Consider the following 55997-nt stretch of genomic DNA (forward strand, 5'->3'; position numbering starts at 1 on the left):
GCTCGATGGCGTCGCGGCACCGCTCCACCAGGCCGACGTACTCGGCCACGTCGTGACGGGCCACCGCATGCACGGGTTCGGCAGCGGATGCCGCGGCAGCGGGCCGGACGGGTGCGCGCAGCGCTTCGTCCACTTCGCTCCGCCACTCCGGGAGCATCGCCGCGTCTGCGAGCGCGAAGATCCGCCCGTTCGCGTGGTCGACGGCGACGGCTCGCGTGACGGCGATCCAGGCCGCGCCGGACCCGCCGGATGCGCTCGGCGCGCCTACTGCCGCCGCACCCTGCTCGTAGTCCAGCCAGCCGACCCACCCGCCGCGGAAGGGCATATCGGGTCCGGTGCCCGACGTGGTGGCGTTCCCGGATGCCAGCGGTACGGCACGCACGGCTTCCGGGTCGGGTTCGCGCTCCCCGGCACCGAGCACGCTCCATCCCTCGGTGGCGCCGACGCCGCCGTCGAGCCAGAACGACGCCTCGGCATCCGCGAACAGGCGCAGGAACAGCGCCTCGGCGTCGATGCGCCAAGGCTGCGGGGGTTCCAGCGGCAGAGCGTCGAGAGGTCGGGGCGCGGGCACGTTCACAGCGTAGATGCCCCTGCAGGTTCTACGCTCGTGGGGTGAACGACTTCGTGCTCTGGGCCATCGAGACGGTGCAGTCCGTCGACCCCGTCCTGCGCACGCTGCTCGCCGGCATCGCGATCCTGCTCGAGACCAGCATCCTGATCGGCCTGATCGTTCCCGGCGACACGGTCGTGCTGGTCGCCGCGATCGGCGTCAGCTCCTGGGCCGAGGGCGTCGCACTCGGACTCGCCGTGATCGTGGGCGCCCTCATCGGCGAATCGCTCGGGTTCTGGCTGGGCCGCTGGGCCGGACCGCACATCCGCTCATCGTGGCTGGGCAGGCGCATCGGCGCGGCGCACTGGGCGCGCTCGGAGCGCTATCTGCAGCGCCGCGGCGGCATCGCCATCTTCCTCTCCCGCTTCCTGCCCGTACTGCACTCCCTGGTGCCGCTCACCGTGGGGATGAGCGGCTACGCGTACCGCCGATTCATCGCCTGGACGCTGCCCGCGTGCGTGCTGTGGACCTTCGCCTACGTGGGTGTGGCGGCGGGCGCCGCGGGGAGCTTTCCGGAGCTCTCCCAGCGGCTGCACTACGCCGGTTACGTGTTCGTCGCCGTGATCGCGGCGCTGCTGATCGCGATCGTCGTGACCAAGAAGATCATCGCCAGGCGCGAGGAGCGGCACATGAAGGATGAGCCGCACCGGGAAGCGTGAAAGACTGGGCACGATGTCCTCTGCCTCGGCGGCCAAGATCCACTGGTTCGCCCGCCTCGAACACCGCTTCCACGTCTGGCGCGAACGCCGCGCACGGCGACGTGGGCGTTCGGCGACCGTCGTCCCCTTCCCCGGATACGGCGGCTCCGGCTGGGTGCGGGTCGTCGGCAGGGTGCTGATCGTCCCGCCCACGCCGAAGCGCTCGCGCGGCGAGGGCAACGGCGTGCGCGGCTGGCGCGCGTTCGTGAGCATCCCGGTCAGCTTCGCCTCGGTGCAGGTGCACCTGGGCGGCCGCACGCACGACGTGGTCGCCGACCGCGGTGGCGTGATCGACAGCGTGATCGACGCCGAGCTGGAACCCGGCTGGCAGACCTTCACCATGTCGGTCGAGGGACGCGAGCCCGTCGAGGCCACCGTGTTCGTCGTCGCCGACGACGCCACCTTCGGCGTCGTGTGCGACGTGGACGACACCGTCATGGTGACAGCGCTGCCGCGTCCGTTCGTGGCGGCGTGGAACTCGTTCGTGCTCGACGAGCACGCCCGCACGCCGGTGCCCGGCATGGCGGTGCTGCTGGAGCAGCTGCGCCGCTCGCACCCCGGCGCTCCCGTCGTCTACCTGTCCACCGGCGCGTGGAACGTCGCGCCCACGCTGCGCCGCTTCCTCAGCCGCAACCTCTTCCCCGCCGGCGCCATGCTGCTCACCGACTGGGGTCCCACGCATGACCGCTGGTTCCGCAGCGGTCGCGCCCACAAGACCGGGAACCTGCGCCGCCTCGCCCAGGAGTTCCCGCAGGTGCGCTGGCTGCTGATCGGCGACGACGGCCAGCATGACGAGGCCATCTACTCGGAGTTCCTCGCCGAGCATCCGGAGTCGGTGGCCGGCGTCGCGATCCGCCGCCTGCTGCCCGCCGAGGCGGTGCTCGCAGGCGGGCGCGGCACAGCCCCGCACGCCGTCGACGGAGCCCCGTGGGTCAGCGCCGAGGACGGCGCCGGCCTGCGCGATCTGCTCGGCGAGGCCGGCATCATCGACACCCGCCCATGACCGCGCACGCAGCGCTGCGCCGGGCGGACTGGACCGCCCGCGCGCAGGCGCACGCCGACCGGGCCGACGCGCTGACGGCCGCGCACCGCGAGCGCGCCGCGCGCGGCGAGAAGCATCCGGTGTGGGACTTCCTGTTCACGTACTACGCGTACAAGCCCGCGCTGCTGCGCCGCTGGCATCCCGGAGCCGGCGTCGCATTGCAGCAGGCACCCGAACGCGCCGGCTGGCGGTGGTACTCCCCCGCCGGCGACGACGGGGTCGTGCCTGATGCGGCGCTGTTCCGCGCGGAGAAGCCGCAGCTGGCGCAGCTGGTCGAGCGGATGCTGCGCCGCACCTCCTCCCGGCCCGGGCAGTTCGGCTGCTTCGGCCTGCACGAGTGGGCGATGGTCTACCGCGAGCGCGAGCACCGGCATCCCGCGCCGCTGCGGCTGGGTCAGCGCGGAACGGATGCCGTGGTCGAGGCGCACGAGCTGCGCTGCACGCACTTCGACGCGTTCCGGTTCTTCACGCCGGAGGCCGTCCCTCGCAACCGTGAGCCGCTGACTCGCGAATCCCAGCCCGACCGCGAGCAGCCGGGCTGCCTGCACGCCGGGATGGACCTGTACCGCTGGGCGGTCAAGCTGGGCCCGCTGCTGCCGGGCGAGCTGCTGCTGGATGCGTTCGAGCTGGCGCGGGACATCCGCCTGCTCGACATGGAGGCCGCACCCTACGACCTCTCCGAGTGGGACGTGCGCCCCGTGCGCATCGAGACGGCCGAAGGCAAGGCCGAGTACGTGCGACGCCAGCGCGGCTTCGCCGAGCGCGGCGCCGTCATCCGGGAGCGGATGCTGACGGCCTGGCTGGGACGCTGAGCCCGCCTCGGGGGCCACGGCCCCTGGCTCTCACTGAGCCTGTCGAAGTGCCGCCACCCGCATCCGCAGCGCCATCACGTGCTCTGCTGCGTCGCGCAGGCGGTCCGCGGTCAGCGCGCCGTCCTGCACGGCCTGCGCGATGCCCGCCGCCATCGCCGGCGCGGTCTTCGCCGTGGAACCGGCCACCATCAGCACCATGTCGTTGCCTGCGGCGAGCGCGGAGACCGCGTTGGCGACCGGGTCACGGTAGGCGGCGACGCCAGAGGAGCTGAGCATGCCCAGATCGTCGGTGATCATCACCCCGTCGAAGCCCAGTTCGTCGCGGGCGATGGCGTGCCAGCGAGGTGAGAGGGATGCCGGCGCGGAGTCCACCGCCGTGTAGGCCAGGTGCCCGAACATGAGCAGCTCCGCCCCGGCATCCACTCCCGCGATGAACGGCTTCGCGTCGCCGTCACGCCACTGCGCGAGAGTCATCGGCGTGGTGGGGATCGCGTGGTGGGAGTCCCCCGGAGCGGCTCCATGGCCGGGAAAGTGCTTCAGCGTGGAGAACACGATGCCCTGCTCGCCCGCGACCGCGGCGGCGACGCGCGCGGCCGAGCTCTCGGGGTCGGTTCCCAGCGCCCGCGACGAGATGAACGAGGACGGTCTCATCGGGACGTCGGCGATGACGCCGAAGTTGGTGTTGATGCCGGTGACTGCCACCATCTCGGCGCGCTCGGCGAAGACGTCGCGGGTCTGCGCCGGTGTGTCGGCCTGCAGGCCGCGTCCGGCCGGCAGGGTGTCCCAGGGCAGCCGGGACACCGCCCCGCCCTCCTGATCGATCGCGATCAGCGGTGGGAGAGCCGGATCGACCGTGAGCGCGTCGGTGACGGCTTCGACCTGCGCCGGGTCACCGCCCACGTTCGCGCCCATCAGGATGAAGCCGCCCAGGTCCGCACCGCCCGGTCCGGAGGTCATGAAGGCGCGCAGCGCCGCGGGATCCGTGCGCGGCACGTGTCCCATCACCACGCTCGCCGCCTGCTCTTCGACGCTCATCGCGTCCACGGCGTCGTCGACGTGGTCAGCCGTGGGCGTCGGCGTGGGGACGGGCGTCACGCGCGTCGGTGTCGCGCGCGTGGGCGTCGGCGTCGGTGCCGCCGACGGTGCGCACCCGGCCAGCATGCTCGCCGCGAGCATGGCGACCACTGATGCCCAGACTGCTCGACGCATGACTGCCAGGCTACGCGATGACGCCGGCTCGCTCCTCGATCAGGCTGCGCTGAACGCCCTTCGCTGCCGTGCGGCCCGCGCGGTTCGCGCCGATCGTGCTGGCCGACGGGCCGTAGCCGACCAGCTGGATGCGGCGATCGGCGACAGCCGTGGTGCCGCGACCGTCGCGATCCAGCCGGATGCCGCCCAGCCGGCTGCGCAGGTGCAGAGGAGCGAGGTGCGCGATGGCGGGCCGGAAGCCTGTGGCCCAGAGGATGGCATCCACCCGCTCGAAGCGACCGTCCGCCCAGCGGACGCCGTCCGGTTCGAGCGCGGCGAACATCGGCAGGCGCGCCGCGTAGGCGCCGAGTCGTTCGGCCTCGCGCTCCTGCGGGCGCAGCATCAGCCCGGTGACGCTCACGACGCTCTCCGGCGGCAGCCCCTGCGCCACCCGCTGCTCGACCAGCGCGACAGCCGCAGCCCCCGCCTCGGGCGTGAAGTCGTCGGTGCGCCACACCGGCGGGCGTCGCGTGGCCCACAGCGTGTCGGTGATGGGTGCCAGGGCGCCCAGGAACTGCACGGCCGATGCGCCACCGCCCACCACCAGCACCCGCTTGCCGAGAAAGTGCTCGGGACCGGGATAGTCCACGGTGTGCAGCTGTTCCCCCAGGAACGTCTCCATGCCCGGGTAGTGCGGCAGGAACGGCCGGGTCCAGGTGCCGGTGGCGTTCACGAGAGTGCGGGAGCGCCACTCCCCCTGGTCGGCGCGCACGGCCAGCACGCCGTCGTCGTCGTCGACGACCTCGCGCACGGTCACCGGCCGGATCACGGGAAGATCCTGGCTGCGTTCATAGTCGGCGAAGACGGCGGGCACCGCCTGATTCGCGCGCAGCGCGGTGTGCGGCACGGGCTGGTCACCGGGCAGCTCTGCGACCCGGTGCACGTCGCGCATGGTCAGCGCATCCCAGCGATGCTGCCAGGCGCCTCCGGGGTGCTCGTTCGCATCGAGCACGACGTGCTCGATGCCGAGTCGCTTCAGATGGTACGAGGCGGACAGCCCTGCCTGCCCTGCGCCGATCACGACGCTCTGAAGGATGCTCACATCACAGCCAACGCCGGGCGTGCCGACGTTGTTCCGCCCGGCCGGCTCCCCGAGCCCGTCGGGGTCCGCCGGGGGAGCGGCTTGCTAGAATCGACCCGAAGCGACCGGCGGGACGACCCGCGCGGCGAAGTCACAAGCGGGGACGGCCCTGCGGATTCGGCATCCGCTCTCATGCGAACCCTGCTGCGCCTCGTGCTCACCCCCACCGCCATCGTGCGTCTGGCCCTCGGCTGGGGCTCCTTCCTGCTGCTCGCGCTGACTCCCCTGCTCGCCGGTCCGCCGCCGGCCGCCCTGCTCTGGATGCTGCTGGGCGGCATCGTCGTCGTGATCACGATCAGCGCCTTCGGCGTCGTCACCGAGGCGGAGCATCTCGCGCGCCGGCTGGGCGACCCGTACGGCACGCTCGTGCTCACGATCTCGATCGCCGCGATCGAGGTGATCCTGATCTCTGCCGTGCTGCTCGGCCCGGGCGAGCACGAGACGATCGCCCGGGATTCGGTGATGGCCGTGTCGATGATCATCATGAACCTGGTCATCGGCATCGCGCTGCTGCTCGGCGGGATGCGACACGACAGGCTGAAGGCGAACAGCACCGGCGTCTCGCTGTACCTCGGGATGCTGATCGTGCTGCTCTCGGTCGCCTTCGCCCTGCCGGGTCTGATCGGCGAAGGCGGCGCCTACGCGCCCGGGCAGGCGATCCCCCTGGCGGTGCTCACGGTGGGCCTGTACACGTTCTTCCTGATGCGGCAGCTGGGCGCGCAGCGCGCCGACTTCCAGGAGGTCGTCGACGTGCGTGCACCGGCCTCCGGGCCCGACCTCATCCCCGAACCCATCACGGCGCTGCTCTCGCAGCACGGCGCCGAACTGGGCGCGCGCACGGCGCTGCTGATCGTGATGGCGCTGCCGATCGTGCTGCTCTCGCACGACATGGCGACGCTGCTCGACGACGGGCTGAGCCGGCTGGGTGCGCCGGTGGCGCTGTCGGGCATCCTGATCGCGCTGATCGTGTTCCTTCCCGAGACGATCACCACGATCCGTGCGGCACTGGGCGGTGAACTGCAGCGCGTCAGCAATCTGTGTCACGGCGCGCTGGTCTCCACCGCCGGACTCACGATCCCCGCGGTGCTGATGATCGGGCTGATCACCGGCCGGCCGGTGCTGCTGGCGGAGTCCCCCGTGAATCTGCTGCTGCTCGCGCTGACCGTGCTGCTGACGCTGACGACATTCATCAGCCGCCGGGTCACACCGCTGCACGGCGCCGCGCACCTGTTCCTGTTCGTGCTCTACGGGCTGAGTGTGCTCGTCTGACTCATCGCGCTCACGCGTCCCGGGGACGGAGCACGCCGTCGTGCAGCTCGAGCACGCGGTCGGCGCGGGCGAACATCGCCTGGTCGTGCGTGGCGACCACCGCGGCGGTGCCGCGCTCGTGCACGAGGCGGGCGATGAGGTCCATGATCTGCGCACCCGTCTCGCTGTCCAGCTGGGCGGTGGGCTCGTCGGCGAGCAGCAGGCCAGGTGCCATCACCAGCGCGCGGGCGATCCCCACTCGCTGCTGCTGGCCGCCGGAGAGCTCCCCGGGTCGCTGCCTGGCGTGGTCTTCGAGTCCCACTTCACGCAGCGCGACCGCCACCCGGCGGTCGCGCTCTGCGGGCTCGACCCGGCGGATGCGCAGCGGCACCTCCACGTTCTCGGCTGCCGAGAGCACCGGGATGAGCCCGGCCGTCTGAAAGATCGATGCGATCCGCGAGCCATGCAGCGCGGGGAGGTCGGTGGCGGGGTCGGCCAGGTCAGCGCCGTCCACGAGCACGCGGCCGTCGGTGGGTCGATCCAGTCCGCCGAGCATGGTCAGCAGCGTGGTCTTGCCCGCACCAGATCTCCCCGCGATCACGACCAGCTCACCGGCATCCGCGCTCAGGTCGGCTTCGCGCACCGCCACGACGTCTCCGGCGGGACCGGGGAAGACCCGTGAGAGGCTCCGCGCCTGCAGGACGGCGGTCATGACGCCTCGCTTCCGCGTGCGGCGGTCGGATCGGCGTCCGGATGCTCGTGCCCTGGCGCCACGCGCACATGGTCCGGTTCGAGGGTCAGGCGCACGCGCTCGCGCAGCGCGAGAGCCGACACGAAGTCGGCGGGCAGCTGCATCCGTCCCGCACGGTCGAGCACCGCGTACTCCCGGGCCGTGCGCACCGAGCGCCCGGCATCATCCGTGCCCGTGCGGCGCACCGTCTCGGTGGAGGTGCGACCGTCGCGGATGCGGACGGTGCGCTCGACGTGCTCGGTCACACCGGTGTCGTGCGTCACGATCAGCGTGGTCACCCCGCGCACCCGGTTGACCGTCTCCATGGCCGCCAGCACCTCGGCGCTGGTCTGCTCGTCGAGCTCGCCGGTGGGCTCGTCGGCCAGCAGCACGCGCGGCCGGTTCGCGAGCGCCACCGCGATGGCGACACGCTGACGCTGACCGCCGGAGAGCTCGGCCGGCCGCTTGTCCGCATCGCCGGCCGCTCCCAGCAGCTCCAGCAGCTCGTCGGCGACCGCGCGGCGCTCCGAGCGCGGGACGACGCCGGCGACGTCATGCACCATCGCGATGTTCTCGCGTGCCGACAGGTACGGCAGCAGGTTGCGAGCCGACTGCTGCCACACGAAGCCCACGCTGCGCCGCCGGTACTGCAGCCGCTCGGCTGCGCGCATCGTCACCAGATCGTGGCCCGCCACCCTGGCGGATCCGGCACTGGGCCGGTCGAGCCCTGCCAGGATGCCGAGAAGAGTGCTCTTGCCCGAGCCGGACGCGCCGACGAGCGCGACCATCTCGCCGGTGGCCAGGCGCAGCTCCAGACCCTGCAGCGCCTGCACCTCGACGCCCTGCGCGGTGAAGATGCGCACGAGGCCCTCGCACACGATCGCGCCGTCGTCCGCCATGTCAGTCATCCTCTCGCACTCCGCTCGCCATCATCACTCCCGCTCCCCGTCATCACTCCCGCTCCCCGTCCGTGCGGATCACGTCGGCCGCCGCGAGCCGCGAGGCCAGCGCGGCCGCGGCGGCGACCGCTGCAGCCGACACCACGGTGAACGCGACCACCGCGATCACCGGCCAGATCCCGCCCAGCACGACCGGAGGCTGAGCGCTCCCTCCGACGAAGCCGTGCAGGTCCAGCTGCGGGATCACCAGCCACACCATGGCGATGCCCACGCCCGCGCCGAGTGGCAGCGCCGTCAGCAGCGCGGGGCCCACCTCCCACAGCACCAGTCGACCCGCCGCACGCCGGCGATGACCGAGAGTGCTGAGGATCGCCAGCATCCGCGCCCGGGACGCGGCGCTGAGCATCAGCGTCGCGACCACGCCGAGCATGAGCAGCACGGCGACGATCGCGCTGGCTGCCAGCAGCGCGCGCAGCACGAAGGCGTAGCCGGGATCCTGCTCGTGCGCCGCGGCGACCTGAGCGGGCGTCGTGAAGGTGGCACCGCTGCCCAGCTGCGCCAGCGCCTGACGGCCGACGGCTTCGGCATCCGCTCCCGGCGAGAGCGCGATGTACAGCTGCGTCAGGCCGGTGTCCTGTGCGCGCAACGCCTCGACGTTCGCACGGTCGACGATGACCCACCGCTCGGCCGTGCCGAACGGCGCCTCCGACGGGGCGGTCGCGACGATCCGGGCGGCGCGAGCACCCACCTTGATCTCGGACTCTGCGATGTCGTCGCCGCCGAGCTCGCTCAGCAGCGCCTCGGACATCACCACGGGCACGGCATCGCCCGGGGGCTCCGACAGCTCCTCGGGCAGCGGCAGCGGAGTCACCGCGTCGCGCTGCGCGGCGACGAAGTCGTCGCGGTCGACGATGTAGACCCGGGACTGCGCCGATCGCGCGTCCGCGGACACCTTCGTGGTCGCGCCGCCGCCCAATCCGGCCGAGACGTCGACGCCATCGATGTCGGCGACCCTCTCCGCCCCGTCGTCGGTGATGTAGGGGGCGTCGATGCGCAGATCCGCTCCCACGCTGACCGCCGCGGCCCGCACGATTCCGCTCGAGACGGTGGAGGCGAACGCCACCGAGAAGACCACCACGCCGAGTCCCATCACCATCGCCAGCACCGGGGCGGCGCGCATGACCGAGTCGCGGCGGGCGCGTGCAGGGCCCAGCAGCGCCTCCAGCGAACTGCGACGCCGTGCGCGATGCTCGGCCAGTCCGAGCAGCGGCGGCAGCAGTCGCAGCGACAGCAAGGTGCCCGTGAAGCCGAGCAGCACCAGCAGCGCGAGCAGCAGCGGGTCCGCGCCGCCGCCCGCACCGCGGAGGAGCACGAGTGCGACCAGCAGCACAGTGACCACGGCGATCAGGAGCTCCGCCGTCAGCGTGCCGACTCGTGTGCGGTCACCGCCTCCGTCGCCCAGATCTCGCCGGCCCCGGCGCTCGGCATCCGTCAGCGCGCTCCACGGCAGCGTGACGGCGGGCACGGCGGCGAGCACGGCAGGCATGAACAGCACCGCACCCCCGCTCCACCCCGCCCATGCGGCCGCGACTGCGGCGCCGACGGCGGCACCGATCACACCCAGCGCCGCTCCCTCAGCGCCCAGAGACAGCGCCAGGCGTCGCACCGAGGCCCCCCGCGCGCGCAGCACGCCGATCGCGGCGACACGGCGAATGGCGATCAGCCGGCTCACCAGCACGAGCACGACGAGCGCGACCACCGCGGGCCCCACAGCGGCGACCGTGACGACGGGCGTCATGGCGTCGGCTCGGGCGAGGCCGGCATCGAGCGCCTGCGGAACGCCGGAGCGGAACTGCAGGGTGCGCATGAAGAACGCGTCGTCCTGGAGCGGCACCTGCACGGGATCGGCGGTCAGGCGGCGCAACTGCGCGGCCGTCTTGCGAGCCGTGCCGGCCTGCACTGCATCGCCGTCGAACGGGATCCACGAGATGATCGCCACGCCTTCGCCGTGTCTCGCGAACGCCCTGATCTCGTCGACGTGCATGAAGCCCGCTCCGACGAGAATGCGATTCCCGCCCCTGTCGTTCTCGATCGTGGGACGGCGCGAGCCGCTCACGAAGGTCCAGTCGCGGTCGCCGTCCCGGGCCGGTTCGACGGTGCCGGTGAGGATCAGCGTGAGCCCGTTCCAGAGCCGCTCCGCCCCGACCTCCCAGGCCAGCTCCTCGGCTACGGTCGAGGTGAGCGCGATCTCGATCCCGTCGTTGGGGTCGGTCGGCTCGGGCAGCCGCCCGTCGACCAGCACCGATCGCCCGATGAACCCGGGATCGGACACCAGTCCGAGCTTGTTCAGCGGGATCGCTCCGGTCGCGTCGACCGCCGTCGTCGGAGCGGGTGCGACCGTGACCGCCAGCCGCGGCTCGCCGAGCATCCCCTTCAGCGGCTGCGGCTGCTGCTCGCGCTTGTGCTCCAGCACGGCCAACGCCGGTGCCAGTGCGCCGGCGGGCGAGTCGGCGCCGGACCCGAGGGCAGGCAGCCCCGTGGTCGTCGCGAAAGGCCAGCTGCCGAGTTCGGGAACCGCAGTGACCGCCTGCCGGATAGTGGCGGTCCGCCCCTCGGTGAGCAGGGCGGGCGCTGCGACGCCGACGAGGGTGAGCGCGGCGATCACGATCACCAGGAACAGCGACAGCACAGGTGTGGTCGACGCGGCCCGGAGCGACAGCCGGATCCGCCCGCTCACGCGGCGCCTCCCAGCACGAGCGGAAGCGTCACGGCCGCGACTGCGACGCCCAGCGCGGCTCCTGCGGCGACCGCGTACACCGCCAGTCCTGCGATCTCACCGGTCTGCAGCAGCGCACGCCGGCGTGGCGACAGACCGAGCGAACGCAGCACGTCTCGCTCACCTCGGCGGGCGCGGATCAGAGCGGAGCAGGCCGCGAGGAACCCGACCGCGCCGAGCACCGCCGCGGCCAGCGCCCCCGCGGTCAGCGCCGTCGGCGCGACGGAGGTCACCGGAGCCGCGCTCACCTGTGCGGCCGTGAGGATCCGAACGGGGTTCGTGGCGTGCGTTCGCAACTGCCGCGCAGTGGCCGCCGGATGGTCGCTGTCCACCCAGAGCTCGTCGGGCGGCACGAGCGCACCGGCCGCCTGCAGCTGCGCCATCTCGACCGCCGCGCCGATCCCGTCGCCCACGCTGGGCAGGCTCTCGACGATGCGCACCACGCGGAACTGGACGGGTTCCGCGGCGAACCGGACCTTTCCGGTGAACACCGTGCCGACGCCGGCGGCCAGCCGATCGGCCAGGCTGCGGGTGATCTCGGCGGGAACGCCCGTCCCGGAGCCTGCCCTGCGCGGCGCCAGACCCGCCACCTCTCGGGGACCCGCCAGGATCGTGCCGTTGTCCGATCCGATCGTCAGGGTCGTGCGCAGGACCTCGGCGGCGCCGGTCACGCCGTCCCACGCTTCGACGTCCTCTGCGCGCACGTCGAGTCCGGTGTCGGAGATCAACCGCACGTCGCTGCCCAGCAGTGCGCTGCGGCTGTGCCGCTCTGCGGCGCGTGCCTCGGCGGGAGCGGTGATCGCGACGGCGGCCGACGCTGAGGCGAGTGCCAGACAGAGGATCGCGACGGCGACTCCCCCCATCCGGCGCGCGATCTGCCGCAGCGGCAGGATCGGGGCAATGCCGCGGGTGCGGCGCAGCAGGCGTTCGCCGATCGCCGCCAGCGGCGCGGCGAGGATGGGGACGAGAGAGCACGCTGCGACCAGCAGCAGCGCGGGCGCGACAGAGGCCAGAGGATCGGGCCGTCCCTCGTCGCTGCTGACGCCGCCGGCGGCGAACAGCTGCCAGCACGACAATGCGGCGAGCACGACCGCGATGCCCGCGGGCAGCAACAGCGTCGGAAGCGTGCGCAGGCCGGCGTCGCTGCGCTGGGCCTCGGCGCGGATGCTGTCGGCTCCGCCCGCGCGCCGGAGCGTGAACAGCGCCGAGGCCGCTGCGACGAACACCACCGCGGCCGCTGCGGTCAGCGGTGCTGTCGGCGTCATGCCCCCGGCGAGCACCAGGACGATCAGTGCGATGATCGCTCCGACTGCGGCCACGGCGGCAGACTCGCCCGAGGCGAGCAGCGCAAGGCGCCGGGCAGATGCTCCTCTGGCACGCAGCAGAGCGAGCTCCTGAGTGCGCGCGTCGGTCAGGGTGTGCTGCACGACGCCGAGCACGAGCGCGCCCAGGAGGGCGAGGATCAGCAGCGGCACGGCCAGCAGCCCCCGGACGGAGGAGATCGCGACGCTCACGCGGCGCAGGATGTCCCCCAGCCCGCCCGAGACCTCGGTGCTGTACTGGTGATACGGGTCGATCGTGTTCGGCACGGTGCGCAGCGAGTCGATCGCGTGCTGAAGGGCGGGGACCGCGGCGGGAGTCGCCGCGACGGGCGCGATCTCCCAGGTGGCGGTGATGGCATCGGCGAAACGCGTCAGAGCTGCGTCGACAGCGATCGCCGGCCCGATCGCGCGGTCGCTCTGGCCGGAGACGACCGACGGGTCGCCGAGCCAGGCCGGGTCGAGCGGATCCTCCGGCGTCCAGATGCCGACGAGCGTGAGTTCGGCGCCGTCGGTGAGGAGCACCGGGTCGCCGACGGCCGCTCCGAGGCGGTCGGCGGCGGCTGCGGGCAGGGCGATCTGCGTCGCGGATGCCGGCCAGTCCCCTGCCGTGAGCGTGGCGAGCCGCTGCAGACGGTCGTCGTGCAGCATCGTGAGCTCGACCTCGGGGCCGTCCGAGGTCGTGAGGTCGACTGCGGCGCTCGTGCGCCGTGAGACGACGACGTCGGTCCCCGCGAACGCGGTCGTGATGCTGTCGCGGATCGTCTCATCCTGCGCTGCACTGTCCGGAGCGACAGTGGCTGTGACCAGGATGGTGCGCGCCTGCGGCTCTGCGTCGGTGAACATCAGGGTGGCGCCGGATGCCAGCAGCCGGCCCGCGACGGCGTCGAGACCGCCGATGCCCGCCACCAGAAGAGCGACCAGGAGTGCGATCAGCGACAGTCGACCGACGTGCTGCCGGGCCCGCCTCACCGTGAACGCCATTGATCCTCTTCACACGCAACGGTGATCATCTTCGCGCGGCGAGCTGGGCGACGCAACGTCCGCCCCGGCGGGTCGCCGTGGCCAGGCCATGATCACCGCACCGCTGACCACGATCGCGCGGACGCATCCCGCGCTCACGGAGCGGTGCACCCGCGTGCCAGGTGGTGGGGGAAAGGAAAAACCCTTGGTTGCCCAAGGGTCTTGTGGTGGACCTGAGGGGACTCGAACCCCTGACCCCCTGCATGCCATGCAGGTGCGCTACCAGCTGCGCCACAGGCCCATCTTCGCTGCCGAGCCGAAGCCCCGGCAACCTGTTCAGCATACTACGGCGATCAGGACTATCGCGAATCACGCCCGTCGGCCGGGAGTGTCCCGACCGCTTCGGGCGGCATGAGGCCTCCGGCTGCGAGCCGTAGCGCCCGCGACCGCACGGGTCAACCCGCTCGTCCGCGCGATCGGGAGAGCGTACCGTCATCGACATCCGCCGAGGCATCGGCATCCGCTGCGAGAGGAGCCCATCATGTCCAATCCGACACCCGCCTACCTGCCCGAGGACCCGGACTTCGACGATCAGCCCGACCCGGCCACGCGCGAGGTCGACGGCGAGGAGGTGCTCGATCCCGACGCCGACCCCGACCTCATCGACAGCGCCGAGGCGGACCGCCTGGCAGCGGAGGACGACGCCGACGAAACGGACTGATTCCGCGTCTACTCCCCCGTGACGCGCTGGGTCAGTTCGATCGGCACGACGGGGCAGTCCTTCCACAGCCGCTCCAGGCCGTAGTACACGCGCTCCTCGGAGTGGAACACGTGCACGATCAGGTCGCCGAAATCCAGCAGCACCCAGCGCGCTTCGGCGCGCCCCTCACGGCGCACGCGCTTGTGCCCCGCCTCGTGCAGACGATCCTCGATCTCGTCGGCGATCGCGGCGACGTTGCGCTCGCTGTTCCCTGTCACCAGGAGGAACACGTCCACCAGCGGCAGCGGTTCGGAGACGTTCAGCGCGACGAGGTCCTCGCCGCCCTTCGCGTCGGCCGCGTCGGCGGCGATCTGAAGCATCGCGAGAGCGTTCTCAGGGGACTGCATCAACCAAGGACTCCTGTGGTGAAGGCGATGACGAGCGTGGTGGCGAGCACGATGGCCAGTCCACCGGCGACGACCGCCAGAGTGAGCATGAGCTTGTTGCCCTTGTCGGGCGCCGGAGGGCGGATGACCTCGCCCGCCGGCCGGGAGGTGCTGACCGCTGCGCTGGCGGCGATCGGCGTGGGCGAGGATGCCGGCGCCAGCTCGCCGTCGAGGAGCACCGCGTCCACATCCCTGCCGTCGGTGGTGCCGCGCGCATGCCCCTGCGATCCGAGACCCTCGGGCAGTGCGTACGTGCCGGTGATCAGCATCTCGCCGGTGGAGGTGATCGGACCGGAGAGCGATCCGGCTCCCGGCGACGGAGTGAAGATCAGCGCCGTCGGCGCGCCGTGCTGCGACCCCGACGTGGTGCCCTCGAGCAGCGCGTCGAACGGCGCTTTCGCGGCCGGGTCGTGCCGGTCGGCCTTCACACCGATGCCGAACGCCGCACCCACGGTGGGGCGCGCGTCGCTCTGATCCGAATCGGCGGCCGGCTTCGCCGTCGCGGCCGGCCGCGGTTCGGGTGCGGCTTCCGGTTCGGGTTCCGGCACGGGCACCGGCCCGGGCTCCGGCTCGGGGACCGGATGCGATTCCGCCACCGGCTCGGGCTTCGGAACCGGAACCGGCTCGACCACCGGCTCGGGCTCGACGGCCGGCTCGGGCCGCTCTGCATCCGCTTCCGGCCGCCCCGCGGATGTCGGCTCCACGACCAGCAGGTCGTCGTCCTCCTCGTCCAGGTGGCTCGGCACGACCGCTCCGCGGTTCATCAGCTCGGGAACGATCCGGCCGCGCCCGGCGGGCCGGTTGGCGGGCGGCTCGAACATCGAGATGTCGGAGTCGCCGGCGGGCGCGGGGTCGAAGCGCGGAGCCGAGGCGGGGCCGGGAGTGAACGCGGGCACGCCCGAGACCAGGCCGCTCTGCTCTCCAGGCGCGTCCTCGACAGCGCCCTCCTCAGCGTCAGGCGCCGCCTCCGCAGCAGTCGCCTCGACAGCGTCAGTCGCCGCCTCAGCAGCAGTCGCCTCCTCAGCGTCAGGCGCCTCCTCGGCGGGATCCTGCGAGGCGGCATCCTGCTCGGCCGGCGCAGCGGATGCCTCGGCGCGGGCGTGCTCGAGAGCCCGGATCTGACGACGGGTGAGCGGCGCGTGCGGGCTGGGCGGTTCGGTGGCCGGAGCGGGGTCGATCCGGATCGGCTCGGCGGCCTTTGGCGGCACCGGCGCGGGCTGCGCGGCCGCCGCCGCCTCTTCGTCGGTGATGACCGGCGTCGAGCCGGTCAGACGGATCTCCCGCAGCTGCTTGCGCGTGAGCGTCCGCCCGTTCTCCTCCGATGTGCTCATGCCTTGCTCCGATACAGATGATGCTTTGCGATGTACTGGACCACGCCGTCCGGCACCAGATACCAGACCGGCTCCCCGGCTGCGACGCGCTCCCGGCATGCCGTCGACGAGATCGTCAGCGCCGGCACCTCCAGCTGGCTCACGTTGTCCGTGGGCAGTCCGTCGGTGCTGAGCACGTGGCCGGGCCGGGAGACCGCGACGAAGTGGGCGAGATCCCACAGTTCATCATGGTCCCTCCAACTGAGAATCTGCGCCACGGCATCCGCGCCGGTGATGAAGAACAGCTCCGCGTCGGGCCGCTCGGCCTTCAGGTCGCGGAGCGTGTCGATCGTGTACGTCGGTCCGTCGCGATCGACATCCACGCGGCTGACCGTGAACCGCGGATTGGATGCGGTGGCGATCACCGTCATCAGGTAGCGATGCTCGCTGGGCGAGACGTGCTGCTTCTGCCAGGGCCTGCCGGTGGGCACGAACACGACCTCGTCGAGGTCGAAGGAGTGCGCCACCTCGCTCGCCGCGACCAGGTGCCCATGGTGGATGGGGTCGAACGTGCCGCCCATCACGCCGATGCGCGGTGCTCGAGCAGAGGATTGCTGCATGTGCGCCTAGTGGCCGCCGTGGCCGTCCTCGCCGTGCTTCTGGGCGAACGCCTCGGCCTTCGCCGAGTGGCGGTTGGCGACGTTGCGGTACGACAGGGTGATCAGAGCCAGTGCCGTGAAGATCAGCGCGGCGATGATGCCGAAGATGACGGTCTGGCCCATGACGTTGTGGGACTCGGTCTCGGCTGCGGCCATCGCGATCTGTGCGACGAGGTTCATTCTGGCTCCGTTTCTGAGCGGTCGGGAGAACGCCTCACAAGTCTAGCGCTCAGCCCCGCGTCTGGCCCGACCCTCGGGCCAGCCACTTCGTGCTCGTCAGCTCGGACACGCCCATCGGGCCCCGGGTGTGCAGCTTCTGCGTCGAGATGCCCACCTCCGCGCCGAAGCCGAACTCCGCGCCGTCGGTGAACCGGGTGGAGGCGTTCGCCATCACCACGGCCGAGTCCACCTCGGCCAGGAAGCGCTCGATGTTCCGCGAGTCGGTCGTGATGATCGACTCGGTGTGGCCGGTGCTGTACCTGCGGATGTGCGCGAGAGCGTCGTCGAGCGTGTCGACGACCTTCATGGCGATGTCCATGCTGAGGTACTCGGTCGCCCAGTCCTCCTCGGTGGCGGGGATCACGTTCGAGACGAGCCCGGCGACCATGTCGTCGCCGTGCACGGCCACGCCCTCGCTCTGCAGCGCGCTGGCCACCACGGGCACCAGCAGCGGCGCGGCCTGCCGGAGCACCAGCACGGTCTCCACCGCGTTGCACACGCTCGGCCGCTGCACCTTCGCGTTCACGACGATGTCGCGCGCCCACTCCAGCGGCGCCGACTCGTCCAGCACGATGTGCACCACGCCCGCGCCCGTCTCGATCACCGGCACGGTCGACTCGGTGACCACGGTCTCGATCAGCGCTGCGCTCCCCCGCGGCACCAGCACGTCCACGAAGCCCCGGCCGTGCATCAGCGCCTTCGCGCCGTCCCGGCCGAAGTCGTCGACGGTCTGGATCGCCTCGCGGTCGACACCCACGGCATCCAGTGCCTCGCGCATCAGCTCGACCAGCACGGTGTTCGACATGCGGGCGGCGCTGCCGCCGCGCAGCACCGCCGCGTTGCCCGCGCGCAGCGCGAGCGCCGCGATGTCGACGGTGACGTTGGGCCGGGCCTCGTAGATCGCGCCGACCACGCCGAAAGGAACACGCACCTGCTCGAGGGCCACGCCGTTCGGCATCCGGTGTCCGCCGAGCACCTGCCCGATCGGGTCGGGCAGCGCCGCCACGTCGCGGACCGCGGATGCCAGTGCCGCCACCCGCTTCTCATCCAGGCGCAGCCGGTCGATCAGGGCATCGCCGATGCCGTTCTCGTGACCGCGTTCGATATCCAGGCCGTTGGCGGTGACGATGCGCTCCACGTTCGCCTCGATCGCTCGGGCGATGCTCTCCAGCGCATCCTCCTTCTCACCGCTGGTCAGTCGCGCGATCGACCGCGAGGCCTCCTTCGCCCGCGCCAGGCGGTGCTGGGCGGTCTCTTCAGAGGCGTGATCGGCGGTGGGCATGCTCATGCGGTCAGTGTATCGGCGGGCGCGCACGGCCGGACGCGTATGACCGGGCTCAGTCGACGACCGGCTCGAACCACGTCCCGACCGGGGCTCCCTCCAGCGCCCTGCCCACCAGGTCGGCGCTGGTGACGAGCACCCCGATACCGCTTCCGGCGGCCATGCGCGCGGCCGACACCTTGGTGGCCGCGCCGCCCGTGCCCACGCTGTTCACCACGGATGCCCCGAACTCCAGACCCGCCAGATCGGCATCCGGCGCCACGACGTCGATCGGCGTCGCACCCGGGTCGGTCGGCGGCTTGGTGTACAGCGAGTCCACATCGCTGAGCAGCACCAGGGCGTCCGCATGCAGCAGCTGCGCGACGAGGGCCGCCAGGCGGTCGTTGTCGCCGAAGCGGATCTCCTGCGTCGCCACCGTGTCGTTCTCGTTCACGATCGGGAGCACCCCGAGCGCCAGCATCCGGTCCATCGCGCGCCGCGCGTTGCTGCGCGATGTCGCGTTCTCGAGGTCGCCCGTGGTCAGCAGCACCTGCCCGGCGACGATCCGGAACGGGCGCAGCGCCTCCTGGTAGCGGAACACCAGCAGGTTCTGGCCGACGGCGGCGGCGGCCTGCTGGGTCGCCAGATCGTTGGGACGCGCACCGAGATCGAGCACCGGGATGCCGGTGGCGATGGCGCCGGACGAGACCAGCACGACCTCGACGCCCCGGCGGTGCGCCGCCGACAGCGCCTGCACGATCATCGGGATGCGCCAGGATGCCTCGCCGCTGATCGACGAGGAGCCGACCTTCACGACGATGCGCTGGGCCGTCGCCAGGTCTGCACGCTGCTGCGCGCTCATTCCTCGCCCTCGCGGGATGCGCGGCGCTGCTCCTCGAGCTCGGCACGGGCAGCGGCCTTCGCATCCATCCGCTCGTGGTACCTCTCCCGGCGCTCGCCGGTGGTGCGCCTGCTGCTGCCGCCGATGCGCACGTCGGTGCCGCGCGGCGAGGTCATCAACTCGGCGGTGGAGGCGACCGAGGGCTCCCAGTCGAACACCACGCTGTTGTCGCCGGTGCCGATCATGACCGTCGAACCCGGCTCCGCACCCGCCTTGAGCAGGGCGTCCTCGACGCCGAGACGCTCCAGGCGGTCGCCGAGGTAGCCGACGGCCTCTTCGTTCTGGAAGTCGGTCTGCTGCACCCAGCGCACGGGCTTCTCGCCGATGACCCGGTAGACGTTGCCGTAAGTGCCGCCCTCCACCCGGATCGTGAAGTCCTCCCTGGCACCCTTCGGCCGGATGACGATGCGCTCGGCCGGCACTTCGACGGCGGTGGCCTGGCGGTGCTCCTCGACCAGCTCGGCCAGGGCGAAACTGAGCTGGCGCAGACCCTCGCGCGAGACGGTGGAGATCTCGAACACCCGGAAACCACGGGCCTCGATGTCCGGGCGCACCAGCTCGGCGAGCTCGCGCGCTTCGGGCACGTCGAGCTTGTTCAGGGCGACCAGCTGAGGACGCTCCAGCAGCGGGACCTGCCCCTCGGGAACCTCGTAGGAGCCGAGCTCGGCGAGGATGACGTCCAGGTCGGAGAGCGGGTCGCGTCCGGGTTCGAGGGTCGCGCAGTCCAGCACGTGCAGCAGCGCGCTGCACCGCTCCACGTGACGCAGGAACTCCAGGCCCAGCCCCTTGCCCTCGCTGGCGCCCTCGATCAGGCCGGGCACGTCGGCGACGGTGTAACGGCTGTCTCCCGCCTGCACCACACCCAGGTTCGGGTGCAGCGTGGTGAAGGGGTAGTCGGCGATCTTCGGCCGCGCGGCCGACATGGCCGCGATCAGACTGGACTTGCCGGCGGAGGGGTAGCCGACCAGCGCGACATCCGCGACGGTCTTCAGCTCCAGGAGCACGGCTCCCTCGTACCCCGGCGTGCCGAGCAGTGCGAAGCCGGGGGCCTTGCGCTTGGGCGAGGCCAGCGACGCGTTGCCCAGGCCGCCGCGACCGCCTTCGGCGACCACGTAGCGCTCGCCGGGCGTGACCATGTCGTGCAGCAGCTCGCCGTCGACCGACTTGACCACGGTGCCCAGCGGCACCGGCAGCTCCAACGTCTCGCCGGCGTAGCCGGAGCGGTGGTCGCCCATACCGAAGCCGCCGTTGCCGCTGCTGCGGTGGGGCGAGTGGTGGTACGACAGCAGCGTCGTCACCTGCGGGTCGGCGACCAGGACGATGTCGCCGCCGTCGCCGCCGTTGCCGCCGTCGGGACCGCCGAGCGGCTTGAACTTCTCGCGGCGCACCGAGACGCAGCCGTTGCCGCCCTTGCCCGCACGCAGATGCAGGGTGACGGTGTCGACGAACGTGACCATGTCGTGCTCCTCAGAAGTCGGGCCCCGATGCGGGCCGATATGCAGGAAAGGGGCGAGCCGAAGCCCGCCCCCTTCCGAATGCCGCCCGATCGGCGGCTGAGCTTGTCGGTGCCTACTGCGCGGCAGCGACGATGTTGACGACCTTGCGACCGCCCTTCGTGCCGAACTCGACGGCTCCCGCCTCGAGCGCGAACAGCGTGTCGTCGCCGCCACGACCGACGTTCACGCCGGGGTGGAAGTGCGTGCCGCGCTGGCGGACGAGGATCTCACCGGCGTTGACGGCCTGGCCGCCGAAGCGCTTCACGCCGAGTCGCTGTGCATTGGAGTCACGACCGTTGCGGGTCGAGCTCGCACCCTTCTTGTGTGCCATTTCTCAGCTCCTCTTCGTGCTTACTTGATGCCGGTGATCTTGACGCGGGTGAGCTCCTGGCGGTGCCCCTGGCGCTTCTTGTAGCCGGTCTTGTTCTTGTACTTCTGGATGACGATCTTGGGGCCGCGCAGGTCGCCGAGGACCTCAGCGGTGACCTTGACCTTGGCCAGCTTGTCCGCGTCGGTGGTCACCGTGGCGCCGTCGACGAGAAGCACGGCGGGAAGCTCGATCTTCTCGCCCTGGTCAGCCTGAACACGGTCGAGCTGAACGATCGTGCCGACCTCGACCTTCTCCTGCCGTCCACCGGCGCGCACTACTGCGTAAACCACTTCATACCTGTTTCGTTGGGGAGCGGACTGCTCCGGGAATCTCACGGGAAGACTGCTGCTTGCGTACGACGCCTTCGCGAAGGGTGCGGACGCAAGACTTCTCCTGCCGCTCGGGGAGTCGGCAGGGGTCTCGCACCAAAGGACTACTTTACCGGAAGGCAACCGATGCCGCAAAGTCGCGGACGCCGCGTGTCCCGGGCCTAGGATCACGGCATGACCGTTCTCGTCGACGACCCCATCTGGCCGGCGCACGGACGGCTGTGGGCGCACCTGGTCAGCGACACCGAGCTGCGGGAGCTGCATGAGTTCGCCGCAGCGCACGGCATCCCCCGCCGCGCGTTCGACCTCGATCACTACGACGTGCCGGCGGATGCCGTTCCCCGGCTCCTTGCCGCCGGCGCCGAGCACGTCGGCGGCAAGGAGCTCACCCGGCGGCTGATCGCGTCAGGACTGCGAGTCCGCGGGAGGGATCGACGCTGAGTCGGATGCCGTGGTCGCCGTCGGCGTGAGCATGGCCGTCGTCACTCGGCGCCGGTTGCGCCCCTGCCCGGGCGCCTTCGGCTCCGGCAGCGCGTCCAGGACCGAGTCGAGCAGCTGCTCGGCCTCGGATCGCGGGCCCTTGCGCTCCGCGCCGCGCTTGCGACGGCTCTTCTTCGGCCGTTCCGAAGCCGCCGGCGCGTCGGCCGTCTCATCGGCGACGGTCACCTCGTCGAGCACCGGCGCGATCGTGGAGGCGGCGATCGCGGCCAGCGCCGACTTCGCCCCCTCGGTGATGCTGTGGGTCCCGCCGGAGGATGCCGCACCCTGCTGCGCGGACTCGGACGGCGAGCCGGACTGCTGCGACGACGACGAACCGCGTGAGCGGCGGTTCTGGCTTCCGCCGGACGAGCCGCCGCGATGCTTCACGACCGGGTCGTGATGCACGATGACGCCACGACCGGCGCACACCTCGCAGGGCTCGCTGAAGGTCTCCAGCAGGCCCAGTCCGAGCTTCTTGCGGGTCATCTGCACGAGACCGAGCGAGGTGACCTCGGCGACCTGGTGCTTGGTGCGGTCGCGGCTGAGGCACTCCACCAGGCGCCGCAGCACCAGGTCGCGGTTGGACTCGAGCACCATGTCGATGAAGTCCACGACGATGATGCCGCCGATGTCGCGCAGACGCAGCTGGCGGACGATCTCCTCGGCAGCCTCCAGGTTGTTCTTGGTGACCGTCTCCTCGAGGTTCCCGCCCGAGCCCACGAACTTGCCGGTGTTGACGTCGACGACCGTCATGGCCTCGGTGCGGTCGATCACGAGCGATCCGCCGGAGGGCAGCCAGACCTTGCGGTCCAGCGCCTTCTCGATCTGCTCGGTCACCCGGTAGGCGTCGAAGGGGTCGACCTCGTCGGTGTAGGTCTCCACGCGCTCGAGCAGGTCCGGTGCCACGCTCTGCAGGTAGGAAGTGATGGTGCGGTGCGCGTCATCGCCCTGGATCGTCATCCGGGTGAAGTCCTCGTTGAAGACGTCGCGGACGATCTTGACCAGCAGGTCGGGCTCGGCGTGCAGCAGCGCGGGCGCCTGCTGCGACTCGACGAGCTTCTGAATGTGCTCCCACTGCGAGGTGAGGCGCTGCACATCGCGGGTGAGCTGCTCCTCGGTGGCGCCCTCGGCCGCGGTGCGGACGATCACGCCGGAGGACTCCGGCAGCACCTCCTTGAGAATGCGCTTCAGGCGCGCGCGCTCGTTGTCGGGCAGCTTGCGGGAGATGCCGTTCATCGACCCGTTGGGCACATACACCAGGTAGCGGCCCGGCAGCGAGACCTGGCTGGTCAGGCGGGCGCCCTTGTGGCCCACCGGGTCCTTGGTCACCTGCACGAGCACACGGTCGCCGGGCTTGAGCGCGAGTTCGATGCGTCGCGGCTGGTTGCCGGTCTCCACCGCGTTCCAGTCGACCTCACCGGAGTACAGCACGGCGTTGCGGCCGCGTCCGATGTCGACGAAGGCGGCCTCCATGCTGGGCAGCACGTTCTGCACGCGGCCCAGGTAGACGTTGCCGATCAGCGAGGCATCCTGGTTGCGGGCGACGTAGTGCTCGACGAGCACGTTGTCCTCGAGCACGCCGATCTGCGTACGGCCGTTCTTGGCGCGCACGACCATCATGCGATCGACGGCCTCACGGCGAGCCAGGAACTCCGCCTCGGTCACCACGGGGCGGCGGCGTCCGGCGTCGCGACCGTCGCGGCGGCGCTGCTTCTTGGCCTCCAGTCGCGTGGAGCCCTTGATGGCCTTCGGCTCGGTGATGTACTCGACGTTGCGGTGGCGCTGGCGGGAGTCGTCACGACCGTCATCCCCGTCGCCGCCGCGCCGACGACGTCCGCCGCGGCGCGAGGACGACGAGCCGTGGTCGTCGTCCTCGGCATCCCGCGAACCGGATGCCGGAAGCGGCACGATCTCCGGCGCGTAGAAGTGCAGCTGCGTGGAGGGCTTCGAGACGAAGACCTCGGGCAGCAGGCCCAGCGTCACGGCCGTGACGGCCGCCGGCTCGGCGTCGCCCTGCTCCTGGGGCGCTGAGCCCGTCGAAGCGTCGCCCTGCTCCTGGGTCGCTGAGCCCGTCGAAGCGTCGCCCGGGGCATCCACCGCCTCGACGGCGGGCTCGGGCGCTGCGGCCGGGGTCGGCTCGACTACCGGCTGCGCCGGCGTCTCGTCGAGGGTAGGGGTGTTCTTGTCATCATTCTCATCGGCCATCTCGGGCTGACTCCCTGCGCGGGCACCGGGTGCACCGCGGAAACTCGTGCGGCGAAACTGCAGCCGCGAACTCAATCGGCATGCGATCGGCGCGAGGGCCGGACCGCGTGGGGCGTGCTGCCCCGAAGTCTTGTCGATGCGATCGCGACTGGTCGCGACGGCATCCTCCCCCATTATCGCATCCCGAGCGTCGCACGGTGGCATCCGGCGTCGCGGCGCGCGGGACGGGCTCACCCGAAGCCCATAGCCGGCGCTGGGATAATCCCGTCATGACCGCACAGCGCACACGGCACACCGGCTACGGCATCTGGCTGATCATCGCCAGTCTGGCCGGCTGGTGGGCCGCCTTCCAGCTGACGCTGGACAAGTTCGCCACCCTGCAGAACCCGGATGCCACACTGAGCTGCAACATCAGCGTGTTCCTGTCGTGCGGGGCGAACCTGGAGTCGTGGCAGGGGTCGGCCTTCGGCTTCCCGAACCCGATCATCGGCATCACCGGCTGGATGGCCGTGCTGGTGATGGGCGTCGCGGTGCTGGCCGGCGTGCGGTTCCCCCGCTGGTTCTGGGGCCTGTTCGGCCTGGGGATCCTGTTCTCGTTCGTGTTCATCGCGTGGCTGATCGGTCAGAGCTTCTTCGACCTGCACACGCTGTGCCCCTGGTGCGGTGTGACCTACCTGGCGGTGGTGCCGACGTCGCTCGCGACACTGGTCGAGCTCGGGCGCAACGGCACCCTCTCCCGTCGCCGCTCCGTGCAGCACGCCTTCGGCCGCCTGATGGCGTGGGTTCCGCTGGCGTCGATCGTCGCGTTCGCCGTCATCGTCGTGCTGGCGCAGATCGCCGGCGTCGATCTGCTCGGCGAGGTCTCCCGGATGCTGTTCGGCTGACCGCGGCTTCCGGGCCGACGCCGCTCAGCGACGCCGGTCCGGGCCGTGTCAGAACCAGATGCCCAGTTCGCGAGCCGCCGACTCGGGCGAGTCCGAGCCGTGCACGAGGTTCTGCTGCACGGCCAGGCCCCAGTCGCGGCCGAAGTCGCCGCGGATCGTGCCGGGCGCGGCGGTGGTCGGGTCGGTGGTGCCGGCGAGCGAGCGGAAGCCCTCGATCACGCGGTTGCCCGCCAGGCGGATCGCCACCGACGGGCCCGACATCATGAACTCGAGCAGCGGCTCGTAGAACGGCTTGCCCTCGTGCTCGGCGTAGTGCGCGGCCAGCAGCTCGCGGTCGGGCTCGACCAGCCGGATGTCGACGAGCGCGTAGCCCTTCGCCTCGATGCGGGCGAGGATCGTGCCGGTCAGACCGCGGGCGACGCCGTCGGGCTTGACGAGGACGAGGGTTTCTTCAGTGGCCATGTCATTCGCTCTCTGTGTGAGTCTCGGACTGAGGATGAGTCCCCGGCTGGGGATGAGTCTGGGGCTGTGCCCGGTCGGCGACGGCGCTGCGGTCCATCCGGGCCCCCACGATCGTCGCATATCCCCACATCCCGCCGAAAACCAGGGCAACGAGCGCGATCGCCGGGACGAGCAGCGCGGATGCCAGCACCAGGGCCTGCAGCATCCAGCCGACCGCGATGGCTCCGGGCCGCGCGATCGCGCCCGACAGGACGATCATCGCGACGGCGAGCGCACCGCCGCCGACGATCCCCCACCAGTCCGGGACGCTCGCCGGAAGCACGCCCAGGCCGTACACGGTGAGCCCGGCGAGGAACACCACGATCGCCTCGAAACCCAGCACGATCGCGCCGAGCTTCTGCGCCAGGGTGCGCGGTGCGCGCGTGCTCGGCGTGCGAGTGCTCATGCGCGCCATCCGCTCTTCCAATCCTCCTCCTCGGAGAGCAGCAGCGCCTCTCCGGCGAGCACGATCGAACCGGCGATCACGACGGCGCGGCGCTCGGAGGCCGCCGCCCATTCCCGGGCGGCGTCGGCGGCGTCGGCGAGCGTGGGGTGCACGCTCGCGCGGCGACCGCGGCCTTCGACCAGGTCTGCGATGTCATCCGCCTCCGCGGCCCGCGACGAGTCCGGCGACGTGGCGAACACCTCGGTGACCGCGGGCAGCAGACGATCGATGATGCCCGCCGCGTCCTTGTCGGCGAACACACCGAGCACCAGTCCCCACTCGTCGAAGTCGAAGCTGTCATCCAGCGCGCGCGCCAGCGATTCGGCGCCGTGCGGATTGTGCGCGGCATCCACCACCACGGTCGGCGCGATGCCGACCAGCTGAAGCCGGCCCGGCGAGGTCGCGTTCTGCAGCCCCTCCGTGATGACCCCGCCCGCGATGCGCTGCGTCGCACCGCCGATCAGCGACTCCACCGCGACCACCGCCAGCGCGGCGTTGTGACCCTGATGGGCGCCGTACAGCGGCAGGTACTCGTCGTCGTAGTCTCCCGCGAGGCCGTGGATGCTGATCAGCTGACCACCCACCGCGAGAGCCTGGGCCTTCAGGCCGAAGTCCTCGCCCTCGAATGCGATGCGTGCGTCGTTCTCCGCGGCGACACGACGCAGGACGGCGGCCACCTCGGGCCTCTGCTCGGCCGAGACGACGGCGGCGCCGTGCTTGATGATCCCGGCCTTGACCTCGGCGATCTTCTCCACCGTGTCGCCCAGGCGATCGGCGTGGTCCATCGCAATCGGCGCGAACACCGCCACGTCGCCGTCTGCGGTGTTCGTGGAGTCCCACGAACCGCCCATGCCGACCTCCAGCACCAGCACGTCCACCGGGGCATCCGCCGCCGCCACGAAGGCGAGGACCGTCAGCAGCTCGAAGAAGGTCAGCGCGGCGTCGCCGGCCGCCTCCAGCTCGGCATCCACGATCGCGATGAACGGCTCGATCTCGTCCCACGCGTCTGCGACGGCGGCATCCGCGATCGGCTCGCCGTCGATCATGATGCGCTCGGTGAAGCGCTTCAGATGCGGGCTGGTGAACAGGCCGGTGCGCAGCCCGTGCGCCCGCAGCAGGCTCTCGATCATGCGCGCCGTGGACGTCTTGCCGTTCGTGCCGGTGAGGTGCACCACGCGGTAGGTGCGCTGGGGATCGTCCAGCAGGGTCAGGATGCGGGCGACGCGCTCCTTGCGCGGCTGCACCCAGCGCTCCCCCGCCCGCTCCAGCAGCTTCTCGTACACGATGTCCGCACGCTGCACGTCGCTCATGAGTCCTCCTCGGGGACGTTCGCATCGATCGTGACGACGATGGCCTGCTTCCCGGGTCCGAGCGCCTTCGCGCCGCTGCGGAAGACACCGTCGTCCGGGCTCGTGACAGCCGCGAGAAGATCCTCGATCTCCTCGGTGGGCTGCACGGCGAAGCCGATCGCGAGGGTCTCCCCCGCGATCAGGTCGGCGTGCGTCTGCAGCGCCTCAGCGTTCGCGGGTGAGGCGTTCAGCGCGAGCACGATGCGGTCGCCGACATCCAGGCCGGCGTTCTTGCGCGCCTCCTGAACCACCCGGATCGCGTCGCGGGCCAGGCCCTCGGCCTCGAGCTCGGGCGTCGTCTGCGTGTCGAGCAGGATGAAGCCGCCGGACGGGATCAGCGCCAGTGCCTCACCCTCCGGGCGGCCCGTGGTCTCCAGCGCGAGCTCGTACTCGTGGGGCTGCAGCTCCACGCCGCCGGCGACGACGACGCCGTTCCACTCCTTCCACTGGCCCGCCTTGGCCGCCGCGATCACGCGCTGCACGTCCTTGCCCAGGCGCGGGCCGGCCGCGCGCGCATTCACGCTGAGCCGGTGGCTGATGCCGTACGCGGTGGCCGTGTCCTCCGCGAGCTGCACGAGCTCGACCGTCTTCACGTTGAGCTCCTCGCGGAGGATGCCCTCGAACCGGGCGAGGTTCGCCGCCAGCGGAGACACGACGGTGAGCCGCGCGAGAGGCAGACGCACCCGGAGCTTCTCCTTCTTGCGCAGGGCGTTGCCCACGCTGGAGATCTCGCGCACGGCATCCATGGCGTCCCGGATGTGATCGGCGGCGGGGAACGCCTCGGCGTCGGGCCAGTCGGTCAGGTGCACGCTGCGCCCGCCCGTCAGCCCCTGCCAGATCCGCTCGCTGACCAGCGGCACGAGCGGAGCCGCGATCCGCGTCAGCGTCTCCAGCACGGTGTACAGGGTGTCGAACGCCTCGCGGCTGGCCGGGTCGTCGGTCACGCCCTCCCAGAAGCGGTCGCGGGAGCGGCGGATGTACCAGTTGGTCAGCACCTCGGCGAAGTCGCGCAGACGCGCGGATGCCGTGGTGGAGTCCAGCCCTTCGAGGTCGGCGCGCATCTCGCGGACGAGGTCGCCGAGGCGCGCGAGGATGTAGCGGTCGAGCACGTCCGTGCTGTCGGTGCGCCACGTCGCCTCGTACCCATCGGACGCATTGGCGTATGTCGCGAAGAAGTACCACGAGTTCCACAGCGGCAGCAGGAACTCCCGGACGCCTGCCCGAATGCCCTCCTCGGTGACGGCGAGGTTCCCGCCGCGCAGCACCGAGCTGGACATGAGGAACCAGCGCATGGCATCCGAGCCGTCGCGGTCGAGCACCTCGCTGACGTCGGGATAGTTGCGCAGCGACTTCGACATCTTGTAGCCGTCGCTGCCGAGCACGATGCCGTGGCAACTGACCCCGGTGAAGGCGGGACGGTCGAACAGGGCGGTCGAGAGCACGTGCATCACGTAGAACCAGCCGCGGGTCTGCCCGATGTACTCGACGATGAAGTCGGCCGGAGCGTGCGAGTCGAACCACTCGTGGTTCTCGAACGGGTAGTGCACCTGCGCGTACGGCATCGAGCCCGAGTCGAACCACACGTCGAAGACGTCCTCGATGCGGCGCATCGTGCTCCGCCCGGTGGGGTCGTCGGGGTTCGGCCGGGTGAGGTCGTCGATGTACGGCCGGTGCAGGTCGATCTCGCCCTCGGGGTTGCGCGGCAGCGTGCCGAAGTCGCGCTCGAGCTCCGCCAGCGACCCGTATGCGTCGACGCGCGGGTACTCGGGGTCGTCGCTCTTCCAGATCGGGATCGGCGAGCCCCAGTAGCGGTTGCGGCTGATCGACCAGTCACGGGCGCCCTCGAGCCACTTGCCGAACTGCCCGTGCTTGACGTTCTCGGGCACCCAGGTGATCTGCTCGTTGTTCGCGAGAAGGCGGTCCTTGAGGTCGGTCACGCGGATGAACCAGCTCGAGACGGCCTTGTAGATGAGGGGGTTCCGGCAGCGCCAGCAGTGCGGGTACGAGTGCACGTAGCTCTGCTCGCGCAGCATCCGTCCGCTCTCCTGGAGAAGACGGATCAGGGGACGATTCGCGTCCATCCACAGCTGACCGGCCACGTCGGCGACGCTCGGCAGAAACCTGCCGCCGTCGTCGAGCGAGAGGATGGTCGGGATGCCGGCGGCGGTCGTCACGCGCTGGTCGTCCTCGCCGTAGGCGGGGGCCTGGTGCACGATGCCGGTGCCGTCAGTGGTGGTGACGTAGTCGTCGACGAGGATGCGCCACGCCTTCTCGGTGCCCCAGGCCTCGGCATCCGCGTAGTAGTCGAACAGCCGGTCGTAGGTGACGTCCTCGAGCTCCCTGCCGCGCACGCTCTGCTGCACCGCGGCGAGCGCGTCCTCGGCGGACTCGTACCCGAGGTCCTTGGCGTAACCTGCCAGCAGGTCGCGCGCCAGCAGATACCGGTGCGCGTCGCTCTCGGCCGGGTCGTCACCGGGCACGATGTCGGCCGCCCCGTTCGGGCCGGCGGGCAGCACGACGTACTCGATCTCGGGACCGACGACCAGCGCGAGGTTGGTCGGCAGCGTCCACGGCGTGGTGGTCCAGGCCAGCGCGCGCACGGCGGTGAGTCCGAGCGACTCGGCCTTGGCGCCGGTCAGCGGGAAGGTGACGGTGACCGACGGATCCTGACGGTCCTGGTAGACGTCGTCGTCCATGCGCAGCTCGTGCGCCGACAGCGGGGTCTCGTCTCGCCAGCAGTACGGCAGCACCCGGTACCCCTCATAGGCGAGGCCCTTGTCGTAGAGCGTCTTGAACGCCCACAGCACGCTCTCCATGTAGTCGACGTCGAGGGTCTTGTACCCGCGCTCGAAGTCCACCCACCGCGCCTGGCGCGTCACGTAGTCCTGCCACTCGCGCGTGTAGGTGAGCACCGAATCCCGCGCCTTCGCGTTGAAGACGTCGATGCCCATGTCCTCGATCTCGTGCTTCTCGGTGAGGCCGAGCTGCTTCATCGCCTCGAGCTCGGCCGGCAGGCCGTGCGTGTCCCACCCGAACACGCGGTCGACCTTCTTGCCGAGCATGGTCTGGAAGCGCGGGAAGACGTCCTTGGCATAGCCGGTGAGCAGGTGCCCGTAGTGCGGCAGACCGTTGGCGAACGGGGGGCCGTCGTAGAAGACCCACTCGTCGGCGCCCTCGCGCTGCGCGATGGAGGCACGGAACGTGTCATCGTTCTTCCAGTAGTCGAGGACCTCGGTCTCGATCTCGGGGAAGCGCGGGCTCGGAGTGACGGCGGCCGGGCCGAAGGCCGATTCGGCATGGGTCCCTGAGCTTGTCGAAGGGCGCGGATAGGTCATCGTGTCTCGCAGTGGTCGTGGGCGGATGCTGCTGCGAGGACGATCCTCGCGGACCGCGGTACCACCTCGCGTGCTCCGCCTCACGGCGATGCCACTCTCACTGCGGCGATGACGGGCCTGCCCCGCTCGGTTCTAGTGGGCCCGAGGGCCGTTCTTCCGAGAGCTCCCCGGTGATGGCCGGATCAGCGCTTGTGCAGCCATTCTACGCGCATCCGCTGCGGCCCCGCCCCGACGTTCGTGCGCTTCGCGCGGGGATGTGCACCTGCCGCGGACCGAATCCGGGAATCCGTCCGCGCGAAGGGCACTTCTCCGCGCGGAGCGCCGGCGAACTCAGGCGGCGAGATGCAGTCCCTGCGCCACTGCCCGCATGACGAGGTCCTGGACAGTGGGCCAGTCGAACATCACCTGCGCGTAGGACACGCGGATGACGTGGTAGCCGAGAAGTGCGACCTCGGCGTCGTGCCGGATGTCCTCTGAGCGCTGTGCGCCGACGTGGTGCTTCCCGTCGATCTGCAAGACCAGACGTGCCCCGATCAGCGCGTCCACCCGGTGGCCATGAATCCATGCCTGGATGCGCAGCGGCAGGCGCAGCCAGCGCAGTCTCGTGCGCAGGTAGGTCTCGAGACCGGCATCCGCGAATGGCGACGCCTCCGCGAGCACGCGCCGTGCCGCGGGACGCAAGGGCAGACGCGCGAGGGCCGCCATCTCGACCAGGCCCTGGTTGAGTGCGGAATCCCACGTGGCGAGCGCCTGCTCGAACGGCTCGCACTCGGCGATGTAGGCGAGCACGTTCTCGATCGGGTCCACGAGCGCATCGGGATCTCGCGGGACGAGCGGTGCACCCCAGTGCACCTTCGCGAGAACCTCGACGTGCCCCGTGCGTGTGGGCGGCACTGCGACGTGGGGCGGTCCGGCGGCATCGTGCAGCCACAGCTTGTAGTACTGAGCCCCGGTGCGACACGTGAGCACGACGCCGAACTTCGCGGCATCGTGGAACATCCGTGGCGCGCCGGCAGCCGCAAGCCATCCTCGACGCGGACGCACCAGCAGTCCTCGATCCACGGCGGTCTCGATCATGCGCCTGCCGAAGCCCTGCTCCTTCACACGCTGCACCCGCACAACTCCTCCCTGAGCGGAGATGAACGCCATGAGAGCACTGATGTCGGAGACCATGCCGACAGCCTGCACGATCCACGGGCCGGCATGCGCGCTGGGCCAGGACCTGTGGACAACCTCTTCGAAGAGCATGGCTGTGGAGGAAGAACAGCTCACCGTGTCGGCCTGCGCTTCGCGCGGGGATGTGCACCTGCCGCGGACCGATTCCCGGAATTCATCCGCGGGAAGCGTACTTCTCCGCGCGGAGCGCACGCGCCGGCGGCCCGGGAGAGTGGGACGGAGAGTGCCGCAGGGGCGTACCGCTCACTCTTCGCGGTGGTAGCCGTACAGGTCGGTCTGGACACCGTTGATCCAGACGTCGGGGTCGGCGATGCGGATGGTGCGGCCGTAGGACTCGTCGATGACGGATGCCTGGAAGCCGGCCTCGCGCAGTCGTCGGGCGAGCGCGTCGAGATCGCCGCTCGCCTGGAACGACAGTCCGAATCCCTGCCCCTCGGACTCGGAGCGGCCGGACGCCGAATGCAGCCCGACGGATCCGCCGCCGGGCGCCCGCATCTCGACCCAGCCGCCGCCGTCGGAGACGACACCGGCGCGCAGGCCGAGGGCTTCGAGGATGCCCCGAGCCTCGGCGATGTCGTCCTGGAACCAGATCGTCTGCACGCCGACGTCGCCGACACCGGCGTCCCGGCCACCGGCGAACACGGTGACGACCAGGCCGGATGCCGCCCGCACCGTGAGCATCTCCCCCACGCCCTCCATGTCACCGCGCGTGACGTCCCGGTGCACGAGAGCGGCCGCCGCGGCATCCAGGTCATCGACGAGCACGTTCAGCTCCACGGTTCCGGGCGGCAGCTCGGGCATGGCGTGGTGCACTGCCAGGCCGCCGTCGCCGTGGAACTCGCCCCACTCCGGCGACGGCGGGTACGGGGCGGTGAAGCCGAGCGCCTCGGCGAGCGCGTGCCAGCGCTCCGGAGCATCGGTGAAGACGTTCTGCTGGACGGTTGCGTTCCGGACCGTGGCGCTCATGGCTGCTTCCCCTCGAGGTGCTCGCGCAGCACCCGCTCGACGAGCGCCGACAGGCTGGAGCCCTCGTCGATCGCCCGGTGCTTGACCGCGCGCACGAGATCGGAGGGCAGGTACACGTTGAACTGCACCTTCGGCTCATTTGACTGCATGCTAGCAATCTAGCCGCCAGGCGCGTCCTCCACAAGATCCGCCAGCCGTGCCAGCGCGTCCTGACCGGTGAGCTCCCCCGCGATCAGCGGCACCTGCAGCAGCGGTGCCTCGGGCACCTGCTCCTGAACGCGTCTCAGCTGGAGGTCCTCGGCATCCCGCCGCATGCGCAGCAGATCACCGGCATCCTCCGGCGACCTCCGGTTCGCGATCAGCGCCGCCACCTCCACGTGCATCCCGCGCAGGCTCTCCACCACCTCGAGCGTCTCGGCGACGGGCAGAGCCTCGGCCGTGAGGACGACGACGAAGCCGGTGCGGTCCGCGTCGGTGATCTGCCGCTGCAGCGCCTCGAAGCGATCGCGGCGGCGCTGCAGCGTGCGACGCAGCTGCGCCTGCGACTCCGCCTCCCGATCCGATCGGCCCGTGAGGCTGCGCATCGCCGCGGAGAAGCGCTCCGACCGGTCGCGGTTGCGCAGCAGCGTGTCCGTCCAGCCGGCCAGCTGTCCTGGCAGCGCGAGCAGCCGCAGGGTATGACCGGACGGCGCCGTGTCGAAGACGACCGCGTCGTAGTCATGCTGCCCGGCCTCGGCGAGCTCCGCGATGCGCTCCAGCACCGCCGATTCGTGACTCCCCGGCGCGTGCCGCGCCCGCTCCAGGTGCTCGCGCGCCGGGCCGTGCTGCCGCTCGGGCAGCATCCGCACCATCGTCGCCTCGACCGCGGCGAGGTGGCGGTCGATCGTCGCGTGCGGGTCGATCTCGACTCCGTCGAGCAGGCCGGAGCCGAACTCGGCGAGTCGCACGGGTGCATCGCCGACCCGGCGTCGCCAGAGGTGCCCGAGATTGTGCGCGGGATCGGTCGAGACCACCAGCATCCGCTCCCCGGCTCGCGCACGGGCCAGCGCGAGAGCGGATGCCAGGGAGGTCTTGCCGACGCCGCCCTTGCCCCCGACGAACAGCAGCGGGCGACGCAGGGCGGCTAGCAGCATGACATGGCATCCAGGGGCGATCGGGGCATGCCCATCCGGCGATGCCAGGCGTGGAAGTCCGCGGCGAGCAGCGGCATCAGCTCGGCGCTGTAGTACGCCGACGGGTCGGGCACACCCAGAGCCTCACCGAGGACGATGAGAGCGAACAGGTCGTCCTCGTCGCGCTGCTCGCGCGCCAGGGTCTGCCGGTAGGGGCCGGCGTAGTACTCCACGAGCCCCTGCTGGATGGTCCTCCAGCGCGCGGCGACGCGCTGGAGGACCGGAGAGTCCGGCATCGGTCAGACCTCTTCGCGGACCGCCTGCAGCTCGGCGTCCTCGTTCTCGTCCTCGGGCGGACCGGCGGCGGCGCGGCGCATGGCGACGACCGCTTCGACCGCCACCCACACGCTCGAGGCGATGATGATGACATCCAGCGCGAACAGCAGCCAGTCCGGTCCGCCCGGGTCGGCGAAGGACACGAGCTGCTCGATGGCCGCCCAGAACGACAGCACGAACACCAGCACGAGCGGGATCAGCGCCGGCAGCGGGTTGCGCCGCTTGCGCAGCAGCATGACCGCGATGATCGACAGCGTCAGCGACGCCATCAGCTGGTTGGTGGTGCCGAACAGCGGCCAGATCCGCAGGCCTCCGTCGCCCGCCAGGCCCTGCGAGAAGGTCAGGCCGAGACCGACCACGACGACGATGATCGTCGCGGGGACCTTGGTGATCCGGAACTTCATGGCCTCGCCCATCTCCTGCACCACGAAGCGGAGCAGTCGCATGCCGGTGTCCATGGTGGTGGCCGCGAACAGCACCGCCATGGTGGCCAGCACCGTCGCGCTGAGCGAGGCGGGCAGTCCGATGCCCGCCTGCATCAGGGCGCCGCCGCCCTGCACGAACGCGGTCACGCCCCCTGCGCCGAAGGCGCTGTAGATCTCGTTCCACTCGGCCACCGTGCGGAAGCCGGCGATGACGGCGAGGATCGTGCCCAGTGACAGCAGGCCCTCTCCGACGGCGCCGAAGTAGCCGACGAAGCGCGCGTCGGTCTCCTTGTCGAGCTGCTTCGAGCTGGTGCCGGAGGACACCATGCCGTGGAAGCCCGAGATCGCACCGCACGCGATCGTCACGAACAGCAGCGGCACCATGCTGGGCGTGCCCTCGGGCACGGCGCCGTTGAGCATGGGGGCGACGATCTCCGGGGCGGCGCCCGAGAACAGCGTCGCCGTGAGCACCGAGCCGAACAGCAGGATCAGGCCGATGAACAGCTGCACGCCGTTGATGTAGTCGCGTGGCTGCAGCAGCATCCACACCGGCAGGAGCGACGCGATCGCTCCGTAGACGAAGAGCGCGAGGATCCAGAACGTCGCGGGCCCCATGCCCAGGAAGTCGTCCGGCAGCACCACGGGAACCCGGTCGCCGACGACGATCAGCCCGTACAGGGCGACCACGCCCACGATGGTCACCCACAGCAGCGGCCAGCGCAGGCGGTAGACGGCGATGCCGACCAGCAGCGCCACCACGATCGCACCCCAGGTGGGGATGACCGCGCTCGGCGTGCTGATCAGCAGGTTCTTGATCACGACGGCGAACGCGGCGATGACCATCAGCAGCAGCAGGAAGATGACCACCAGGAACAGGCTCGCACCGCGCTTGCCGATGTAGCGCGCGGAGAGCGCGCCGATCGAGCGGCCCTTGTTGCGGTTCGAGGCCCACAGCGCACCCAGATCGTGCATGCCGGCGAAGAACACGGTGCCGATGGTGACCCACAGGAACGCGGGCAGCCACCCCCAGATCACCGCGATCGCCGGTCCGACGATGGGAGCGGCGCCTGCGACGGAGGTGAAGTGGTGCCCCCAGAGGATGAACTTGTTCGTCGGCACGTAGTCGACGCCGTCGTTGAGCTCGTGCGCGGGTGTCGTGAACGACGCGTCCAGCTTGTAGACGCGCCGGCTCAGATAGCGGGAGTAGAAGATGTACCCGGCGGCGAAGATCGCCAGGCCGATGAGCATCAGCAGAACGGGGGACATGGGGAGGTCTCCTTTCATCGGTGACCACGTCGTCACGATTCCTCCCACCGTAACAGCCTGGGAGTCCGCTGTGAGCGATGGTCGGGGTCGCGTGTCCGGGCTGTGCCGTAGGATCGCCGGATGCCGCGATCCCCGTCCTCCCTTCAGGCCCCGCGCGTGTCCGCACCCGATCTCCCCGACCACCTGGATGCCGCCCGGCCGCAGCGCAGCGCGGAACTGCTCTCCGCGCGCATCGAGCTGTCCGGCGACGTGGACCTGGCGCACTCGACGCTCGAGCAGTGCGTGCTCGCCGGCAGCGCCGAGAGCCTGGAGCTGACCGGTGCGACGCTGATGGACATCGACATGAGCGGACTGCGCATCGTGGAGCTGCGAGCCCGCGACGCGACCCTGCGGCGCGTGCGCCTCTGCGGCGGCCGGATCGGCACGCTCGATCTCAGCGACACCCGCATCCACGAGCTGGAGCTGAGCGGGGTCCGCATCGACTATCTGACGCTCGGCGGCACCAAGGCCGTGGACGTGCGCATCGACGACTGCCAGATCACCGCGCTCGACCTGCCCGCAGCCACCCTCACCCGCGTCGCATTCTCGGAGACGCGCGCGGACGAGGTCGACCCGCGCGAACTGCGCGCCGAGCACGTCGACCTGCGCGGACTCGACGCGCTGTCCTTCCTGGACGTGACCTCGCTGCGCGGCACGACCCTCTCCGTGCTGCAGGTCCAGCAGCTGTCGCCGGTGCTCGCGGCATCCGCCGGCATCTTCGTGCGGGACTGAGCCCTATCCCCCGGCCGCGAGCAGTTCGCGCGTGAACGGATGCCGGGGAGCCGCGAACACGTCAGCCGCCGCGCCCTGTTCCACGATCACCCCGTCCTGCATGACCAGCACGTCGTCGCTGACCGCGGCGACGACGGCGAGGTCGTGCGAGACGAACACCATCGTGAGGGCGCGTTCCCGCTGCAGCCGGTGCAGCAGGTCGAGCACGCGCTGCCGCACGGTCGGATCCAGTGCCGAGACGGGCTCGTCCAGGACGAGCACCTGCGGGTCCGCCGCGAGCGCACGGGCGATCGCGGCGCGCTGGCGCTGACCACCGGAGAGCTCGTGGGCGCGACGACGTGCGAGCGCGGCGTCCAGGCCGACCTCGGCCAGCAGCTCGAGCGACCGCGCTGCACGGGCCGCACGGGGCACCCCGGCGGCCTGCAGCGCCTCACGCAGGGAGCGGCCGATCGTCCACCGCGGATCGAATGCGCCGAGCGGGTTCTGGTGCACCAGCTGCACCCGCTGCGGCGAGACCCACTCGAACGCCCCGGAATCCGGATGCTGCACGCCGACGATCATGCGTGCGAGCGTCGTCTTGCCCGAACCGGACTCCCCCACGACGCCCAGCGTGCTCCCGGACCGCAGCGTGAAGCCCGCCCCCACGACGGCGGGCCGATCGAACGACTTCGAGACGTCGACGGCGCGCAGCAGCGGTGCTCCCGAGGCGAGTGCGGCCGGTCGCGCGGCCGGCGTGCTTGCCGCCACGAGCTCGCGCGCGTGATCGCTGCGCGGCGACCTCATCACCTCGCTCACCGAGCCCTGCTCGACGATGCGACCCGCCCGCATGACGATCACGCGGTCGGCGACCCTGCGCACAGCGGCGAAGTCGTGACTGATGAACACCACGGCGCGGCCGCCGTCCGCGATGCCGCGCAGCAGCTCCAGGATGCGGGCCTGCACGGTGGCATCCAGCGCCGTCGTCGCCTCGTCGGCGACGATCACCGCGGGGTCGGCCGCGAGCGCCGAGGCGATCAGCGCGCGCTGCCGCAGCCCGCCGGACAGCTGGTGGGGGTGACTGAGCGCACGACGCTCCGGATCGGGGATCGACACCGAGGCGAGCAGCTCGCGCACGCGGCGCGGGCGATCAGCGGCGTGCAGCCCGTGGATCTCCATCGGCTCGGCCACCTCGCGTCCGATCCGACGCAGCGGATCGAGCGCCGCCAGCGCGTCCTGCGAGACCAGCGCGATCCCGCGCCCGCGCAGCCGGCGCCACCCGGATTCGCCCAGCCGCGCGGCATCCGTGCCCGCGATGTGCAGCCGCGAGGTCTCCGCCGACGCCCCCGCGGGCAGCAGCCCCAGCAGCGCCCGTGCGGTCAGCGACTTGCCCGCGCCGGACTCCCCGACGATGGCCACGCACTCCCCCGGCTGCACGGTGAACGACACGTCGTCCACCACCGTGCGCTCGCCGAACGCGATGCGCAGCCCCTGCACGTCCACGGCGCTCATGCGTCCCGCCCCTCCATCCGCGCCCGCAGCGCCCTGCCCAGCACGGTCGCGCTGATGACGGTCAGGGTGATCGCCAGCCCCGGGAACACCGAGATCCACCATGCCTGACCGAGCACGTTGCGGCCGCCGGCGAGCATGAGCCCCCACTCGGGCTGCGGCTCGGCGGGACCGAGCCCCAGGAAGCTCAGGCCCGCGGCGGCGAGGATCGCCGAGCCGATGCCGATGGTGGCGAGCACGCTCAGCGAGCCCAGCACGCCCGGCACGACATGCCGGACGAACGCCCGCATCCGCCCCACCCCGAGGATCCGCGCGGCCTCGACGTGCTCGGCGACGCGCAGCGTGCGGGTCTGCGTGCGTGCCAGCCGGATGTACACCGGGACGGCCGCGATCGTCACGGCGATCGCGACGTTCACCCCGCCCGGCCCGAGCACGGCCACGACGATCAGGGCGACCAGGAACTCCGGGAACGCCAGGAGGATGTCGGTCACGCGCATCAGCACGGCATCCGTCCACCGCGGCGCGATGCCGGACAGCGCACCGACCGCGAGGCCGGCCACGAGCGCCAGCGCCGTGGCGAGCAGGCCGATGCCCGCCGAGCGCGCGGCGCCGTGCACGACGCGCGAGAGCACGTCCCGGCCGGACTGATCCGTGCCGAACAGGTGCGCGGCACTGGGCGGCTGCAGCGCGGAGCGCACATCCGTCTGCAGCGGATCGTGCGCCGCCAGCAGGTCGGGGGCGATCGCAGCGAGCGCCACGAGCGCGAGGAACGCCCCGGCCGCCCAGAGACCTGCGGTTCTCATCTCCGCTCCCCGATCGCGGGGGCCTCGAAGCGACCCGACGCACCCAGGCGCGGGTCGATGAACGGATGCAGCAGCTCCACCAGCACGTTCACGATCACGAACACCAGCGCGCTGAGCATGATGATGCCGGCGACCACGGGCAGGTCGCGGTTGACGATCGCCGCGAGGGTGACCCGCCCGAGTCCTGGCCGGGCGAAGACGGTCTCCACGAGCACCGCGCCGCCGAGCAGCGAGCCGATCAGGTAGGCGGTGAGCGTGAGCGCGTTCGCCGCCCCGTGTCGCAGCGAATGGTGCAGCACCAGCCGGGTGGGGCCGGCACCGCGGGCTCGGACGGTCTCGGCGAAGGGCTGCCGCTCGGCCTGGTCCATGCCGTCGCGCAGCACCTGGCCGATGAGAGCCGCGACGGGCAGCGCCAGCGTCACCGCCGGCAGCACCAGCGTGGCCGGCGTGCGGGAACCCGCCACCGGGAACCAGCCCAGTCCGAACGCGAAGACCGCCAGCAGCACCAGGCCGATCCAGAACACCGGCGAGGACAGCACGATCAGCTCGGCCGTCACCACCATGCCCCGCGCCGCCCCTCGCCGCGCGAGCAGCGCCGCGGCGAGCGCGAGCACGAGCGCGATCAGCAGGGCCGCCGCCGTCAGCTGGACGGTCGGGCCCAGCTGACGGCCGATCACCTCGGTCACCGGCAGGCGCAGCTGGTACGAGCGGCCCAGGTCACCGTGCAGCAGCCCGCCGAGGTACGAGAGGTACTGCTCCAGCGGCGGCCGGTCCAAGCCGAGCTCGGCGCGGATGCCCGCCTTCACCTCGTCGCTCACCCTCGACTGCGGCCCGAGCATCACCGAGACCGCGTCGCCGGGGATGATCCGGAACGCGAGGAACGCGAGCGTCGCCGCGCCCCACAGGACGATGCAGACGGATGCCAGGATCCCGGCGATCCGGATCAGTGCGCGCGACACGGCGGAGGAGCGCTCAGCCGGCCAGGCTCACCGTGTAGAACTGCGGGCGCCCGTACAGGTCGTAGGACAGCTCGTGCACGCTCTTGTCGGCCGCCGTGATCAGCGACGAGACGTACAGCGGGACGATGGCCACGTGCTCGACGTTCCACTGCTGCACCTGCTGGTAGATCTTCGCGCGGGGGGCGGTGTCGGTGGTGGACAGACCTTCCTGCAGCAGCTCGTCGAGCTGCGGGTCGCTCACCTGCGAGGCGTTCTGGAAGCCGTCGGTGCCGAGGTGATTGCGCAGCAGGTCCGCGTCGACGCCGGAGTAGTCCCAGTCGGTGAGGTCGTAGGTCTTCGGACCGTACTGGTCGTTGTAGGCGGCGGGCTCGAGGGTCTCGCGGACGATCTCGAAGCCGACCTTCTTCAGATCCGACTGGATGGCGTTCGCGAGGGCGGTGCGGTCGTCGGAGATCGGCGTCCACGCGATCCAGCGCGCCGAGAGTCGCTTGCCGTCCTTCGTGCGGTATCCCTCGTCGTCCCGGCCGGTCCAGCCCGCCTCTTCGAGCAGCGCGTTCGCCTTGTCGGGGTCGAACGCCCAGGTGCCCTCGAGGCTCTCGTCGTATCCGGGAGTGGTGGGACCGAGGATGCTCCAGGCCCGCGGGAACTCGCCGAAGAAGATCTGCTTCACGGCGGCGTCCACGTCGATGGACAGCTCGAACGCCTGGCGCACCTTCTGGTCGGCGAACACGCCGTACTTCTCGTTGAGGAACAGCGAGTACGGCAGGCCCGGGTACTCCCTGGCCGTCGCCGTGACGTCGTCGCCGAGGTCCTTCACGACGTTCGGCGGCAGCTGGCTGGCGACGTCCGCTTCGCCGGAGCCGAGCACGCCGGCCCGGACGGATGCCTCGGGTAGCAGCTCCACGCGCAGCGTCTTGATCGCGGGCTTCCCTGCGCCGTCCGGACCCCAGGCGTAGTCGTCGTTGCGGGTGTAGACGATCTCCTGGTCGGCGGTGTACTCGGTGAGCACGAACGGACCGGTGCCGATGTTCACGTCGGGACCGCCGGCCTTGAGCCGATCCGCTGAGCTCTCCAGCACCTTCGGCGACCAGAAGCCCAGCTGCGCGGTGCTCGCGGCCTGCAGGAACGGCGCGTACGGCGCCGTGAAGTCGACCTCGACGGAGTACTGCGAGAGCACCTTCGTGCCCGCGTACAGCTCGCTGCCCAGCATCGCCTCGGCGGACGCGGACTCGGTCTTCGGATCGATGATGCGGTCGAAGTTCGCCTTGACCGCCGCCGCGTCGAACGGGGTGCCGTCCGTGAAGGTGACGTCGTCGCGCAGCTCGAACGTGTACGACCTGCCGTCGTCGGAGACCTTCCAGCTCTTCGCCAGCCACGGCGAGAACGATCCGTCGGGCTCCTGGAACACCAGCGAGTCCAGCACCTGGCGCTGGACCATGGCCGAGACGTCGAGCTGGCTGGTCTGCGGATCCATGTGGCCGTTGGCGAGGTTGGCGCCCTCGATCGCCCAGACCAGCTCGGCGTCCGGGTCGGGAGCACCCGCATCCCCGTCGCCGGCGGGGGCGGCGCAGGCACTCAGCACGAGGGCGGATGCTGCGGCCAGCGCCGCGAGCGGAAGAAGACGACGCACGAAGAAGGAAGGCATACGGGAACCTCGGCAGAGTGCGGAAGGGGTGCTGTCCCATGCTACCGGTGATTCTTGGACAGGGTCGATCTACGCCCCGACGACGCCGGATGCGGATGCCGGGTAGACTCGCCCCACAACCCACACTCAGGCACGCTCACACAGTGCCGCACACATCGCTCAAGGAGACCCTCATGGCCGCGTCCGCATCGAACCAGATCCCCGACAAGCCCGCCCTCGAAGGTCTCGAGGCGAAGTGGGGTGAGCGCTGGTCCGAGCAGGGAACCTTCCTGTTCGATCGCGCCGGCGCCACGGCATCCGGTCGCAGCGGCGTCTACTCGATCGACACGCCCCCGCCCACGGCATCCGGCAGCCTGCACATCGGCCACGTGTTCTCGTACACGCACACCGACATCAAGGCGCGATTCGAGCGCATGCGCGGCAAGAAGGTGTTCTACCCGATGGGCTGGGACGACAACGGCCTGCCCACCGAGCGCCGCGTGCAGAACTACTACGGCGTGCGCTGCGATCCCTCGCTCCCCTACGACCCCGACTTCACGCCTCCCTACGAGGGCGGCGACAACAAGTCCTCGCGCGCGGCCGACCAGCAGCCGATCAGCCGCCGCAACTTCATCGAGCTGTGCGAGAAGCTCACCATCGAGGACGAGAAGCAGTTCGAGGCGCTGTTCCGCCAGCTCGGCCTGAGCGTCGACTGGACGCAGACCTACCGCACCATCTCGGACGACACGATCCGGCAGAGCCAGCTCGCGTTCCTGCGCGGACTGGAGCGCGGCGAGGCGTACCAGTCCCTCGCGCCGACGCTGTGGGACATCGACTTCCGCTCCGCGATCGCACAGGCCGAGCTCGAGGATCGCGATCAGCAGGCCGCGTACCACCGGCTGGCCTTCCACAGGAGCGACGGCTCGGGCGACATCCACATCGAGACCACCCGGCCCGAGCTGCTCGCCGCCTGCGTGGCCCTGGTCGCGCACCCCGACGACGAGCGCTATCAGCCGTACTTCGGATCGACGGTGCGCACCCCGCTGTTCGACGTCGAGGTGCCCGTGCTCGCGCACCATCTCGCCCAGCCCGACAAGGGCTCCGGCATCGCCATGATCTGCACCTTCGGCGACGTGACCGACATCGTCTGGTGGCGCGAGCTCGACCTGCCCAACCGCACGATCATCGGCAAGGACGGCCGCGTGCTGGCCGATGCCCCCGAGGTGATCGAATCGGGTGCCGGGCGGGCGGCGTACGCGCAGCTGGCGGGCAAGACCGTGTTCAGCGCGCGCAAGACGATCGTCGAGCTGCTGGGCGAATCCGGCGAGCTCGTCGAGGTGGGCAAGCCCTTCAACCATGCCGTGAAGTTCTTCGAGAAGGGCGACCGCCCGCTGGAGATCGTCTCGACCCGCCAGTGGTACCTGCGCAACGGCGCCCGCGACGAGCAGCTGCGCGACGAGCTGCTGGAGAACGGCCGCAGGATGGCCTGGCATCCCGACTTCATGCGCGTGCGCTACGAGAACTGGGTGGGCGGCCTGACCGGTGACTGGCTGATCTCGCGGCAGCGCTTCTTCGGCGTGCCCATCCCGGTGTGGTACGCCCTGGACGAGAACGGCGAGCGCGACTACGACCGCGTGCTCACCCCTGCGCTGGACGCCCTGCCGATCGACCCGACCAGCGACGTGCCGGCCGGGTACACCGAGGAGCAGCGCGGCGTGCCCGGCGGCTTCGACGCCGAGCAGGACATCTTCGACACCTGGGCGACCTCATCGCTCACCCCGCAGCTGGCCGGCGGGTGGCAGCGCGACGAGGAGCTGTGGAACCTGGTGTCTCCGTTCGACCTGCGGCCGCAGGGTCAGGACATCATCCGCACCTGGCTGTTCTCGACCATGCTGCGCTCCACGCTCGAGGACCAGCGCGCGCCATGGGGCAACGCGGCGATCTCCGGCTTCATCGTCGACCCCGACCGCAAGAAGATGTCCAAGTCCAAGGGCAACGTGGTGACCCCGGCCGACATCCTGGACAAGCACGGCTCGGACGCCGTGCGCTACTGGTCGGCCTCCAGCCGGCTGGGCATGGATGCCGCGTTCGATCCGCAGAACCCCACGCAGGTGAAGATCGGCCGGCGGCTCGCGATCAAGATCCTCAACGCGGCGAAGTTCGTGCTCTCGTTCCCCGTGCCCGAGGATGCGCAGATCACGCACGCTCTGGACGCGTCGATGCTCGCGACCCTCGACCAGGTGGTGCGCGAGGCGACCGCGGCGTACGAGAGTTACGACCAGGCCAAGGCGCTGGAGGTGACCGAGGCGTTCTTCTGGGCGTTCTGCGATGACTACCTCGAGCTCGTGAAGGAGCGCGCCTACGACCGCACCGACGTGGGCCAGGCGTCCGCCGCGCTCGCGCTGCGACTGGCGCTGTCGACGCTGCTGCGCCTGCTCGCGCCGATCGTGTCGTTCGCGACGGAGGAGGCGTGGAGCTGGTTCGAGGAGGGCTCGGTGCACACCGCCGAGTGGCCGGCTCCTGGGTCCCTGAGCTCCCCCGCTGGGTCCCTGAGCTCGTCGAAGGGCGACACGGCGGTGCTCGCCGCCGCCAGCGAGGCGCTGATCGGCATCCGCCGCGCCAAGACCGAGGCGAAGGCCTCGCAGAAGACCCCGGTCGCGACCGCGACCATCGCGGCTCCGGCCGCGAAGATCGAGGCGCTGCGCGCAGCCGCCGATGATCTGCGCGCGGTCGGCAGGATCGCGGAGCTGAACTTCGCCGATGCCGACGAACTGACCGTGACCGCCATCGAGCTCGCGCCGGCGGAGGCCTGATCATGCAGCTCGGAACGCGCTGGGCGGCGGGGGCGGAGCCGCCGGCATCCGTCCCCGCGGCACTGCGCTCCGCCATCGCCGAGGTGGAGAGCCGCCTTGCCGGGTCTCTGACCCCCTCGAAGGACCACTGGACGCTCACCTGGCTGGAGGGCCGCCCGCTGGCAGAGCTCGACGCCGGCTGGGAGGTGCTGCTCACGGCATCCGGCGACGTGATCGCGCGCCCCTTCGAGGACTGATCCTCGGGCCGAACGCGTCAACGGCGCGGCCGCGAGCCCAGCGACAGCAGCGCGACATCGAGCGCGCGCGGGTCGTGCCTGCGCGCCTGCTGCTCGCGCAGCAGGTCCAGAGCGATCTCACGGCGCTGCGTGCGCTGCTCGCGCCGGTGCGCGATGTAGGCGGTCAGGGCGTCGACGACCTTCAGCAGCAGGCGCTCGAAGCGGGTCGGGGACGCGAGGTGGAGCGTTGCAGCGGTCATGATTCCTCCTGTGCGGAATGGTGGCGATCGGGCCCATCGACCAGATCGAAGATCTCGGCGCGCATCGACACCCGGCGCGTTCCCGGCATGTCCTCCTGACCGTGGAAGCGCTCGGCCGCGGAGTCGAGCACTTCTTGAAGCTGGTCCCGCACCGAGGCCATCTGCTCGGGCGTGAGGTCCAGCCGCGCGGTGAGCACGAGGCCAAGGTCGCGCCACTCGGCGGGCTGATCGGCCTTCGGGCGGTTCAGGTACTCCATCAGGGAGTCGTTGCGCAGTCGGAAGAACTCCGACATCACGACCTGCGACGCCGCTCGGGACGCCGGCGTGGGCATCTCGTCGGGTCCGGGAAGGTCGACACTGCCCTTGGGAAGCTCCCACCAGCGCTCACGCCCCGTGCCGCGTCCGACCACCTCGTGGATCAGGTCGTGCGAGGCGAGAGCACGCAGGTGGTAGCTGGTCGCTCCCGAGGTCTCCCCGATGAGTGCGGCCAGCGTGCTCGCCGTCTGGGGCCCGCGCTCTCCGAGCAGGTTGTAGATGCGCACCCGCAGCGGGTGCGCCAGCGCCTTGAGGGCGCCTGCATCGAGAACGCGGTCCGGCTTCCTGTCGGTCATACATGCAAAGATACCCTTGCAAAGTTTTCTTTGCAAGACTTTCTTTGCAAAGATTGTTCTGCATCCCTGGGTGCGATGAGAAGTCTGTGTCGTCTTCCCCGGCAGGGGACTCGGCGAGGGGGAGGTGCTGGGGGAGGTGGGATGTCTGACCGGACTCTGCTCAGTCCACGGCCGACCGCGCGGCGACGAACGCCGCCACGCAGCGCTCCACCTGCTCCGGTGTGTGCGCCGCCGACAGCTGCACGCGGATGCGCGCCTGTCCCCGTGGCACGACGGGGAAGCTGAACGCGGTGACGTACACGCCGTGGGCCTGCATGGCCGCCGCGATCTCGGCGGTCTGGGCGGCATCCCCGAACATCACCGGCACGATCGGGTGCTCCCCCGGCAGCAGGTCGAACCCCTCCTCGGTCATCCTGCTGCGGAACAGCGCGGCGTTCTCGCGCAGCCGGGCGCGCAGATCCGCCGAGCCCTCGACCAGGTCCAGCGCGGTGAGGGTTCCCGCGACGATCGCAGGGGCCAGCGTGTTCGAGAACAGGTACGGCCGGGAGCGCTGGCGCAGCAGGGCGACGATCTCCCGGTGCGAGGCGACGTAGCCGCCGGATGCCCCGCCGAGCGCTTTCCCGAAGGTTCCGGTGTAGATGTCCACGCGATCGGAGACCCCGCACAGCTCGGGCGTGCCGCGCCCGTGCTCGCCGATGAAGCCGACCGCGTGCGAATCGTCGACGAACACCAGAGCGTCATAACGCTCGGCCAGGTCGCAGATCTCGGGGAGCTTGGCGATGTAGCCGTCCATCGAGAACACGCCGTCGGTGACGATGACGCGGAAGCGGGCATCCGCGGCATCCTTCAGCTGCTGCTCCAGATCGGCCATGTCGCTGTTGCGGTAGCGCAGCCGGCGCGCCTTCGAGAGCCGGATGCCGTCGATGATCGACGCGTGGTTCAGCTCGTCCGAGATGATCGCGTCCTCCGCAGAGAACAGGGTCTCGAACACGCCCCCGTTCGCGTCGAAGCACGACGAGTACAGGATCGCGTCGTCGGTGCCGAGGAAGGCCGCCAGCCGCCGCTCCAGCTCGAGGTGCTGCTCCTGCGTGCCGCAGATGAAGCGCACGCTGGCCATCCCGTAACCCCACTCGTCGAGCGCGCTCTTCGCGGCATCCACGATGCGAGGGTCGTCGGCGAGGCCGAGGTAGTTGTTGGCGCAGAAGTTGAGCACCTCGGTGCCGTCGGCGGTGATCTCGGCGTTCTGCGGTCCGCGGATGCCGCGTTCGCGCTTGGTGAGCCCCGCCTCGTCGATGCCGGCGAGCTCGGCGGCCACGTGGTCCTGGAAAGTCGTGTACATCTCGGTTCCTTACAGCTCGGTCCAGTCGAGGATGATCTTGCCGGTGGCCGCCGACTGCGCGGCGGCGAAGCCCCGCTGCCACTCGCGTGCCGGGATGACCTCGGCGACGACGCGCGTGATCGCGTCGCGCAGCGCGGTGCTGGTCTGCAGCATCGCGCCCATCGCGTTCCAGGTCTCGAACATCTCGCGGCCGTAGATGCCCTTGATCGTGAGCATGTGCGTCACCAGCTTGCCCCAGTCGATGTCGAACCCGGCGCTGGGAAGCCCCAGCATGGCGATCCGGCCGCCGTGGTTCATGTTGTCGATCATGGCGGGCAGTGCGCTCGGGGCGCCGCTCATCTCGAAGCCGATGTCGAACCCTTCCCGCATGCCGAGCGCCGTCTGCGCGTCGCGAATCTCCTGCTTCGACACGTCGATGGCCCGGTCGGCGCCCATGCTCAGCGCCATCTGCAGGCGGGGACCGCTGACGTCGGTGGCCGTGATGAAGCGGGCGCCGGCGTGCCGCGCGACCGCGATCGACATGAGTCCGATCGGCCCACAGCCGGTCACCAGCACGTCCTCACCGACCAGCGGGTAGGTCAGCGCCGTGTGCACCGCATTGCCGAGCGGATCGAAGATCGCACCGACCTCCGGGCTCACCTCGTCGTGGTGCACCCAGACGTTGGTCGCGGGCAGGCTCACATACTCGGCGAAGGCGCCGTCGCGCTGCACGCCGAGACCGACGGTGCGGATGCACATGTGGCGCCGGCCTGCGCGGCAGTTGCGGCAGGTTCCGCAGACGATGTGCCCCTCGCCGGAGACGCGGTCCCCGACCGCGATGTCATGCACGAGCGGCCCGACCTCCACCACCTCGCCGTAGAACTCGTGTCCGGGGATGAGCGGCGCGACGACGGCGGATGCCGCCCAGTCGTCCCAGCGGAGGATGTGCAGGTCCGTGCCGCAGATGCCGGTGCGCAGCACCCGGATCACGACGTCGTCAGGACCGGCGACCGGGTCGGGACGATCGACGAGTTCGAGTCCTGCTGCGGGCTCGCGTGCGAACAGCGCCTTCATGCTTCGATCCGACCGCATCCGACCCTGTAGAGCAACCGACTCCTACTGCAATGTCTGTTCAGAGATCCTTAATCGTAGAATCCTGTTGTGGAACTCCATCAGCTGCAGATCCTGCGGGAACTCGGCGCGCTGGGCAGCGTGACGGCCGTGGCCGAAGCGATGCGCGTGACCCCCTCCGCCGTCTCCCAGCAGCTGGCCGCACTGCAGCGCGGATTCCGCACGCCCCTCACTCGCAAGCAGGGACGCACGCTGGTGCTCACCGCCGCCGGCGAAGTGCTCGCGACAGCCGGGGCCGACGTGATCGATGCGATGGCGGCAGCTCGCAGCGCGCTGGAGGACTTCGAGCACGACGCGGCAGGCGCGGTCACGGTCAGCGGCTTCCACAGCGCGGGTCAGGCACTGTTCGGATCGCTGGTGCGCGAGGTGGGCGGCGCGGAATCGGCACCCACCGTGCACCTGACCGACGAGGACGTCGCCCAGAGCGAGTTCCCCGCTCTCACGGCGCAGTACGACCTGGTGCTCGCGCATCGGATGGAGCATTCGGCGCCGTGGCCCTCCACAGGCATCCGCAGCCTCACACTCGTGCGCGAGCCGCTCGACGTCGCCGTGGCGGCCTCGCACCCGCTCGCGTCGCGACGTTCGCTCTCCCCCACCGATGTCGCCGGCGAGCGCTGGGTGACCAGCCGGATCGGCTACTCGCCTGACGACGTGCTGCGGGCGATCGCGGCCGTGACCAACCGGCCCGTGCAGGTGCAGCATCGCATCAACGACTACGGCGCGGTCGCAGCGGTGGTCGCGGCCGGTCGGGTGATCGGGATGCTGCCGCGGTACACCTCTCGGACGATCGATGATGATGAGATCGTCCGGCTGCCGCTACGTGGCGTGAACACGCTGCGCTCGGTCGATGTGCTGGCGCGGCCCGAGAATCTGCGACGCAGCTCCGTGCAGGTGGTGATCGAGGCGCTGCAGCGGGTGATGGCGAGGCTCACGACCGCGGATCCCGCCACGCCCTAGGCTCGAGGGATGACCGAGGCCACGAACCCGCTCCTCTCCCCGTCCACGCTCCCCTACGGGATGCCCGATTATGCGGCGATCCTTCCCGAGCACTATCTGCCGGCGTTCCGTCAGGCGTTCGAGGAGCAGCTGCACGAGGTGCGCGCGATCACGGTGGTGCGCTCGATGCCGACGTTCGAGAACACGATCGAGGCGCTGGAGCGCTCGGGGGAGCTGCTCGAGCGTATCGCGCACGCGTTCTACACGGTGAGCTCCGCCGACGCGACGCCCGAGATCCAGGCGATCGACGAGGAGCTCGCGCCGCTGATGGCAGCGCACGAGGACGCGATCCGACTGGACTCACAGCTGTACTGGCGGGTGTCGCAGCTGCACTCGCAGCTGGACGAGCTGGAGCTGGATGCCGAGCAGCGCTACCTCGTGCATCGGCACTTCCGGGAGATGACCCACGCCGGCGCTGCCCTCGACGACGAGGCGAAGACACGGCTCACCGAGCTGAACAAGCGCCTGTCCACCCTCAGCACCGCGTTCGAGAGGAACCTGCTGAACGACACGAACGACCTCGCGGTGCTGTTCGATGACGCGTCCGAGCTCGACGGGCTCACCTCCGGAGAGCTGAGCGCGACCGCGCGGGCGGCATCCGACCGGGGCGAGGACGGGAGGCTCCTGGTGGGCCTGCCGCTGTTCAGCGGCCACCCGTACCTGGCATCCCTGACCGTGCGCGAGAGCCGCCGCCGCATCCTGGAGGCGTCCCTGTCGCGCGGTTCGCGCGGCAACGCGAACGACAACGGCTCGGTGCTCACCGAGATCGTGCGACTGCGCGCCGAGCGCGCCGCCCTGCTCGGCTATCCATCGCACGCCGCCTACGTCACAGCCGATGAGACGGCAGGCTCGCCGGAGGCGGTGGAGCGGATGCTGCGCGATCTGGCCGCGCCGGCCGCACGCAACGCCGCCCGTGAGGCGGAGGCCCTGCAGGAGATCATCGACGCCACCGAGACGGAGCCATTCGCGCTCCAGGCGCACGACTGGGCCTTCTACACCGAGAAGGTCCGCCAGGCTCGCTACGACATCGACACGGCGGCGCTGCGTCCTTGGTTCGAGGCCGAGCGCGTGCTGCGCGACGGGGTGTTCTTCGCGGCCTCGCAGCTCTACGGCGTGACGTTCACGGAGCGCGAGGACCTGGTCGCGTACCACCCGGGCGCGCGGGTGTTCGAGGTGCACGACGCCGACGGATCGGCAGTGGGCCTGTACGTGCTCGATCTGTACACCCGCGACTCCAAGCGCGGCGGTGCGTGGATGAACCCGATCGTGAGCCAGTCCGCGCTGCGCGGCACGCTGCCCGTGGTGGTCAACAACCTCAACGTCGCCCAGCCCGGCGACGGCGAGCCGACCCTGCTCACCCTCGACGAGGTCACCACGCTGTTCCACGAGTTCGGGCACGCGCTGCACGGGCTGTTCGCGCGGGTGACCTACCCGCACTTCGCCGGCACCAACGTGTTCCGCGACTTCGTCGAGTTCCCCAGCCAGGTCAACGAGATGTGGATCCTGTGGAGCGAGGTGCTCGACAACTACGCCCGTCACTTCGAGACGGGTGAGGCGCTGGATGCCGCGATCGTGGAGCGACTGCGCGCGACGGAGACCTTCGACCAGGGCCACGCGACCAGTGAGTACCTGGCCGCGGCGTGGCTGGACCAGGCGTGGCACAGCGTGGCGCCGGGAGCTGCGGTGGATGATGTCGCTGCGTTCGAGGCCTCCGCCCTGTCGGAGATCGGTCTGCTGAACCCGCTGGTGCCGACCCGCTACTCGTCCACGTACTTCGCGCACGTCTTCTCCGGCGGCTACAGCGCCGGCTACTACTCGTACATCTGGAGCGAGGTGCTCGACGCGGACACCGTCGAGTGGTTCCGCTCCAACGGCGGACTCACCCGCGAGAACGGTGAGCGGTTCCGGCAGCGCCTGCTGGGCGTCGGAGGTTCGAAGGATCCGCTGGAGGCGTATCGGGACTTCCGCGGCCGTGATGCCGAGATCGCCCCGCTGCTGAAGCGACGCGGCCTGGACGGCTGAGGGGTGCGCGTCAGGCGCTCTTGCGCTTGCGCGACATGACCACGGTCGGCGCGGCGCCGTCCTCGACGGCGGCCTTCGTGACCACGACCTTCGTCACCTCCTCGGCGGAGGGGATCTCGAACATGATGGGGCCGAGCACGTCCTCCAGGATCGCACGCAGGCCTCGGGCGCCGGTCTTGCGCAGCACGGCCAGGTCGGCGATCGCGCGCAGCGCGTCGTCCTCGAATTCCAGCTTGACGCCGTCGATCTCGAACATCCGCTGGTACTGCTTGACCAGCGCGTTGCGCGGGCCGGTGAGGATGTCGATCAGGGCGTCCTGATCCAGCGGCGACACCGAGGTGACGACGGGCAGGCGACCGATGAACTCGGGGATCAGGCCGAACTTGTGCAGGTCCTCGGGGAGCACCTCGCTGAACAGGTCGAGGTCCTTGCCCTTGTCGTGCAGCGGGGCGCCGAAGCCGACGCCGTGCTTGCCCACCCGGGCCGAGATGATGTCCTCCAGCCCGGCGAACGCGCCGGCGACGATGAACAGCACGTTCGTCGTGTCGATCTGCAGGAACTCCTGGTGCGGGTGCTTGCGGCCGCCCTGCGGAGGAACGGATGCCACGGTGCCCTCGAGGATCTTCAGCAGCGCCTGCTGCACGCCCTCACCCGAGACGTCGCGCGTGATCGACGGGTTCTCGGCCTTGCGGGCGATCTTGTCGATCTCGTCGATGTAGATGATGCCGGTCTCGGCGCGCTTGACGTCGTAGTCGGCGGCCTGCAGCAGCTTGAGAAGGATGTTCTCGACGTCCTCGCCGACGTAGCCGGCCTCGGTGAGGGCGGTGGCGTCGGCGACCGCGAAGGGCACGTTCAGTCGCTTGGCGAGGGTCTGCGCGAGGTAGGTCTTGCCGCAGCCGGTCGGGCCGAGCATGAGGATGTTGCTCTTGGCGACCTCGACCTCTTCGGCCTTCTGCTCGGCGGTCTGCAGTGTGCCGCGGGCGCGCACGCGCTTGTAGTGGTTGTAGACGGCGACCGCGAGCGAGCGCTTCGCGAGATCCTGCCCGACGACGTACTCCTCGAGGAAGGAGAAGATCTCGCGGGGCTTGGGCAGCTCGAAGTCGGCGACCGGACCGTTGCCGGCCTCGGCCATCCGCTCCTCGATGATCTCGTTGCACAGCTCGACGCACTCGTCGCAGATGTACACGCCAGGACCGGCGATCAGCTGCTGCACCTGCTTCTGGCTCTTTCCGCAGAATGAGCATTTGAACAGGTCGGCGCTCTCACCGATGCGTGCCATGCGCGTCCTCCTCGAAGCCGTGGATCGGGCGGGGGCCCGATGCCGTCAATCGAGCCTAACCGCCCTCACCGACACCGCGGCGCATTGCCACGCGCGCCAAGGACCTGATCCGCTGTGAGCGGAAGCGGCTCTTCAGCGCTTGATCCGCCGTCAGATCATGCTCTTGGTGTGCCACACCGTCTTCGTCTCGGTGAACGCGGTGATGCGGTCGAGGCTCTGCTCGACCGCTCCGTTCGAACCGACACCGGGGCGCAGCACGCGCTTGAGCGTGTCGGCGGCGGCGATCTCCAGGTCCACCCAGTCCAGGTCTCCCGCACCCGCGAGATCGATGGCGTTGACGTCGGCGTGCGAGGCGAGCCACGGCGTGATCTCCGCAGGCGAGCCGGTCAGCACGTTCACGACGCCCCCGGGCACGTCGCTGGTGGCGAGCACCTCGGCCAGGCTGATCGCCGACAGCGGGAAGCGCTCGCTCGCGATCGCGATCACCGTGTTGCCGGTGACCAGCGCCGGGGCGATGACCGAGACCAGGCCGAGCAGCGCGGAGTCCTGAGGTGCGACGATCGCCACCACGCCTGTGGGCTCGGGCACCGAGATGTTGAAGTAGGGACCTGCGACCGGGTTGGCGTTGCCGCCCACCTGCGCGTATTTGTCGCACCAGCCGGCGTACCAGACCCACAGGTCCACAGCGGCATCCACCTGGGCGCCCGCCACAGCCGCGGAGACACCCTCCTGATCGACGATCTCGTCGACGAACTGGGCGCGGCGGCCCTCCAGGATCTCCGCGACCCGGTACAGCACCTGTCCGCGGTTGTATGCGGTGGCGCCCGACCAGCCCTTCACCGCGCCGCGCGCGGCGACCACGGCATCCCTGGCATCCTTGCGAGACGCCTTGGCGGCGTTGGCGAGGAAGGCGCCCTTGGCCGAGAGCACCTCGTAGGTGCGCCCGGACTCGCTGCGCGGGAACGCCCCGCCGATCGCGAGCTTGTAGGTCTTCGGAACCCGGAGCCGGTTGATTTCGGTGGGTCGCCTGCTCATGCCGATGCTCCCTTGAGATAAGCGGTCAGGCCGTGACGGCCGCCCTCACGGCCGTAGCCGGATTCCTTGTAGCCGCCGAACGGGCTCGACGGGTCGAAGCGGTTGAAGGTGTTCGCCCACACGACGCCCGCACGCAGCCGGTCGGCGACGGCCAGGATGCGGGATCCCTTGTCGCTCCAGATGCCGGCCGACAGACCGTACGGGGTGTTGTTGGCCTTGGCGATCGCCTCGGCGGGCGTGCGGAAGTTCAGCACCGACAGCACCGGACCGAAGATCTCGTCGCGGGCGATGCGGCTGGACGCCTCGACACCGGTGAAGATCGTCGGCGCGAACCAGAACCCCTTCTCCGGGATGGCGCAGTCCGCGCTCCAGCGCTCCGCGCCCTCGGCCTCGCCGATGTCGCTGAGCTCGCGGATGCGGGCCAGCTGGGCTGCCGAGTTGATGGCGCCGATGTCGGTGTTCTTGTCGAGCGGGTCGCCCAGCCGCAGGGTCGACAGGCGGTGCTTGAGACGGTCGACGACCTCGTCGTGGATCGACTCCTGCACCAGCAACCGGCTGCCGGCGCAGCACACGTGCCCCTGGTTGAAGAAGATGCCGTTCACGATGCCCTCGACGGCCTGGTCGATGGGCGCGTCGTCGAACACGATGTTCGCGGCCTTGCCGCCCAGCTCGAGCGTGACGCGCTTGTCGGTGCCCGCGATCGCCTTCGCGATGTCACGGCCGACGCCGGTGGATCCGGTGAACGCGACCTTGTCCACGTCGGGGTGACGCACCAGCGCGGCGCCGGGGGCGCCGGCGCCCGTGATGATGTTCACGACGCCTGCGGGAAGGTCTGCCTGCTGCAGGATCTCGGCGAAGATCAGAGCGGTCAGCGGCGTGGTCTCGGCGGGCTTCAGCACCACCGTGTTGCCGGCGGCGAGGGCCGGGGCGAGCTTCCAGGCGAGCATCAGCAGCGGGAAGTTCCACGGGATGATCTGGCCGGCGACGCCCAGCGCCCTCGGGTTCGCTCCCAGACCGGCGTAGTCGAGCTTGTCCGCCCAGCCGGCGTAGTAGAAGAACCAGGCGGCGACCAGCGGCACGTCCACGTCGCGGCTCTCCTTGATCGGCTTGCCGTTGTCCAGGCTCTCGGCGACCGCCAGCTCACGGGCGCGCTCCTGGACGAGGCGTGCGATGCGGAACAGGTACTTGCCGCGGTCGCGGCCGCTCATCTTCGACCACACCTTGTCGTGGGCGCGGCGGGCCGCGGCGACGGCACGGTCGACGTCGTCATCGGAGGCCGAGGCGATCTCGGCGATGCGGCTCTCGTCGGCGGGCGAGATGGTGTGGAAGGACGGGCCCGAGCCGTCGACGAACTCGCCGTCGATGAACAGCCCGTAGCTGTCCTTGAGCTTCAGGATCGCCTTGGACTCAGGCGCGGGAGCGTATTCCAGGAATGACATATCTGATCCTCTGGTCACTGATGTCTGGGTTGCTGAGCCTGTCGAAGCATCAGTCGATGGTCACGTAGTCGGCACCGGAGTAGTGACCGGTGGTGAGCTTCTGGCGCTGCAGCAGCACGTCGTTCAGCAGGCTCGACGCGCCGAAGCGGAACAGGTGCGGCTGCAGCCAGTCCTCGCCGGCGATCTCGGCGACCGTCACGAGGTACTTGATGGCGTCCTTGGACGAGCGGATGCCGCCGGCCGGCTTCACGCCGATCCTCTCCCCCGTCGCCCGGTACCAGTCGCGCACGGTCTCGAGCATGAGCAGCGTGGTCGGCAGGGTGGCCGCCGGCTGCACCTTGCCGGTGGACGTCTTGATGAAGTCGCCTCCCGCCATTATCGACAGCCAGGACGCGCGCTTGATGTTGTCGTAGGTGTTCAGCTCGCCGGTCTCCATGATGACCTTCAGCGACGCGTGGCTGCCGTCCTCGCGGCGGCATGCCTCCTTCACGCGGGCGATCTGGTCGAACACGAGCCCGTAGCGTCCCTCCAGGAACGCGCCGCGGTCGATCACCATGTCGATCTCGTCGGCGCCGGCGGCCACGGCAACCGCGGTGTCCGCCAGCTTGACCTCGAGCGAGGCGCGTCCGGATGGGAACGCCGTCGCGACGGCGGCGACCGCGATGCGGCCGTCGTCGGGATCGCCGTGCAGGTCGCCGAGCGCCTCGACCGCGTGGCCGACCATGTCGCCGTACACGCAGACCGCCGCGACGCGCGGGGTGCTCGGATCGGAGGCATCCGGGGTCTTCGCCTTCGCGACCAGCGAGCGCACCTTGCCCGCGGTGTCGGCGCCCTCGAGGGTGGTGAGGTCGATCAGCGAGATGATCCTGTCGAGCGCCCACGCCTTCGAGGTGGTCTTGATCGAGCGGGTGCCGAGGCCGGCGGCGCGCTGCTCCAGGCCCACGGCGTCCACGCCGGGCAGTCCGTGCAGGAAGCGACGCAGGGTCGCGTCGTCGGGCTCACCGCCCAGTACGTCGACCGCCGCGCGGCGGGCGAGCTCTGTGGTCGTCATATCTCCTCCAAGAGTGCAAGGGCAGTGGATTCGTCGGTCACCAGGATGCTGCACAGCCCGTTGCTGACGACTGTACGCGCGATGTCGTGCTTGGCGGCGCCTGCGGTGACGAAGACGGCGCGGGACGCGGATCGCAGCCGATCGAGGCCGACGCCGACCGTTCGGGCATCCAGCTGCGGGTCGACGATGTTCCCGTCGGCGTCGATGTAGCGGCCCAGCAGGTCACCCACGGCTCCGCGACGAGCGAGCTCGGCGATGTCGTCGGCGGACAGGTACCCGTTCTCGACGTGAGCGGATGCCGGGTCGCACGGTCCCGCGGTGAACAGGAAAGTGTTCGCATTCGCGGCCTGCTCCAGGATCGCCGCCACGGTGCGGTCGGCCTCGATGGCCTGCTTGGTCTCGACGCGCTCCAGGATCGCCGGGCTGGGCAGCAGCACCGCCTGCCCCTCGCCGCGCTGGGCGATGGTGACGGCGACGGACGCCGCACCGCCGGAGCGCCGGCTGAGGCTCACTCCCCCGTTGGCCTGCACGACGGTGACACCGTGCGCCCAGCCCGAGGGCAGCGCGTCGGCGACGGCGGTGAGGGTG

General features: G+C 70.6%; 52 protein-coding genes and 1 tRNA gene (2 of these 53 only partly in view). 12 read left to right on the forward strand and 41 right to left on the reverse strand.

Annotated elements, in window-relative coordinates:
* Nucleotides 1-571, reverse strand: partial view of an anthranilate synthase component I family protein gene (locus Q9R19_RS07260; protein ID WP_311255642.1) — the beginning only. It extends 785 nt beyond the left edge of the window; the window shows 571 of its 1356 coding nt (coding positions 1-571); it begins with the start codon at nt 569-571; its stop codon lies off the left edge, out of view.
* Nucleotides 572-612: 41 nt separating this feature from the next.
* Here Q9R19_RS07260 and Q9R19_RS07265 point away from each other — a divergent pair, with 41 nt between their 5' ends.
* From Q9R19_RS07265 to Q9R19_RS07275, 3 genes are read left to right on the forward strand one after another with little or no spacing between them, the layout of a single operon-like run.
* Nucleotides 613-1269 (forward strand): DedA family protein, encoded by a 657-nt coding sequence (locus Q9R19_RS07265; protein WP_311255643.1) that lies wholly within the window; start codon nt 613-615, stop codon nt 1267-1269.
* 13 nt (nt 1270-1282) lie between these two features.
* Nucleotides 1283-2311, forward strand: a complete 1029-nt coding sequence (locus Q9R19_RS07270) for a phosphatase domain-containing protein (protein WP_311255644.1) — start codon at nt 1283-1285, stop codon at nt 2309-2311.
* The gene (locus Q9R19_RS07275; RefSeq protein WP_311255645.1) at nt 2308-3162 is read left to right on the forward strand and encodes a 3-methyladenine DNA glycosylase; all 855 of its coding nucleotides are present in this window, start codon (nt 2308-2310) and stop codon (nt 3160-3162) included. The genes Q9R19_RS07270 and Q9R19_RS07275 overlap by 4 nt, the downstream gene beginning before the upstream one ends.
* A gap of 30 nt (nt 3163-3192) precedes the next feature.
* Here Q9R19_RS07275 and Q9R19_RS07280 read toward each other — a convergent pair whose 3' ends face one another.
* Both Q9R19_RS07280 and Q9R19_RS07285 read right to left on the reverse strand, forming a co-directional pair.
* A complete protein-coding gene (locus Q9R19_RS07280; protein ID WP_311255646.1) occupies nt 3193-4371 on the reverse strand; it encodes a glycoside hydrolase family 3 N-terminal domain-containing protein in 1179 nt (392 codons plus the stop codon).
* Between the two features lie 10 nt (nt 4372-4381).
* The gene (locus Q9R19_RS07285; protein ID WP_311255647.1) at nt 4382-5452 is read right to left on the reverse strand and encodes an NAD(P)-binding domain-containing protein; all 1071 of its coding nucleotides are present in this window, start codon (nt 5450-5452) and stop codon (nt 4382-4384) included.
* A 171-nt stretch (nt 5453-5623) separates the two neighbouring features.
* Here Q9R19_RS07285 and Q9R19_RS07290 point away from each other — a divergent pair, with 171 nt between their 5' ends.
* Nucleotides 5624-6760, forward strand: coding sequence for a calcium:proton antiporter (locus Q9R19_RS07290; protein WP_311255648.1), 1137 nt, complete (start codon nt 5624-5626; stop codon nt 6758-6760).
* A 10-nt stretch (nt 6761-6770) separates the two neighbouring features.
* On the opposite strand, the gene Q9R19_RS07295 is transcribed toward Q9R19_RS07290, so the two are convergent.
* The 5 genes from Q9R19_RS07295 to Q9R19_RS07315 all read right to left on the reverse strand — a co-directional run bounded on the left by Q9R19_RS07295 (nt 6771) and on the right by Q9R19_RS07315 (nt 13727).
* The gene (locus tag Q9R19_RS07295; RefSeq protein ID WP_311255649.1) at nt 6771-7451 is read right to left on the reverse strand and encodes an ABC transporter ATP-binding protein; all 681 of its coding nucleotides are present in this window, start codon (nt 7449-7451) and stop codon (nt 6771-6773) included.
* Nucleotides 7448-8368: an ABC transporter ATP-binding protein gene (locus Q9R19_RS07300; protein WP_311255650.1), complete on the reverse strand. Its 921-nt coding sequence runs from the start codon at nt 8366-8368 to the stop codon at nt 7448-7450. The genes Q9R19_RS07295 and Q9R19_RS07300 overlap by 4 nt, the downstream gene beginning before the upstream one ends.
* Nucleotides 8369-8420: 52 nt before the next feature.
* Nucleotides 8421-11105, reverse strand: a complete 2685-nt coding sequence (locus Q9R19_RS07305) for an ABC transporter permease (protein WP_311255651.1) — start codon at nt 11103-11105, stop codon at nt 8421-8423.
* Complete coding sequence (locus Q9R19_RS07310) at nt 11102-13447, reverse strand: FtsX-like permease family protein (protein WP_311255652.1); 2346 nt, start codon at nt 13445-13447, stop codon at nt 11102-11104. The genes Q9R19_RS07305 and Q9R19_RS07310 overlap by 4 nt, the downstream gene beginning before the upstream one ends.
* A gap of 204 nt (nt 13448-13651) precedes the next feature.
* Nucleotides 13652-13727, reverse strand: a tRNA-Ala gene (locus tag Q9R19_RS07315).
* Between the two features lie 240 nt (nt 13728-13967).
* Between Q9R19_RS07315 and Q9R19_RS07320 the strand changes: the two genes are divergently transcribed.
* Nucleotides 13968-14147, forward strand: a complete 180-nt coding sequence (locus Q9R19_RS07320) for a hypothetical protein (protein ID WP_311255653.1) — start codon at nt 13968-13970, stop codon at nt 14145-14147.
* A gap of 8 nt (nt 14148-14155) precedes the next feature.
* On the opposite strand, the gene rsfS is transcribed toward Q9R19_RS07320, so the two are convergent.
* The 9 genes from rsfS to rplU form a co-directional block, all read right to left on the reverse strand.
* Nucleotides 14156-14506, reverse strand: a complete 351-nt coding sequence (gene rsfS, locus Q9R19_RS07325; protein WP_396653451.1) for a ribosome silencing factor — start codon at nt 14504-14506, stop codon at nt 14156-14158.
* A gap of 26 nt (nt 14507-14532) precedes the next feature.
* Nucleotides 14533-15903 carry a hypothetical protein gene (locus tag Q9R19_RS07330; RefSeq protein ID WP_311255654.1) on the reverse strand — a complete coding sequence of 457 codons (1371 nt, stop codon included), beginning with the start codon at nt 15901-15903 and terminating at the stop codon, nt 14533-14535.
* Nucleotides 15900-16502: a nicotinate-nucleotide adenylyltransferase gene (gene nadD, locus Q9R19_RS07335; protein ID WP_311255655.1), complete on the reverse strand. Its 603-nt coding sequence runs from the start codon at nt 16500-16502 to the stop codon at nt 15900-15902. Before nadD ends, Q9R19_RS07330 begins: the two co-directional genes overlap by 4 nt.
* A gap of 6 nt (nt 16503-16508) precedes the next feature.
* Nucleotides 16509-16721 (reverse strand): hypothetical protein, encoded by a 213-nt coding sequence (locus Q9R19_RS07340; protein WP_311255656.1) that lies wholly within the window; start codon nt 16719-16721, stop codon nt 16509-16511.
* Between the two features lie 49 nt (nt 16722-16770).
* The gene (locus Q9R19_RS07345) at nt 16771-18042 is read right to left on the reverse strand and encodes a glutamate-5-semialdehyde dehydrogenase (RefSeq protein ID WP_396653467.1); all 1272 of its coding nucleotides are present in this window, start codon (nt 18040-18042) and stop codon (nt 16771-16773) included.
* Between the two features lie 55 nt (nt 18043-18097).
* Nucleotides 18098-18883 (reverse strand): glutamate 5-kinase, encoded by a 786-nt coding sequence (gene proB / locus Q9R19_RS07350; protein ID WP_311255658.1) that lies wholly within the window; start codon nt 18881-18883, stop codon nt 18098-18100.
* Nucleotides 18880-20379 carry a GTPase ObgE gene (obgE, locus tag Q9R19_RS07355; RefSeq protein WP_311255659.1) on the reverse strand — a complete coding sequence of 500 codons (1500 nt, stop codon included), beginning with the start codon at nt 20377-20379 and terminating at the stop codon, nt 18880-18882. Before obgE ends, proB begins: the two co-directional genes overlap by 4 nt.
* Before the next feature lie 112 nt (nt 20380-20491).
* Nucleotides 20492-20749, reverse strand: a complete 258-nt coding sequence (gene rpmA / locus Q9R19_RS07360) for a 50S ribosomal protein L27 (protein ID WP_285630296.1) — start codon at nt 20747-20749, stop codon at nt 20492-20494.
* Between the two features lie 20 nt (nt 20750-20769).
* Nucleotides 20770-21078 (reverse strand): 50S ribosomal protein L21, encoded by a 309-nt coding sequence (gene rplU, locus Q9R19_RS07365; RefSeq protein WP_311255660.1) that lies wholly within the window; start codon nt 21076-21078, stop codon nt 20770-20772.
* A gap of 213 nt (nt 21079-21291) precedes the next feature.
* On the opposite strand from rplU, the gene Q9R19_RS07370 reads away from it, so the two are divergent.
* Complete coding sequence (locus tag Q9R19_RS07370; RefSeq protein ID WP_311255661.1) at nt 21292-21558, forward strand: DUF4031 domain-containing protein; 267 nt, start codon at nt 21292-21294, stop codon at nt 21556-21558.
* Here Q9R19_RS07370 and Q9R19_RS07375 read toward each other — a convergent pair.
* Nucleotides 21523-23802, reverse strand: a complete 2280-nt coding sequence (locus tag Q9R19_RS07375; RefSeq protein ID WP_311255662.1) for an Rne/Rng family ribonuclease — start codon at nt 23800-23802, stop codon at nt 21523-21525. The genes Q9R19_RS07370 and Q9R19_RS07375 overlap by 36 nt on opposite strands.
* Nucleotides 23803-24071: 269 nt before the next feature.
* On the opposite strand from Q9R19_RS07375, the gene Q9R19_RS07380 reads away from it, so the two are divergent.
* Complete coding sequence (locus tag Q9R19_RS07380) at nt 24072-24686, forward strand: vitamin K epoxide reductase family protein (protein WP_311255663.1); 615 nt, start codon at nt 24072-24074, stop codon at nt 24684-24686.
* Nucleotides 24687-24734: 48 nt separating this feature from the next.
* Here Q9R19_RS07380 and ndk read toward each other — a convergent pair whose 3' ends face one another.
* The 10 genes from ndk to Q9R19_RS07430 form a co-directional block, all read right to left on the reverse strand.
* Nucleotides 24735-25148, reverse strand: a complete 414-nt coding sequence (gene ndk / locus Q9R19_RS07385) for a nucleoside-diphosphate kinase (protein ID WP_311255664.1) — start codon at nt 25146-25148, stop codon at nt 24735-24737.
* Nucleotide 25149: 1 nt separating this feature from the next.
* Entirely contained in the window at nt 25150-25593 is a 444-nt protein-coding gene (locus tag Q9R19_RS07390; protein WP_311255665.1) for a DUF4233 domain-containing protein, read from the reverse strand.
* A complete protein-coding gene (locus Q9R19_RS07395; RefSeq protein ID WP_311255666.1) occupies nt 25590-26942 on the reverse strand; it encodes a folylpolyglutamate synthase/dihydrofolate synthase family protein in 1353 nt (450 codons plus the stop codon). The genes Q9R19_RS07390 and Q9R19_RS07395 overlap by 4 nt, the downstream gene beginning before the upstream one ends.
* Nucleotides 26939-30316 carry an isoleucine--tRNA ligase gene (gene ileS / locus Q9R19_RS07400; protein WP_311255667.1) on the reverse strand — a complete coding sequence of 1126 codons (3378 nt, stop codon included), beginning with the start codon at nt 30314-30316 and terminating at the stop codon, nt 26939-26941. Before ileS ends, Q9R19_RS07395 begins: the two co-directional genes overlap by 4 nt.
* Nucleotides 30317-30646: 330 nt before the next feature.
* The gene (locus tag Q9R19_RS07405) at nt 30647-31489 is read right to left on the reverse strand and encodes a DUF559 domain-containing protein (protein WP_311255668.1); all 843 of its coding nucleotides are present in this window, start codon (nt 31487-31489) and stop codon (nt 30647-30649) included.
* Between the two features lie 246 nt (nt 31490-31735).
* Nucleotides 31736-32458, reverse strand: a complete 723-nt coding sequence (locus Q9R19_RS07410) for a hypothetical protein (protein WP_311255669.1) — start codon at nt 32456-32458, stop codon at nt 31736-31738.
* Nucleotides 32455-32607 carry a CopG family transcriptional regulator gene (locus Q9R19_RS07415; RefSeq protein WP_311255670.1) on the reverse strand — a complete coding sequence of 51 codons (153 nt, stop codon included), beginning with the start codon at nt 32605-32607 and terminating at the stop codon, nt 32455-32457. The genes Q9R19_RS07410 and Q9R19_RS07415 overlap by 4 nt, the downstream gene beginning before the upstream one ends.
* 9 nt (nt 32608-32616) lie before the next feature.
* A complete protein-coding gene (locus tag Q9R19_RS07420; protein ID WP_311255671.1) occupies nt 32617-33591 on the reverse strand; it encodes an ArsA family ATPase in 975 nt (324 codons plus the stop codon).
* Complete coding sequence (locus tag Q9R19_RS07425; protein ID WP_311255672.1) at nt 33582-33866, reverse strand: cory-CC-star protein; 285 nt, start codon at nt 33864-33866, stop codon at nt 33582-33584. The genes Q9R19_RS07420 and Q9R19_RS07425 overlap by 10 nt, the downstream gene beginning before the upstream one ends.
* A gap of 3 nt (nt 33867-33869) precedes the next feature.
* Nucleotides 33870-35597, reverse strand: coding sequence for a carbon starvation protein A (locus Q9R19_RS07430; protein WP_311255673.1), 1728 nt, complete (start codon nt 35595-35597; stop codon nt 33870-33872).
* 120 nt (nt 35598-35717) lie between these two features.
* On the opposite strand from Q9R19_RS07430, the gene Q9R19_RS07435 reads away from it, so the two are divergent.
* Entirely contained in the window at nt 35718-36368 is a 651-nt protein-coding gene (locus Q9R19_RS07435) for a pentapeptide repeat-containing protein (protein ID WP_311255674.1), read from the forward strand.
* 3 nt (nt 36369-36371) lie between these two features.
* Here the strand turns inward: Q9R19_RS07435 and Q9R19_RS07440 are convergent, their stop codons facing one another.
* From Q9R19_RS07440 to Q9R19_RS07455, 4 genes are read right to left on the reverse strand one after another with little or no spacing between them, the layout of a single operon-like run.
* A complete protein-coding gene (locus Q9R19_RS07440) occupies nt 36372-37856 on the reverse strand; it encodes an ABC transporter ATP-binding protein (RefSeq protein ID WP_311255675.1) in 1485 nt (494 codons plus the stop codon).
* Nucleotides 37853-38656, reverse strand: a complete 804-nt coding sequence (locus Q9R19_RS07445; protein WP_311255677.1) for an ABC transporter permease — start codon at nt 38654-38656, stop codon at nt 37853-37855. The genes Q9R19_RS07440 and Q9R19_RS07445 overlap by 4 nt, the downstream gene beginning before the upstream one ends.
* Nucleotides 38653-39615, reverse strand: coding sequence for an ABC transporter permease (locus Q9R19_RS07450; RefSeq protein WP_311255678.1), 963 nt, complete (start codon nt 39613-39615; stop codon nt 38653-38655). The genes Q9R19_RS07445 and Q9R19_RS07450 overlap by 4 nt, the downstream gene beginning before the upstream one ends.
* 13 nt (nt 39616-39628) lie before the next feature.
* Nucleotides 39629-41260 (reverse strand): ABC transporter substrate-binding protein, encoded by a 1632-nt coding sequence (locus tag Q9R19_RS07455; RefSeq protein WP_311255679.1) that lies wholly within the window; start codon nt 41258-41260, stop codon nt 39629-39631.
* Between the two features lie 173 nt (nt 41261-41433).
* Here Q9R19_RS07455 and valS point away from each other — a divergent pair, with 173 nt between their 5' ends.
* Both valS and Q9R19_RS07465 read left to right on the forward strand, forming a co-directional pair.
* Complete coding sequence (valS, locus tag Q9R19_RS07460; protein WP_311255680.1) at nt 41434-44052, forward strand: valine--tRNA ligase; 2619 nt, start codon at nt 41434-41436, stop codon at nt 44050-44052.
* A gap of 2 nt (nt 44053-44054) precedes the next feature.
* Nucleotides 44055-44288 (forward strand): hypothetical protein, encoded by a 234-nt coding sequence (locus Q9R19_RS07465; RefSeq protein WP_311255681.1) that lies wholly within the window; start codon nt 44055-44057, stop codon nt 44286-44288.
* A 17-nt stretch (nt 44289-44305) separates the two neighbouring features.
* Here Q9R19_RS07465 and Q9R19_RS07470 read toward each other — a convergent pair whose 3' ends face one another.
* From Q9R19_RS07470 to tdh, 4 genes are all read right to left on the reverse strand, one after another.
* A complete protein-coding gene (locus tag Q9R19_RS07470; protein WP_311255682.1) occupies nt 44306-44527 on the reverse strand; it encodes a hypothetical protein in 222 nt (73 codons plus the stop codon).
* The gene (locus Q9R19_RS07475; RefSeq protein ID WP_311255683.1) at nt 44524-45138 is read right to left on the reverse strand and encodes a helix-turn-helix domain-containing protein; all 615 of its coding nucleotides are present in this window, start codon (nt 45136-45138) and stop codon (nt 44524-44526) included. The genes Q9R19_RS07470 and Q9R19_RS07475 overlap by 4 nt, the downstream gene beginning before the upstream one ends.
* Before the next feature lie 160 nt (nt 45139-45298).
* Complete coding sequence (locus Q9R19_RS07480) at nt 45299-46477, reverse strand: glycine C-acetyltransferase (RefSeq protein ID WP_311255684.1); 1179 nt, start codon at nt 46475-46477, stop codon at nt 45299-45301.
* A 9-nt stretch (nt 46478-46486) separates the two neighbouring features.
* Nucleotides 46487-47530, reverse strand: coding sequence for an L-threonine 3-dehydrogenase (tdh, locus tag Q9R19_RS07485; RefSeq protein ID WP_311255685.1), 1044 nt, complete (start codon nt 47528-47530; stop codon nt 46487-46489).
* Nucleotides 47531-47617: 87 nt separating this feature from the next.
* On the opposite strand from tdh, the gene Q9R19_RS07490 reads away from it, so the two are divergent.
* Both Q9R19_RS07490 and Q9R19_RS07495 read left to right on the forward strand, forming a co-directional pair.
* Nucleotides 47618-48544, forward strand: a complete 927-nt coding sequence (locus tag Q9R19_RS07490; RefSeq protein ID WP_311255686.1) for a LysR family transcriptional regulator — start codon at nt 47618-47620, stop codon at nt 48542-48544.
* 9 nt (nt 48545-48553) lie between these two features.
* On the forward strand, nt 48554-50605 hold the full coding sequence (locus Q9R19_RS07495; RefSeq protein WP_311255687.1) for a M3 family metallopeptidase: 2052 nt from the start codon (nt 48554-48556) through the stop codon (nt 50603-50605).
* A 10-nt stretch (nt 50606-50615) separates the two neighbouring features.
* Here Q9R19_RS07495 and clpX read toward each other — a convergent pair whose 3' ends face one another.
* The 5 genes from clpX to Q9R19_RS07520 all read right to left on the reverse strand — a co-directional run.
* Nucleotides 50616-51884 carry an ATP-dependent Clp protease ATP-binding subunit ClpX gene (clpX, locus tag Q9R19_RS07500; protein WP_311255688.1) on the reverse strand — a complete coding sequence of 423 codons (1269 nt, stop codon included), beginning with the start codon at nt 51882-51884 and terminating at the stop codon, nt 50616-50618.
* Between the two features lie 150 nt (nt 51885-52034).
* Complete coding sequence (locus Q9R19_RS07505; RefSeq protein WP_311255896.1) at nt 52035-52898, reverse strand: aldehyde dehydrogenase family protein; 864 nt, start codon at nt 52896-52898, stop codon at nt 52035-52037.
* A gap of 17 nt (nt 52899-52915) precedes the next feature.
* Nucleotides 52916-54358: an aldehyde dehydrogenase family protein gene (locus Q9R19_RS07510; RefSeq protein ID WP_311255689.1), complete on the reverse strand. Its 1443-nt coding sequence runs from the start codon at nt 54356-54358 to the stop codon at nt 52916-52918.
* Nucleotides 54359-54407: 49 nt separating this feature from the next.
* Nucleotides 54408-55409 carry a deoxyribose-phosphate aldolase gene (gene deoC / locus Q9R19_RS07515; RefSeq protein ID WP_311255690.1) on the reverse strand — a complete coding sequence of 334 codons (1002 nt, stop codon included), beginning with the start codon at nt 55407-55409 and terminating at the stop codon, nt 54408-54410.
* Nucleotides 55406-55997: the 3' portion of a sugar-binding domain-containing protein gene (locus tag Q9R19_RS07520; RefSeq protein WP_311255691.1), read on the reverse strand. Its footprint extends 344 nt past the window's final position; 592 of the gene's 936 nt are visible here — the last part of the coding sequence; its start codon lies off the right edge, out of view; its stop codon occupies nt 55406-55408. The genes deoC and Q9R19_RS07520 overlap by 4 nt, the downstream gene beginning before the upstream one ends.

Origin of the sequence: Microbacterium sp. ARD32 (genome assembly GCF_031844385.1) — a bacterium.
In the GTDB taxonomy this organism is placed as follows: Bacteria; Actinomycetota; Actinomycetes; order Actinomycetales; family Microbacteriaceae; genus Microbacterium.

Coding starts and splice junctions, on each gene's coding strand:
- Q9R19_RS07270 (WP_311255644.1), top strand. CDS start 1,283: ATGTCCTCTGCCTCGGCGGCCAAGATCCACTGGTTCGCCCGCCTCGAA.
- Q9R19_RS07275 (WP_311255645.1), top strand. CDS start 2,308: ATGACCGCGCACGCAGCGCTGCGCCGGGCGGACTGGACCGCCCGCGCG.
- Q9R19_RS07280 (WP_311255646.1), bottom strand. CDS start 4,371: ATGCGTCGAGCAGTCTGGGCATCAGTGGTCGCCATGCTCGCGGCGAGC.
- Q9R19_RS07290 (WP_311255648.1), top strand. CDS start 5,624: ATGCGAACCCTGCTGCGCCTCGTGCTCACCCCCACCGCCATCGTGCGT.
- Q9R19_RS07295 (WP_311255649.1), bottom strand. CDS start 7,451: ATGACCGCCGTCCTGCAGGCGCGGAGCCTCTCACGGGTCTTCCCCGGT.
- Q9R19_RS07300 (WP_311255650.1), bottom strand. CDS start 8,368: ATGGCGGACGACGGCGCGATCGTGTGCGAGGGCCTCGTGCGCATCTTC.
- Q9R19_RS07310 (WP_311255652.1), bottom strand. CDS start 13,447: ATGGCGTTCACGGTGAGGCGGGCCCGGCAGCACGTCGGTCGACTGTCG.
- Q9R19_RS07320 (WP_311255653.1), top strand. CDS start 13,968: ATGTCCAATCCGACACCCGCCTACCTGCCCGAGGACCCGGACTTCGAC.
- rsfS (WP_396653451.1), bottom strand. CDS start 14,506: ATGCTTCAGATCGCCGCCGACGCGGCCGACGCGAAGGGCGGCGAGGAC.
- Q9R19_RS07330 (WP_311255654.1), bottom strand. CDS start 15,903: ATGAGCACATCGGAGGAGAACGGGCGGACGCTCACGCGCAAGCAGCTG.
- nadD (WP_311255655.1), bottom strand. CDS start 16,502: ATGCAGCAATCCTCTGCTCGAGCACCGCGCATCGGCGTGATGGGCGGC.
- Q9R19_RS07340 (WP_311255656.1), bottom strand. CDS start 16,721: ATGAACCTCGTCGCACAGATCGCGATGGCCGCAGCCGAGACCGAGTCC.
- Q9R19_RS07345 (WP_396653467.1), bottom strand. CDS start 18,042: ATGCCCACCGCCGATCACGCCTCTGAAGAGACCGCCCAGCACCGCCTG.
- proB (WP_311255658.1), bottom strand. CDS start 18,883: ATGAGCGCGCAGCAGCGTGCAGACCTGGCGACGGCCCAGCGCATCGTC.
- obgE (WP_311255659.1), bottom strand. CDS start 20,379: ATGGTCACGTTCGTCGACACCGTCACCCTGCATCTGCGTGCGGGCAAG.
- rpmA (WP_285630296.1), bottom strand. CDS start 20,749: ATGGCACACAAGAAGGGTGCGAGCTCGACCCGCAACGGTCGTGACTCC.
- Q9R19_RS07370 (WP_311255661.1), top strand. CDS start 21,292: ATGACCGTTCTCGTCGACGACCCCATCTGGCCGGCGCACGGACGGCTG.
- Q9R19_RS07375 (WP_311255662.1), bottom strand. CDS start 23,802: ATGGCCGATGAGAATGATGACAAGAACACCCCTACCCTCGACGAGACG.
- Q9R19_RS07380 (WP_311255663.1), top strand. CDS start 24,072: ATGACCGCACAGCGCACACGGCACACCGGCTACGGCATCTGGCTGATC.
- ndk (WP_311255664.1), bottom strand. CDS start 25,148: ATGGCCACTGAAGAAACCCTCGTCCTCGTCAAGCCCGACGGCGTCGCC.
- Q9R19_RS07390 (WP_311255665.1), bottom strand. CDS start 25,593: ATGAGCACTCGCACGCCGAGCACGCGCGCACCGCGCACCCTGGCGCAG.
- Q9R19_RS07395 (WP_311255666.1), bottom strand. CDS start 26,942: ATGAGCGACGTGCAGCGTGCGGACATCGTGTACGAGAAGCTGCTGGAG.
- ileS (WP_311255667.1), bottom strand. CDS start 30,316: ATGACCTATCCGCGCCCTTCGACAAGCTCAGGGACCCATGCCGAATCG.
- Q9R19_RS07405 (WP_311255668.1), bottom strand. CDS start 31,489: ATGGTCTCCGACATCAGTGCTCTCATGGCGTTCATCTCCGCTCAGGGA.
- Q9R19_RS07410 (WP_311255669.1), bottom strand. CDS start 32,458: ATGAGCGCCACGGTCCGGAACGCAACCGTCCAGCAGAACGTCTTCACC.
- Q9R19_RS07415 (WP_311255670.1), bottom strand. CDS start 32,607: ATGCAGTCAAATGAGCCGAAGGTGCAGTTCAACGTGTACCTGCCCTCC.
- Q9R19_RS07420 (WP_311255671.1), bottom strand. CDS start 33,591: ATGCTGCTAGCCGCCCTGCGTCGCCCGCTGCTGTTCGTCGGGGGCAAG.
- Q9R19_RS07425 (WP_311255672.1), bottom strand. CDS start 33,866: ATGCCGGACTCTCCGGTCCTCCAGCGCGTCGCCGCGCGCTGGAGGACC.
- Q9R19_RS07430 (WP_311255673.1), bottom strand. CDS start 35,597: ATGTCCCCCGTTCTGCTGATGCTCATCGGCCTGGCGATCTTCGCCGCC.
- Q9R19_RS07435 (WP_311255674.1), top strand. CDS start 35,718: ATGCCGCGATCCCCGTCCTCCCTTCAGGCCCCGCGCGTGTCCGCACCC.
- Q9R19_RS07440 (WP_311255675.1), bottom strand. CDS start 37,856: ATGAGCGCCGTGGACGTGCAGGGGCTGCGCATCGCGTTCGGCGAGCGC.
- Q9R19_RS07445 (WP_311255677.1), bottom strand. CDS start 38,656: ATGAGAACCGCAGGTCTCTGGGCGGCCGGGGCGTTCCTCGCGCTCGTG.
- Q9R19_RS07455 (WP_311255679.1), bottom strand. CDS start 41,260: ATGCCTTCCTTCTTCGTGCGTCGTCTTCTTCCGCTCGCGGCGCTGGCC.
- valS (WP_311255680.1), top strand. CDS start 41,434: ATGGCCGCGTCCGCATCGAACCAGATCCCCGACAAGCCCGCCCTCGAA.
- Q9R19_RS07465 (WP_311255681.1), top strand. CDS start 44,055: ATGCAGCTCGGAACGCGCTGGGCGGCGGGGGCGGAGCCGCCGGCATCC.
- Q9R19_RS07470 (WP_311255682.1), bottom strand. CDS start 44,527: ATGACCGCTGCAACGCTCCACCTCGCGTCCCCGACCCGCTTCGAGCGC.
- Q9R19_RS07475 (WP_311255683.1), bottom strand. CDS start 45,138: ATGACCGACAGGAAGCCGGACCGCGTTCTCGATGCAGGCGCCCTCAAG.
- Q9R19_RS07480 (WP_311255684.1), bottom strand. CDS start 46,477: ATGTACACGACTTTCCAGGACCACGTGGCCGCCGAGCTCGCCGGCATC.
- tdh (WP_311255685.1), bottom strand. CDS start 47,530: ATGAAGGCGCTGTTCGCACGCGAGCCCGCAGCAGGACTCGAACTCGTC.
- Q9R19_RS07495 (WP_311255687.1), top strand. CDS start 48,554: ATGACCGAGGCCACGAACCCGCTCCTCTCCCCGTCCACGCTCCCCTAC.
- clpX (WP_311255688.1), bottom strand. CDS start 51,884: ATGGCACGCATCGGTGAGAGCGCCGACCTGTTCAAATGCTCATTCTGC.
- Q9R19_RS07510 (WP_311255689.1), bottom strand. CDS start 54,358: ATGTCATTCCTGGAATACGCTCCCGCGCCTGAGTCCAAGGCGATCCTG.
- deoC (WP_311255690.1), bottom strand. CDS start 55,409: ATGACGACCACAGAGCTCGCCCGCCGCGCGGCGGTCGACGTACTGGGC.